Annotated in this window: 48 protein-coding genes (1 of these 48 only partly in view); 23 read left to right on the top strand and 25 right to left on the bottom strand. The window is 49.4% G+C overall.

Annotation, left to right across the window (positions count from 1 at the left end; all coding sequences use genetic code 11):
- The 7 genes from tmk to ACTS3T_RS00965 form a co-directional block, all read left to right on the top strand.
- Positions 1-399: the 3' portion of a dTMP kinase gene (tmk, locus tag ACTS3T_RS00995; RefSeq protein WP_377965318.1), read on the top strand. 315 nt of this gene lie to the left of the window's left edge; the window shows 399 of its 714 coding nt (coding positions 316-714); its start codon lies off the left edge, out of view; it ends in the stop codon at positions 397-399.
- Positions 342-1,292, top strand: a complete 951-nt coding sequence (locus ACTS3T_RS00990; RefSeq protein WP_377965320.1) for a DNA polymerase III subunit delta' — start codon at positions 342-344, stop codon at positions 1,290-1,292. The genes tmk and ACTS3T_RS00990 overlap by 58 nt, the downstream gene beginning before the upstream one ends.
- 96 nt (positions 1,293-1,388) lie before the next feature.
- Positions 1,389-2,576, top strand: coding sequence for an efflux RND transporter periplasmic adaptor subunit (locus ACTS3T_RS00985; protein WP_377965322.1), 1,188 nt, complete (start codon positions 1,389-1,391; stop codon positions 2,574-2,576).
- The gene (gene devC / locus ACTS3T_RS00980) at positions 2,573-3,721 is read left to right on the top strand and encodes an ABC transporter permease DevC (RefSeq protein ID WP_377965324.1); all 1,149 of its coding nucleotides are present in this window, start codon (positions 2,573-2,575) and stop codon (positions 3,719-3,721) included. The genes ACTS3T_RS00985 and devC (ACTS3T_RS00980) overlap by 4 nt, the downstream gene beginning before the upstream one ends.
- A gap of 13 nt (positions 3,722-3,734) precedes the next feature.
- Positions 3,735-4,907 (top strand): ABC transporter permease DevC, encoded by a 1,173-nt coding sequence (devC, locus tag ACTS3T_RS00975; RefSeq protein WP_377965326.1) that lies wholly within the window; start codon positions 3,735-3,737, stop codon positions 4,905-4,907.
- Complete coding sequence (locus ACTS3T_RS00970) at positions 4,904-5,689, top strand: ATP-binding cassette domain-containing protein (protein ID WP_377965328.1); 786 nt, start codon at positions 4,904-4,906, stop codon at positions 5,687-5,689. Before devC (ACTS3T_RS00975) ends, ACTS3T_RS00970 begins: the two co-directional genes overlap by 4 nt.
- Before the next feature lie 6 nt (positions 5,690-5,695).
- The gene (locus tag ACTS3T_RS00965) at positions 5,696-6,181 is read left to right on the top strand and encodes a T3SS (YopN, CesT) and YbjN peptide-binding chaperone 1 (RefSeq protein WP_377965330.1); all 486 of its coding nucleotides are present in this window, start codon (positions 5,696-5,698) and stop codon (positions 6,179-6,181) included.
- A 165-nt stretch (positions 6,182-6,346) separates the two neighbouring features.
- Here ACTS3T_RS00965 and ACTS3T_RS00960 read toward each other — a convergent pair whose 3' ends face one another.
- A complete protein-coding gene (locus ACTS3T_RS00960) occupies positions 6,347-6,793 on the bottom strand; it encodes an SRPBCC family protein (RefSeq protein ID WP_377965332.1) in 447 nt (148 codons plus the stop codon).
- Between the two features lie 306 nt (positions 6,794-7,099).
- Here ACTS3T_RS00960 and ACTS3T_RS00955 point away from each other — a divergent pair, with 306 nt between their 5' ends.
- Complete coding sequence (locus ACTS3T_RS00955) at positions 7,100-8,740, top strand: mechanosensitive ion channel (protein ID WP_377965334.1); 1,641 nt, start codon at positions 7,100-7,102, stop codon at positions 8,738-8,740.
- A gap of 150 nt (positions 8,741-8,890) precedes the next feature.
- Here the strand turns inward: ACTS3T_RS00955 and ACTS3T_RS00950 are convergent, their stop codons facing one another.
- The 3 genes from ACTS3T_RS00950 to sodN all read right to left on the bottom strand — a co-directional run bounded on the left by ACTS3T_RS00950 (position 8,891) and on the right by sodN (position 10,809).
- Positions 8,891-9,397 carry a GNAT family N-acetyltransferase gene (locus tag ACTS3T_RS00950; protein ID WP_377965379.1) on the bottom strand — a complete coding sequence of 169 codons (507 nt, stop codon included), beginning with the start codon at positions 9,395-9,397 and terminating at the stop codon, positions 8,891-8,893.
- Between the two features lie 177 nt (positions 9,398-9,574).
- Entirely contained in the window at positions 9,575-9,931 is a 357-nt protein-coding gene (gene sodX, locus ACTS3T_RS00945; RefSeq protein ID WP_377965336.1) for a nickel-type superoxide dismutase maturation protease, read from the bottom strand.
- Between the two features lie 404 nt (positions 9,932-10,335).
- Positions 10,336-10,809 (bottom strand): superoxide dismutase, Ni, encoded by a 474-nt coding sequence (sodN, locus tag ACTS3T_RS00940; protein ID WP_377965338.1) that lies wholly within the window; start codon positions 10,807-10,809, stop codon positions 10,336-10,338.
- Between the two features lie 262 nt (positions 10,810-11,071).
- Between sodN and ACTS3T_RS00935 the strand changes: the two genes are divergently transcribed.
- The 4 genes from ACTS3T_RS00935 to glmU all read left to right on the top strand — a co-directional run bounded on the left by ACTS3T_RS00935 (position 11,072) and on the right by glmU (position 15,639).
- Positions 11,072-12,085, top strand: coding sequence for a DNA/RNA non-specific endonuclease (locus ACTS3T_RS00935; RefSeq protein ID WP_377965340.1), 1,014 nt, complete (start codon positions 11,072-11,074; stop codon positions 12,083-12,085).
- 6 nt (positions 12,086-12,091) lie between these two features.
- Positions 12,092-12,952 carry a tRNA (5-methylaminomethyl-2-thiouridine)(34)-methyltransferase MnmD gene (locus ACTS3T_RS00930; RefSeq protein WP_377965342.1) on the top strand — a complete coding sequence of 287 codons (861 nt, stop codon included), beginning with the start codon at positions 12,092-12,094 and terminating at the stop codon, positions 12,950-12,952.
- Between the two features lie 220 nt (positions 12,953-13,172).
- Positions 13,173-14,186 carry an HD domain-containing phosphohydrolase gene (locus ACTS3T_RS00925; RefSeq protein WP_377965344.1) on the top strand — a complete coding sequence of 338 codons (1,014 nt, stop codon included), beginning with the start codon at positions 13,173-13,175 and terminating at the stop codon, positions 14,184-14,186.
- A gap of 82 nt (positions 14,187-14,268) precedes the next feature.
- On the top strand, positions 14,269-15,639 hold the full coding sequence (gene glmU / locus ACTS3T_RS00920) for a bifunctional UDP-N-acetylglucosamine diphosphorylase/glucosamine-1-phosphate N-acetyltransferase GlmU (RefSeq protein ID WP_377965346.1): 1,371 nt from the start codon (positions 14,269-14,271) through the stop codon (positions 15,637-15,639).
- 97 nt (positions 15,640-15,736) lie between these two features.
- Here the strand turns inward: glmU and ACTS3T_RS00915 are convergent, their stop codons facing one another.
- The 4 genes from ACTS3T_RS00915 to ACTS3T_RS00900 all read right to left on the bottom strand — a co-directional run bounded on the left by ACTS3T_RS00915 (position 15,737) and on the right by ACTS3T_RS00900 (position 18,932).
- The gene (locus ACTS3T_RS00915; RefSeq protein WP_377965381.1) at positions 15,737-16,384 is read right to left on the bottom strand and encodes a sugar transferase; all 648 of its coding nucleotides are present in this window, start codon (positions 16,382-16,384) and stop codon (positions 15,737-15,739) included.
- Between the two features lie 304 nt (positions 16,385-16,688).
- Positions 16,689-17,912: a bifunctional phosphopantothenoylcysteine decarboxylase/phosphopantothenate--cysteine ligase CoaBC gene (gene coaBC / locus ACTS3T_RS00910; RefSeq protein WP_462934623.1), complete on the bottom strand. Its 1,224-nt coding sequence runs from the start codon at positions 17,910-17,912 to the stop codon at positions 16,689-16,691.
- Positions 17,913-17,974: 62 nt separating this feature from the next.
- Complete coding sequence (gene isiD / locus ACTS3T_RS00905; RefSeq protein WP_346291080.1) at positions 17,975-18,187, bottom strand: protein IsiD; 213 nt, start codon at positions 18,185-18,187, stop codon at positions 17,975-17,977.
- Between the two features lie 100 nt (positions 18,188-18,287).
- The gene (locus ACTS3T_RS00900) at positions 18,288-18,932 is read right to left on the bottom strand and encodes an alpha/beta hydrolase (protein WP_377965351.1); all 645 of its coding nucleotides are present in this window, start codon (positions 18,930-18,932) and stop codon (positions 18,288-18,290) included.
- Positions 18,933-18,962: 30 nt separating this feature from the next.
- Here ACTS3T_RS00900 and ACTS3T_RS00895 point away from each other — a divergent pair, with 30 nt between their 5' ends.
- Positions 18,963-19,295, top strand: coding sequence for a BMC domain-containing protein (locus tag ACTS3T_RS00895; protein ID WP_377965353.1), 333 nt, complete (start codon positions 18,963-18,965; stop codon positions 19,293-19,295).
- A gap of 122 nt (positions 19,296-19,417) precedes the next feature.
- Positions 19,418-20,404, top strand: a complete 987-nt coding sequence (locus ACTS3T_RS00890) for a GntR family transcriptional regulator (protein ID WP_377965355.1) — start codon at positions 19,418-19,420, stop codon at positions 20,402-20,404.
- A gap of 63 nt (positions 20,405-20,467) precedes the next feature.
- Here the strand turns inward: ACTS3T_RS00890 and ACTS3T_RS00885 are convergent, their stop codons facing one another.
- The 4 genes from ACTS3T_RS00885 to tig form a co-directional block, all read right to left on the bottom strand.
- On the bottom strand, positions 20,468-21,325 hold the full coding sequence (locus ACTS3T_RS00885; protein ID WP_377965357.1) for an alpha/beta fold hydrolase: 858 nt from the start codon (positions 21,323-21,325) through the stop codon (positions 20,468-20,470).
- 5 nt (positions 21,326-21,330) lie between these two features.
- The gene (gene clpX / locus ACTS3T_RS00880) at positions 21,331-22,668 is read right to left on the bottom strand and encodes an ATP-dependent protease ATP-binding subunit ClpX (RefSeq protein ID WP_377965359.1); all 1,338 of its coding nucleotides are present in this window, start codon (positions 22,666-22,668) and stop codon (positions 21,331-21,333) included.
- 9 nt (positions 22,669-22,677) lie between these two features.
- The gene (gene clpP, locus ACTS3T_RS00875) at positions 22,678-23,367 is read right to left on the bottom strand and encodes an ATP-dependent Clp endopeptidase proteolytic subunit ClpP (protein ID WP_377965361.1); all 690 of its coding nucleotides are present in this window, start codon (positions 23,365-23,367) and stop codon (positions 22,678-22,680) included.
- A gap of 242 nt (positions 23,368-23,609) precedes the next feature.
- Entirely contained in the window at positions 23,610-25,082 is a 1,473-nt protein-coding gene (tig, locus tag ACTS3T_RS00870; protein ID WP_377965363.1) for a trigger factor, read from the bottom strand.
- Positions 25,083-25,628: 546 nt separating this feature from the next.
- Between tig and ACTS3T_RS00865 the strand changes: the two genes are divergently transcribed.
- The 5 genes from ACTS3T_RS00865 to ACTS3T_RS00845 all read left to right on the top strand — a co-directional run bounded on the left by ACTS3T_RS00865 (position 25,629) and on the right by ACTS3T_RS00845 (position 32,901).
- On the top strand, positions 25,629-26,663 hold the full coding sequence (locus ACTS3T_RS00865) for an aspartate-semialdehyde dehydrogenase (protein ID WP_377965365.1): 1,035 nt from the start codon (positions 25,629-25,631) through the stop codon (positions 26,661-26,663).
- Between the two features lie 146 nt (positions 26,664-26,809).
- The gene (gene dapA, locus ACTS3T_RS00860; protein ID WP_377965367.1) at positions 26,810-27,700 is read left to right on the top strand and encodes a 4-hydroxy-tetrahydrodipicolinate synthase; all 891 of its coding nucleotides are present in this window, start codon (positions 26,810-26,812) and stop codon (positions 27,698-27,700) included.
- A gap of 204 nt (positions 27,701-27,904) precedes the next feature.
- Positions 27,905-29,668: a ribonuclease J gene (locus ACTS3T_RS00855; protein ID WP_377965369.1), complete on the top strand. Its 1,764-nt coding sequence runs from the start codon at positions 27,905-27,907 to the stop codon at positions 29,666-29,668.
- Between the two features lie 580 nt (positions 29,669-30,248).
- On the top strand, positions 30,249-32,267 hold the full coding sequence (gene rne, locus ACTS3T_RS00850; RefSeq protein ID WP_462934622.1) for a ribonuclease E: 2,019 nt from the start codon (positions 30,249-30,251) through the stop codon (positions 32,265-32,267).
- Between the two features lie 7 nt (positions 32,268-32,274).
- Positions 32,275-32,901, top strand: coding sequence for a ribonuclease HII (locus tag ACTS3T_RS00845; RefSeq protein WP_377965385.1), 627 nt, complete (start codon positions 32,275-32,277; stop codon positions 32,899-32,901).
- Positions 32,902-32,975: 74 nt separating this feature from the next.
- Here ACTS3T_RS00845 and ACTS3T_RS00840 read toward each other — a convergent pair whose 3' ends face one another.
- A complete protein-coding gene (locus ACTS3T_RS00840) occupies positions 32,976-33,533 on the bottom strand; it encodes a DUF1997 domain-containing protein (protein ID WP_377965387.1) in 558 nt (185 codons plus the stop codon).
- Between the two features lie 167 nt (positions 33,534-33,700).
- Between ACTS3T_RS00840 and pheA the strand changes: the two genes are divergently transcribed.
- Positions 33,701-34,570, top strand: coding sequence for a prephenate dehydratase (pheA, locus tag ACTS3T_RS00835; protein WP_377965389.1), 870 nt, complete (start codon positions 33,701-33,703; stop codon positions 34,568-34,570).
- A gap of 33 nt (positions 34,571-34,603) precedes the next feature.
- On the opposite strand, the gene ACTS3T_RS00830 is transcribed toward pheA, so the two are convergent.
- From ACTS3T_RS00830 to ACTS3T_RS00790, 9 genes are all read right to left on the bottom strand, one after another.
- A complete protein-coding gene (locus tag ACTS3T_RS00830; protein ID WP_377965391.1) occupies positions 34,604-35,245 on the bottom strand; it encodes an LON peptidase substrate-binding domain-containing protein in 642 nt (213 codons plus the stop codon).
- A 486-nt stretch (positions 35,246-35,731) separates the two neighbouring features.
- Positions 35,732-36,049 (bottom strand): 30S ribosomal protein S10, encoded by a 318-nt coding sequence (gene rpsJ / locus ACTS3T_RS00825; RefSeq protein WP_346291064.1) that lies wholly within the window; start codon positions 36,047-36,049, stop codon positions 35,732-35,734.
- Between the two features lie 155 nt (positions 36,050-36,204).
- Entirely contained in the window at positions 36,205-37,434 is a 1,230-nt protein-coding gene (tuf, locus tag ACTS3T_RS00820; protein WP_377965393.1) for an elongation factor Tu, read from the bottom strand.
- 22 nt (positions 37,435-37,456) lie between these two features.
- Positions 37,457-39,532 carry an elongation factor G gene (gene fusA / locus ACTS3T_RS00815; RefSeq protein WP_377965395.1) on the bottom strand — a complete coding sequence of 692 codons (2,076 nt, stop codon included), beginning with the start codon at positions 39,530-39,532 and terminating at the stop codon, positions 37,457-37,459.
- Between the two features lie 100 nt (positions 39,533-39,632).
- Entirely contained in the window at positions 39,633-40,103 is a 471-nt protein-coding gene (rpsG, locus tag ACTS3T_RS00810) for a 30S ribosomal protein S7 (RefSeq protein WP_377965397.1), read from the bottom strand.
- Positions 40,104-40,351: 248 nt separating this feature from the next.
- Positions 40,352-40,723, bottom strand: a complete 372-nt coding sequence (rpsL, locus tag ACTS3T_RS00805; RefSeq protein ID WP_377965399.1) for a 30S ribosomal protein S12 — start codon at positions 40,721-40,723, stop codon at positions 40,352-40,354.
- A 153-nt stretch (positions 40,724-40,876) separates the two neighbouring features.
- Entirely contained in the window at positions 40,877-41,218 is a 342-nt protein-coding gene (locus tag ACTS3T_RS00800) for a HesB/IscA family protein (RefSeq protein ID WP_377965401.1), read from the bottom strand.
- 173 nt (positions 41,219-41,391) lie between these two features.
- Positions 41,392-41,817, bottom strand: coding sequence for a cupin domain-containing protein (locus tag ACTS3T_RS00795; protein ID WP_377965403.1), 426 nt, complete (start codon positions 41,815-41,817; stop codon positions 41,392-41,394).
- Positions 41,818-42,178: 361 nt separating this feature from the next.
- Positions 42,179-44,023: a phosphodiester glycosidase family protein gene (locus ACTS3T_RS00790; protein ID WP_377965405.1), complete on the bottom strand. Its 1,845-nt coding sequence runs from the start codon at positions 44,021-44,023 to the stop codon at positions 42,179-42,181.
- An 880-nt stretch (positions 44,024-44,903) separates the two neighbouring features.
- Here ACTS3T_RS00790 and gltB point away from each other — a divergent pair.
- A complete protein-coding gene (gltB, locus tag ACTS3T_RS00785; RefSeq protein ID WP_462934627.1) occupies positions 44,904-49,574 on the top strand; it encodes a glutamate synthase large subunit in 4,671 nt (1,556 codons plus the stop codon).
- 89 nt (positions 49,575-49,663) lie between these two features.
- Here the strand turns inward: gltB and ACTS3T_RS00780 are convergent, their stop codons facing one another.
- Entirely contained in the window at positions 49,664-49,924 is a 261-nt protein-coding gene (locus ACTS3T_RS00780; RefSeq protein ID WP_377963512.1) for a hypothetical protein, read from the bottom strand.
- Positions 49,906-50,964, bottom strand: coding sequence for a ParM/StbA family protein (locus ACTS3T_RS00775; RefSeq protein ID WP_377963514.1), 1,059 nt, complete (start codon positions 50,962-50,964; stop codon positions 49,906-49,908). The genes ACTS3T_RS00780 and ACTS3T_RS00775 overlap by 19 nt, the downstream gene beginning before the upstream one ends.
- Positions 50,965-51,334: 370 nt before the next feature.
- Here ACTS3T_RS00775 and ACTS3T_RS00770 point away from each other — a divergent pair, with 370 nt between their 5' ends.
- Positions 51,335-52,288: a phosphoribulokinase gene (locus ACTS3T_RS00770; protein WP_377963516.1), complete on the top strand. Its 954-nt coding sequence runs from the start codon at positions 51,335-51,337 to the stop codon at positions 52,286-52,288.
- A 74-nt stretch (positions 52,289-52,362) separates the two neighbouring features.
- Here ACTS3T_RS00770 and ACTS3T_RS00765 read toward each other — a convergent pair whose 3' ends face one another.
- Positions 52,363-56,157, bottom strand: a complete 3,795-nt coding sequence (locus tag ACTS3T_RS00765; RefSeq protein WP_377963518.1) for a PAS domain-containing sensor histidine kinase — start codon at positions 56,155-56,157, stop codon at positions 52,363-52,365.
- 120 nt (positions 56,158-56,277) lie between these two features.
- Between ACTS3T_RS00765 and ACTS3T_RS00760 the strand changes: the two genes are divergently transcribed.
- The coding region (locus tag ACTS3T_RS00760) for an NACHT domain-containing protein (RefSeq protein WP_462934621.1) at positions 56,278-57,671 on the top strand (1,394 nt) is incomplete at its 3' end.

The raw sequence follows: 57,671 nt of genomic DNA, 5'->3' as shown, positions 1-57,671 counted from the left end.
TGCGATCGCTTCACCGCTTCCACACTGGCCTATCAGGGGTATGGCCGGGGGTTAAGCCTTTCTCTCATTGAACAGCTCAATCAAATTGCTACTGGTGGCGTCAAAAGTGATTTGACGCTATGGCTTAAGCTCGATGTTGCAGTTGGCCTAGACCGCACCCGTCAGCGCGGTCTAACCGATAGAATGGAGCAGGCAGATCTGAGCTTTCATCGCCGGGTACAGCAGGGATTTGAGGACTTGGCGCAAAGCAACGCTCATACCACACAGGTTATTGAAGCTAAAGATTCTCAGACCGCGATCGCGCAACACATTCAATCTATTTTGCAGGCCAAACTGAGCCAATGGTATCCGCTGCCTTCGTCTCTCTCATCGGCCAATCCCAAGCCATCGAACTTTTAGAAAGCGCAGTTGCCCAACAGCACGTAGCGCCAGCTTATTTGTTTGTCGGGCCAGAGGGAGTGGGGCGTAGTCTGGCGGCTAGTGCCTGGGCTGAGCAGCTTTTAAGCCCAACAAAATCACCCTCATCCCTACGCCACCGTATTCAACAGCGCAACCACCCTGATCTGTTGTGGGTTGAGCCAACTTATCTGCATCAGGGTAAACGCCTCACAGCAACTGAAGCAATGGATATTGGGCTACGGCGCAAAAGTCCGCCCCAAATTCGTTTAGAGCAAGTGCGGGAAATTAGCCGCTATCTCAGCCGTCCGCCGTTAGAAGCCGAACGAGCCGTAGTGGTTATTGAACAAGCAGAAACAATGGCTGAGTCAGCCGCTAATGGTTTATTAAAGACGCTGGAAGAACCTGGACGAGCCACGTTGATTTTGCTGGCTCCCGATCGCAGTGCGCTGCTGCCGACGCTGGTATCGCGCTGTCAACAGGTTGCCTTTCGTCGCCTTAGTGCTGCCGAAATGCAGCAGGTGTTGACTCAAAGCGGGCAGGCAGAAATTTTGGCGCATCCAGAGATTTTAGCGATCGCCCAGGGTAGCCCCGGTCAGGCGATCGCTAGCTGGCAGCAACGACAGGCTATTCCGGCTGAGCTGTTGCAAGCGCTACGGCAACCACCCGCGACTTTGCGGCAAGCACTCGAACAAGCTCGACACATTGCCAAAACTTTGGAAATTGAGACGCAGCTTTGGCTGGTGGACTATCTGCAGCATCAATACTGGCAAGTTTCAACTACGGCCTCTATCCCTTATTTGCAGCAGCTAGAGCAAGCTCGACAGCATTTGTTAGGCTTTGTACAGCCGCGTTTGGTCTGGGAAGTCACCCTCATGCAGCTTGTGAGATCCTGAAGCGAGCAGGCTGATCTAAGATGAGTTGTTACAGATTGTGATCAGATTTTAGCCATACTCAACGACAAACGAAACTGACCGACACAGGCAGTATCTATGGACGCAAATCAAACTCAAGGGCCATTTAAAAGCAATCTCGTTTGGCTATTGCTAGGGGCTTTGGTTTTTGTGGGTGGAGCAACGTTTTGGACGGCGCGATCGCTGATGGTAGCGCGTCAGGTGGCCTTAGAAGAAGCGGTAGTAGCCCCGCCGCAACAGGTTAGCGTCGCCGCCTTAGGACGAATTGAACCTCAAGGGCAAGTGGTGGACATTGCGGCTTCAGAGGGGGGGCGCATCAGTCGCATTTTAGTGACTGAAGGCGATACTGTTACCGACGACCAAATACTGGCTTATCTCGATCTCTACGAAGTGCGTCTGGCAGAGCGCGATTTAGCTGCTAGTGAACTGGCTGAAGCCCAAGCCTTGCTAGCTGCCGAAACCACCGTCGGACAAACGCGCATTCAAGAAGCCCAGACCCGCTACGCTCAGTCTGATACCCCTCAAACCTACGCCATAGAAGCCCAAGCAGCCACCATCAAAAGCTTAGAAGCCGATCTGACATTGGCACGCACCGATTTGACGCGTTTTCAACAGCTTTATCAACGAGGGGCGATCGCCCGCCAGGAACTCGATCAGCAACAAACCGAGGTCAATCGCCTCCAGGAAGACCTTAATAGCGCCTTAGCCACGCGATCGCAGTTAGAAACCAATCGCCTCACTGATATGCGAAACGCTCAAGCCCAAATTAGCTCAGCCGAAGCCGGACTGCAGCTTTCTCAAGCGCAGGTCAAGGTTGAATCAGCCGCTCAAAACTTAGCGCTAGCCGAAGCTCGTCTAGCCCTCACGCTCATTCGCGCTCCCCAAGCAGGGCAAATTTTAGATGTTTTGGTACAGCCGGGTGAAGCAGTGGGGATGGGAGACGCTCTGATGGCGATGGGCAACACTCAGCAAATGTTTGTTGTGGCCGAAGTTTACGAAACCGATATTGGTTTGGTGCAAGTAGGGCAGTCTGCTCAAATTACCAGCCGTAACGGAGCTTTTGCCGAAACCCTCGTCGGTGTAGTGGATGAAGTCGGGCTGCAAATTTTCAAAAACGATATTTTAGATGATGATCCGGCGGCTAACGCCGATGCCCGCGTTGTCGAAGTCCGCATCCGCATTGATGAAGGCGATAGCCAAGCGGTCGCGAGCCTCACCAACCTCCAGGTAGATGTGGTGATTGATGTCACCGATGAGGATGGATGAACGGCATTCCCCTAGCCTGGTACAACCTGCTACACGAGCGCACCCGCTTGTTGGTTGCGATCGCAGGTGTCTCCTTTGCCGTGCTGCTAATTTTTATGAACCTGGGATTTTTGGGGGCTTTGATTACCACTGCAACCAACTTTTACACCCAGTTCAATGCCGAGATTTTTTTAATTTCACCCCAGTCTCTCGAAATCAGCTCTACTCAACCTTTTCCGATCGAGCGACTATACCAAGTCGCAGGGATTGAGGGCGTTGAAGCCGCTATGCCCCTTTATGCCGACTACATGCTATGGCGCAATCCCGAAACACGCATCAGCCGAGCCATGTTTGTCTATGGCATTAATCCTGAAGATCCGGTGTTTTTAATGCCAGAGCTGCAAACCCCCGCCGCCCAGCAAATCCTCCGGCAGCCGAATGTAGTCTTCATCGACAGCTTATCTCGACCTGAGTTTGGCCCTCAAACCACGGGGCTAGAAACTGAAGCCGACCGTCGCCAAGTCACTATTGGCGGTCAGTACACCCTCGGCGGCGGCTTTGCAGCAGATGGCACGCTGATTATGAGCGATCAAAATTTTCGACGTTTTTTTGATCCCCGACCGCTAGACTTAATTAACGTCGGCTTGATCAAGCTAGCCCCTACCGCCGACATTGACCGCACTGCGGCGGCTTTGCAAGAGCAGTTACCAGCAGATGTACTGGTATTAACTAAAACAGAAATTATTGAGCGCGATCGCAATTTTTGGATTCAAACCACCTCGATTGGTTTCATCTTTAGCTTGGGCGTGGCTGTGTCTTTCATCGTCGGCACCGTTATTGTCTACCAGATTCTTTACACCGACATTCGCGATCATTTACCTGAATACGCCACCCTCAAAGCAATGGGCTATCGCAACAGCTACCTGTTTAAGGTGGTGCTGCAAGAAGCGGTGCTGTTAGCCTTAATGGGCTATGTGCCAGGGTTGCTAGTGTCGCTGGTGCTGTATCAGCTAACGGTGAGCGCCACCGCTGGTAGCTTGCCCATCAGCATGAATCTAGGCCGGGTCATTTTTGTGCTGATCCTTACCGTGCTGATGTGTGGTCTGTCGGGGCTAGCCTCAGTGCGGCGGGCGATGCAGGCTGATCCGGCAGATGTCTTTGCTTAAAAGGGTTAAAGCCGTGTGGAAGCGAACACCATTAGCCATCCTGAATCTAATTCACGATCGCCGCAAGTTTATCACCTCTCTGGGCGGCGTCGGCTTTGCCGTCTTGCTGATGTTTTTATTTACTGGCTTTATGAACGCCCTTTACGACAGCCAGCTACAGCTTTTGAATCAGTTGAATGGTGAAATCGTCATGATTAATCGACTCAAATCTAATATGTTTGTGCCGATTGCTTTTGCTAGACGACGGCTGTACCAAGCTAGAGCCTACGAAGGGGTTGAAGATGCCTACCCGATCTACATTAGCGATGCCAACTGGAAAAATCCAGAAACACGAAAGACGCGTCCGGTCAGAGTCTTAGCTTTCAACTTGGGCGATCCGGTCTTGCTGATGCCAGAAGTCTTAGCGCATTTAGAAGCGCTAAAGCTACCCAATACCGCCATCATTGACACCAAAGCCCGACCAGAAGTGGGGCCAACACAAGTTGGCATTGAAACTGAGCTAGCTGAGCGCCAGATTCGTATTGTCGGTACCTACTCGCTGGGCACCGACTTTGCTTCTGGCAACGGCAACTTAATCATGAGCGACCTTAATTTCTTGCGCTATTTTGCCAATCGCGGCCCCGAAGAAGAAGAACGCAGCTTTGCCACCGCCGATGTGGGTTTGATCAAAGTCCGGCCTGGAACCGACATTGATCGTCTCGTTGGCGTTTTGCAGCAAAACATTCCTAACGACGTTTTAATTTTGCCCCGAGATGGCCCAAGTGGATTTGTTGCCCGCGAGCGAGCCTACTGGCAAGAAAACACCAATATTGGCTTTGTCTTTACCTTGCTGACTGCGATGGGCTTTGTAGTAGGGATTATTTTGGTTTACCAAATTCTTTACACAGACGTAGCCGATCATTGGGCTGAGTATGCCACCCTCAAAGCAATGGGCTATAAAAACAGCTTTTTGTTTGGCATTGTCATGCAAGAGGCGGCGGTGCTGTCGCTGTTGGGATTTATTCCGGGTTTTTTGGTGGCAGCTTTGTTATACACGCTAGCGGGCACCGCCACTGGACTCTTGTTTGAGATGACGCTGCAGCGTATTTTTGCCCTCTATGGTCTGACTTTTGTGATGTGTCTGATTTCGGGGGCGATCGCGGTTCGTAAAGTTCAATCTACTGACCCAGCAGAGGTGTTTGGATGAGAGAGGTCACCGATACTCCTAACCTCCCTACCGCTGCCGTACCAGAGGCGATCGCGGTGCAGATTCGCCATTTGAACTATTACTTTGGTCGGGGCGACTTGCGCAAACAAGTGTTGTTTGACATTAGCTTAGATTTGCCCGTGGGTCAGATTGTGATTATGACCGGGCCATCGGGATCAGGTAAAACGACGCTGCTGACGCTTATTGGCGCTTTGCGCTCAGCACACCAAGGTAGCTTAACCGTCTTAGGCCAAGAATTGGTCGGCTTGGGCAACCGCCAACTGGTTCAGGTGCGCCGCAATATTGGCTTTATCTTTCAAGCTCACAATTTGTTTGAATCGCTAACTGCTGCTCAAAATGTAGAAATGGCGGTAGAACTGCTGGGCAACTTTGATTCTAAACACGAGCAAGCTGTAGAGATCTTGGCTCAAATCGGCTTGAAAGATCGCGTCAATTACAAACCGCAATCGCTCTCAGGTGGGCAAAAACAACGAGTGGCGATCGCGCGGGCTTTGGTCAATCAACCGCGTTTGGTGCTAGCAGACGAACCAACAGCCGCTTTAGATAAAAAATCAGGACGTGATGTTGTCACCCTGATGCAAAAGCTAGCCAAAGAACAGCAGCGAACAATCTTGATGGTGACCCATGACAACCGCATCTTAGACGTTGCCGATCGCATTATTAATTTGGTCGATGGTCGCTTAGAGTCCGATCAAGATTTGGGCAACTTTGTTCAAACCCATGATCCCAAAAGTCTCGATCGCCGCATGTTTATTATGTAAGCCCCTATGCTGATGGAGTTTGCCAACCAGGTACAGCAGCTCACTCATAAAAAAGTCGCTGACTATCTTACCCAAACCCAGCTTTTCAAAGACTCGTTGCGAGTTCATCCCCAACGACCCAAATTTGATATTCTCTACGGCTCGACGATGGTAGAAGTCGAAGTTTTACCCTGGGAAGTGCATCCCTGGGAAACCGCCGACTTAGCGATTGTTCGGGCAACTAGCTGCGTTACCATTGGCAGCAGTCTGGCGTGTGACCTGCTCAAGTTTTTGCTGCTAGAAAATCGTCGTATGCGCTTTGGTGCTTTTCATATTGACGAAGCCGGACAGGTGCTATTTGCCGAAAGCGTACTGGGGGGCGAAAATATGGATCTAATGGAGCTGCAAACCTGCATTCTGTCAGTAGTCACGATTGCCGACACTTATGACGATATCATTGCCGCTCGCTTTGGCGGGCAGCGAGGGATCGATCGCACCTCCGTAGACATTTAGAAAATCTTGCCGCCGAAAAAACAGCGCTTCATAGTCTCTTGAGGCAACAGCAAGCAACAGCAGCTAAGCCCATCTCTTTAGTCACTTTTTGAAATTGCCCGCGCTGGCAGAAGCGTGCGGGTAAAAGCACAACGCCGCTTTTTCCACATCCGTTTAATCCGTTCTCTATTCCAAACGCTCAGCCACCTGCTTTAGCCGCTGCAGTTGAGCTTGCATATCTTGCTGCGTCCACTTGGCTGCAAACGTGTTAAAACCAAAAGCGACAATGGGGTTTGGAACTTTAAACTCAAAGCGATTGAGTAACTGTGTCCCCTGTTCGTGCGGTAAACACTCCCAGCGATCGCGTCCCTGAAAAAATCCTTCAAATTGCCAAACCACCAATCCTGGTTCTCGTTCAACCACGGTACTTATCAACGTGGGCTGAAGCAATGGAACATCGACAATAAAGCGACTTTGGCTACCTAGTGCCGAAGTCCACTCGCCAATCGGCTCGCAGCGCAATGCCGGATTTAACCAGCGATGCATCAGATCTAAATCAACAATGCAGCGCTCAACCGTGGTCGCACTGGCCCGAATAAAAATAGTCTGCTCAAAAACGCGGTTGTCTGGCATCTCTCGCAAGCAGCAGGTCTATCTAAGGCTGGATGACAGCAAGAATCTCAGAAATTACGCTTTTTTATCAGTAAAATTGCTTAATTTCTCTCAGTTCCTTGACGGCAGCCCCTAAAATTCCCACTATTAATGTGAATTCTCGATGAACCCAGGGTTATCCCTTTTTGGCCTCTCTCTTAAGCCTACTTGATTAGAGAAGTTACTTGGGGCTTGTGAAAATTTTGGTTTCACGTCAGTCTTTCACCAGAGGCTAGCCTTTAACTCGTCAGTCTCGCCTTCTTTGACTACAGAACAAAATTCATGATCATGACTCTTCAGACTGCAGCAGAGATTTATTCTGCTTTGCCCATTCCTCCGATCCTTGCCCAAGAGGGTGACACCAATGTTTTTGTCACTCAGCTAGGCAATCGGTTTGGTAGCTTTCTGCCTAATTTGGTCGCCGCTATCCTCATTTTGCTAGCTGGCTGGCTGATTGCGACGATCGCCGCGTCGCTGACCCGTGGCTTGCTCAATCGCACCAACCTGGATGATCGCATTGCCAACATGGTAATGGGACGCGATCGCGATCAAGATGTTCCAGTCGAAAACTGGATTGCAACCGTCGTCTACTGGATCATTTTGATCTTTACGCTGGTTGCTTTTCTTAAAGCCTTGAATCTGACCGAAGTGTCAGAACCGCTGAACAACTTACTACAGCAAATCTTTTTATACCTACCGAGGATTGCCGGAGCAGCGCTGCTGTTAGGGTTGGCATGGCTGATTGCGACTCTAGTTAAGCTGTTAGTGACGCGAGGACTGTCTCGCTTTAACTTAGACGATCGCCTAGCCGAGCAGACCGGGGGCAACACTGGCCCTTTTCTGGTCAATGAGACCATTGGCGATATTCTTTACTGGTTTGTTTTTCTATTATTTTTGCCGCTGATTTTGAGCGCTCTAGAGTTAGAAGGGCTGCTCGAACCCGTTCAAGATTTAATCGATCAGTTCCTCTCAGCAATTCCCCAAATTCTGACCGCACTGCTGGTTCTGGGCATTGGCTGGCTCATCGCCCGGATCGTACGCGGCATTGTCACCAACTTTTTGATCGCCACTGGCATCGATCGCTTAGGCACTCGTTTTGGCCTAGCTGAAACCACTCGCGAAGGGGTAGCGCTTTCAAACCTTATCGGCACGATTGTTTACGTACTGATTCTGATTCCTGTCGCGATTGTAGCCCTCAATGAGCTAGACCTAGAAGCCGTTTCTGCCCCCGCTATTGTTATGTTAGAGCGGGCGCTAGCTGCCGTACCGCAAATCGTGACGGCGGGTTTAATCATTATCATTGCCTACGTGGTGGGGCGCTTTGTTGCAGATTTGGTCAGCAGTATTCTCACCAGTGTAGGGTTCGATCGCATCTTTGGCGTTTTGGGCTTGCCTGAACTCTCAGTATCGGCTGCCAGAGAAGTCCGTACCATCCCTAATACAGAAGGTCAGCCAGAAACGACCGTACAAACACCAGGAAGCACTCCTTCAGAAATTGTTGGCATCATTGTCTTGGTGGGTATTGTCCTATTTGGCATTATTACAGCCACCGAAACCTTGGGCTTTGACCAGCTCACCGACATTGTGCGGGCAATTATGCGAGTATCTGCTCGCGTTCTCAGCGGTGTGGTTGTTTTTGCGATCGGCTTGTACTTCTCGAACCTGGCCTTTAGAGCCATCACCAGCATCAATAATCCTCAAGCCCGCACGTTGGCTCAAGCCGCCCGGATTATTACCATTGCTTTTGTGGGAGCTATGGCTCTACAGCAAGCAGGGGTAGCCACTGACATTGTGAACCTTGCTTTTGGCTTGCTGCTGGGGGCAGTTGCCGTTGCGATCGCGATCGCCTTTGGTCTAGGCGGACGCGATATTGCGGCAGAACAAATGCGTGAATGGCTCAATAGCTTTAAGAACAATCGGCCTTACTAAGCTTTGGCTCAGTTCGTTACTTAAACCTTGCTTGAACCTTAAAACCCCGAATTCCTAATCGCGCCTGAATGCTCGGCGACGATGAAGAGTCCGGGGTTTTATCGCTGCAGGCAAAAGCAGAGACTAGGCAAAATGAAAAACTTTCTGCCTTTAGCTATACATTGCCAAATCTGCTAATGCGGTGCCCGTCACTCGGCAAAGCTGCCATTCGGGTTTAATGTCAGCCCCCATACGTTGATAAAACTCAATTGCAGGCGTATTCCAGTCTAAAACACTCCAGTCTAGCCGCCCACAACCTCGTTCGACCGCTACCTGAGCGACGTGTCGAATCAGGGCTTTACCAATTCCTTGCCCCCGGTAAGCGGGCAGCACAAAAAGATCTTCTAGATACACACCGGGCCTCATCAAAAAAGTCGAAAAGTTATGGAAAAACAGAGCGAACCCAGCAGCCGTTCCCTGCACTCTGGCGACCAAAGCTTCAGCATAGGGGCGATCGCCAAACAAGTGCTCGTGCAAATCAGCCGCAGTGCCAGTAACCTCGTGAGCTAGTTTTTCATACTCAGCCAAAGCCCTAACCAACTCAAACAAAGCCGGGATGTCAGTGGGTGTGGCCGCCTCAATCGTAAGATTTTCTGCCAAGTCAGAAGGATTGTGCATCGTTGCCATCACAAGTTCGTGTACTACCTATCAGCAATCTAATTTTTGCGGCCAACTGCCGCCGCAAATCAACACTAGCGTTAGCATCCCAGTTGAGATAGCTATAGCCGAAACACTCCAATAGCTAAAGCCCCAAAAACTTTTTTTCTGCCCTCTACCTTGAGCTTCAGACAATCCTCAACAGAAGAATCGACAGACAACTTTGCCGAGTATTTGGTGAGCGGCCACAGCGCCAAACACACGGCTATCTTCACTAGCAGCCCTATTGTCGCCTTGAAGTAAACAAGCTCCTTCTGCCGTAACCGCCACCACTCGCTTGATGATGCGAAAGTTAGAGCGCTGGGGATGTAGCGCCACAACCAAATCTCCAACTTGTGGCTGCGCCTGACTATAAGCGGTGGGGTCTAGCAAAACTTCGTCGCCTGGTTGCAAGAGTGGCTGCATCGAGCAGTTGACCACCCGGAATCGTTGACGTTTTTTGAAACACCAAAGCAGCAGATCTAGCCACCTGCTGCTGGGTAAATCGCCTGTCATTTTTGCAACAAATCTGACGAACAAATTGATTGGAAACGATACAAAGTTCTGGGTTATTCCGCTGCCATCAAACTGGCGTCAGAGCTGGATTGCTCGTAGGCCAAAACAACGTAAATTCGTCGATTCTCCCTAGAATGAAAAAAAAGGGTTATCGCTGTAGCCACCGCGGTTAAGACCTTCAAATGGCTAAAACCCTTTATTCTGCCTTCTGCCTATAGCCTTCTATCTTTGGCTAAGCTGTGCCGATAGCCTCACAGTTCTGTGTGAGCGGTCTTTTGCCGCCAGATTAAGTCTTGGATATAAAACAACGTTTCATTCGGTTGTGCTGAGTCGGGATCGCTACGCGAACAACCCCGACTCGACATTAGCTATTGCAACGGCTGGCAAAGCAGGCGATCGCGCGACTAGCTAGCGGTATACCAGGAAACATCGCGATCTTTAGTCGCCCAAAACATATTGTGGATTTTTTGCACAGCTTCCATCAGTTCTTGAGCGTGCTGTAGGCTGACTTCTACTTTGCAAGCAGAGCAGAGTTTAGCAGCCTTCCAGAAGGTGTCATGCAGGTCGGGATACTTGTCTAGATGAACTGGCTTGAAGTAGTCAGTCCATAAAATCAGAATTTCTTCCTTGGCTTTTTGAGCCTGCTCTTCTTTAATGGCAACGTAGCGGGATAGGGTGTTCTCGTAGGTAATCCAGGCTGCCTTATCGCTAGTTGCAGGAATTTCAAGATCCATGATTTTTTTGGTCATGGAAAGCACCGCTTCGGCGTTGATTCGAGCAGCAGACGGATCGTAAACACCACAAGGCCCGTCACAGTGAGCATGAACCGCGGGGGCGGGAAACCAGGCTTTTAGTGTAGAAATTGCTTTGCTTAGCATAGTGAATTAAAATTCGCTCGCTTTAGGAAAAATTAGAAATTGACAAAATTGGGGAAATTTAGAAACACCCTGTCTCAACCGATGAAGACAGATGCTAGGTGCAGCAGATCCATATACAGAATCTTTCAGCATCCCTATCCCCCCCATCCCCATTTTTATGGCAACTGGTCGATTGCGACAAGTGTTTTGCCCGATCAAGGCCAACTTGTCTCGGGTTTTCTATCAAAAGTAGTAGAGTCGTCAGAGGCCATTACTGAACAAAATGCCGAGAATTTCATTATTTCATGGGGTCAGTACCCTGCTGCTAGCCAGTTTGCTCACCGGCTGTAGTCCGCTAACAGCTTTTTTAGGCTTTTTCAATGCCGCACCTCCAGAGTCAACGGTTTTGCCGCCCTGCGTTCAGGATGAATGCAACTGCAATGATTTTATCGGTCAGGCGTTGGCTCAGCGGGTGCTAGATGCCTTTGTAGGCGATCCGTATGGGCTTGACCAAGACAACAATGGCCAAGCGTGTGAAAGTTTGCCAACTATCACCTGGGAGCGAGATGATTCAGCGCCTGAAAGCCGTAGCCCTCACTTAGCTTTGGGCAATCCGAGCAATGCCAATTTGAATAATCTCAGCAATTTTCTAATTGAGCGATCGCAGTATGCTCTGGCTTACAACCGCGATCGCGGTACAGCTAACTGGGCTAGCTGGCAGCTTTCAGCCGACTGGTTAGGCGGTGTCGATCGCCAAAATGATTTTCGCCAAGATGGGGGGCTACCCGGTGGCGTTTATCAAGTCACCCCCGATGACTATCGCGGTAGTGGGTTCGATCGGGGGCATTTGGTTCCTTCTGGCGATCGCACCGCTAGCCAGACAGATAACTCAGCAACCTTTTTGATGACCAACATTGTACCCCAAGCCCCCAACAACAACCGCGGCCCCTGGCGAGAGCTAGAAGAATATTCTCGCGATTTAGTCTATCAGCAAGATCGCGTTCTTTACATTATCGCCGGAGCCTATGGCGTCCAAGACAGTCTGGCAGAAAGAGCCATTACAATTCCCAGTCGGCTTTGGAAAGTCATCGTCGTTTTAGACGCCTCCGCAGCCGCAACGCTGGCCATTGAACCAGACACCCCAGTCATTGCAGTAGACATGCCTAACCGCAACGAGATAACCGCTAACTGGCGCGCTTATCAAACTTCTATTGATAGTATTGAAGCAGCCACTGGCTACGATCTGCTGGCTAACTTGCCCGACGATGTCGAAGCCGTCCTTGAAGCGCAGGAGTAAATCGTAGTGGAGTTTGTCCCCGAACTCACTGCCGATGGTTCTTACACTTTTTATTCCAACGCCTTTGGCGAACATTTTCACAATCGCGAAGGCGCTTACCGAGAGGCGCAACAAACCTATGTAGAAGCGACTCAGCTAGCCCAAAAAGCTTGCCAGGGTCGGCTTTGCCTTTTAGATATCTGCTACGGCTTAGGTTACAACACAGCCGCTGCTCTCGAAACCATTTGGCAAGCGAATCCTCACTGCCAGGTTGTTTGGGTTGGCCTAGAGTTAGATGCTGCCATACCGCAAGCGGCGATCGCTCAAGGTTTAATTAACCGCTGGAGTCAACCTGTCCAAGCCAGCTTAAAAGCATTGGCTCAGCAACAGCAAATCAACAGCGATCGCCTGCAAGCCCAACTCCTATTAGGAGATGCCCGTCAACAAATCTATCTGCTAACTCAGAAACCGTTTCAAGCCGATGCTATTTTTCTAGATCCCTTTTCGCCGCCAAGCTGCCCCCAGCTTTGGAGCCTCGAATTTCTGCAGCAGGTGGCCTATTGTCTCAAGCCAGACGGACGCTTAGCCACCTATTCTGCCGCTGCCGCCGTCAGAATAGCGCTGTTGGCTGCGGGCTTAAAACTAGGTGAAAATCCGGTCGCTGGTCGGCGCTGGCCAGGGACATTGGCTAGCTTTCATGCCATTGACTTAGTACCGCTCTGCCAGCAAGCTCAAGAACATTTACAAACACGAGCCGCCGTTCCTTACCGCGATCCGCATTTGACCGATACAGCCACCGTCATTCAGCAACGCCGCCGCCATGAGCAGGCCCAGTCACCGCTGGAGCCAACCACCCGCTGGCGAAAACGCTGGCGTTCTTTACTATGATTTCACAGTAAATTCATCCGCAATTTAGCTTATTTTTTACGCTATTTACAGTAATCTCCGTAGAAAGCCTATTTTCGTTTTTCACTGAGCTTGACACTATAGAAATTGAGAATGGGGGTGCATCAAACTACAAACATTTATCCCTGCCCAGCTTTTGTCCTGACTTCTGGGCTAGGGAACTGTTAGTAGTAACTATGCAGACCTATTCTGTGATCTTTTCGTGAACTACTCTGACTCCCAACCCGCAAAAGTTTTAGTCGTTGACGATCACGCCGCTAGTCGGATGACCGCGGTGGCGCTGCTCTCTGTTGAGGGCTATGAAGTGATCGAGGCTTACAGTGGCCCTAGTGCCTTACGGGCTGTGGCAAACAGCAAACCCGACTTGATTCTCTTGGATGTGATGATGCCAGGGATGGATGGGTTTGAGGTCTGCCGCAACCTTAAACAAGACGATCAAACCCGTCTGATTCCAGTGGTGTTTGTCACAGCTTTGTACGATCGCCAAGCGCGACTGCGCGGCATTGAGGCAGGCGGTGACGACTTTTTGACCAAGCCCTTCGACCAACTAGAACTCTCAGCCAGGGTCAAATCTTTAGTTCATCAAAAACGCCTGAACGAAGATTTAGATCATGCCGAACAGGTCTTGTTTTCACTCGCTCGCACCATTGAAAGTCGCGATCCCAATACAGGCGATCATTGTGAGCGTTTAATTCAGCTAGGGCAAGCCTTTGGTGAATTTTTACAGCTCTCGCGATCGCAAATTCGAGATCTAATTTGGGGCAGCTATTTGCACGATATCGGGAAGGTGGGTATTCCCGATGCGGTACTGCTGAAAACCAGCGGCTTTACCGAAGCTGAACGAGCCATTATGCGAGAGCATGTGATCATTGGCGAACGCATTTGCCAGCCCCTACGTACCATGCGCGGGGTATTACCCATCATTCGCCATCATCACGAACGTTGGGATGGCTCTGGCTACCCGGATGGCTTAGTAGGCAACAATATTCCGCTCTTAGCTCAAGTGTTTCAACTAATTGACATTTATGACGCACTAACCAGCGAACGGCCTTACAAACCCGCCTATTCCCCGGAGAAAGCTTTGCAAACGCTGTGGCGAGAAGTAGGACGCGGCTGGCGCAGCCCTGAGTTAATGTCCCAATTTGACACCTTTGTATGCCAGCATACGCATCCATTAGAATCCAAACCTGAGACTCCCCTGGTCAAAATTTATTAGCAGACAACCTGCTGCCCTGGTTTTTGCTCTGGACAGAAGCGCGGTATACTCCGTGAGGCTAGCTCTGAGGGAAATAAGAACGATGTTAGCGGTAGCAATCCTAGCCGCTGGGCGCGGCACTCGCATGAAATCCACCTTGCCGAAAGTGCTGCACTCAGTAGGCGGCAAATCTATGGTTGAAAGAGTTCTGCAAAGTTTGACAACGGTTGATCCGTCTCGTTGCTTTGTCATCGTTGGTTACGGTAGCGATCAAGTTAAACAAACGCTAAAACATTTATCTTCCATAGAATTTGTCGAGCAAGCACAACAGCTAGGTACAGGTCACGCTGTGCAGCAGGTGATTCCCTACCTGCAAGATTTTCAAGGAGATCTGCTAGTTCTCAACGGTGATGTGCCTTTACTGCGGCCTGAAACGCTTCAAAATTTGGTTCAACAGCATCAGACCCATCAAAATGCCGCCACGCTCTTAACAGCTCAGATGGCTAATCCCAGTGGCTATGGTCGCGTATTTTGTGACGATCAAAATAGGGTCACCGCCATCGTAGAAGACCGCGACTGCAGCATCACTCAAAAACAAAATTGTCGGATTAACGCAGGGGTTTATTGCTTCAACTGGCCTCAGTTGGCAACCGCTTTGCCTCAGCTCCAAACCAACAACGATCAGCAAGAATATTACTTGACGGATGTGGTTAAACTGCTTTCGCCAGTTATGGCCGTGGATGTAGCAGATAGTCAAGAAATTCAGGGAATTAATAATCGCAAACAGCTAGCGGCAGCCGCCATGATGTTGCAAAACCGGATTAAAGATCACTGGATGGCGGCTGGGGTAACGCTCATTGAACCGAACAGCATCACAATTGATGAAACGGTTGAACTGGCTCCAGACGTGATTGTTGAACCTCAAACCCATCTGCGCGGACAGACCCAGGTTGGCTCAGGCAGTCGGCTTGGCCCTGGTAGCTTGATTGAAAACAGTCAGCTAGCTGAAAATGTGACGGTGCTTTATTCGGTTGTCAGCGATAGTACGGTAGCAGCCCAGACTCGCATTGGCCCTTATGCGCACCTGCGGGGGCAAGCTGTAGTGGGGGCAGGCTGCCGTGTGGGCAACTTTGTTGAGCTAAAAAAGGCTGAGGTAGGCGATCGCACCAACATTGCCCATCTTTCCTACATTGGAGACGCCACCCTGGGCAACCAGGTAAACGTAGGGGCAGGCACCATTACCGCCAACTACGATGGTTATCAAAAACATCGGACAACTATTGGCGATCGCACCAAGACTGGTTCCAATAGCGTTTTTGTTGCGCCTATCAATATTGGAGAAGCCGTTACCGTTGGGGCTGGTTCAGTAGTCACAAAAGACGTACCGGATGACTGCCTAGTAGTAGCTCGAGCCAAGCAGACTGTTATTCCTGGCTGGAAGCCTAAACCAATGCGTCCCGATCAAGAGGCTTAGCGCCTTTAGCTTAAAAAAAAGAAAAAAAAGAGGGTCAAACAAGACCCTCACACTGCGTTGTTGTCACGGATACGAAACTTTTTAGCGGTGACGGTAGCTAGCAGGCTCCCCTGCGCAAGGCTACAACCCCCACGGTTTGCAAAATCAGCTTTAGGTCGTACACCACCGACCAGCGCTCTTGATAGCGCAAGTCTAGCTTTACGATATCTTCAAAGTCTTTGACGCTGGAGCGACCGTAAACTTGCCACTCACCCGTAATTCCTGGCTTCACCTTGAGCCGTTGCCAATGATGGGACTCATACTGCATCACCTCATTGACAGTCGGCGGACGAGTGCCGACTAGACTCATATCTCCCCAAAGCACGTTCCAAAATTGGGGAAACTCATCAATACTGGTTTTACGCAAAAAGCGGCCTACACGAGTAATGCGAGGATCTTGAGCGTTTTTGAAAATTAAGCCTTTGGCTTCGTTGTTGACCAGATGCATGAGTTTATCAGCATCTTTAACCATCGAACGAAATTTCCAAATGCGAAAAGTCTTGCCTCGATGGCCACAGCGAACTTGGCTGTAAAAAATGGGGCCGGGATTGTCCAGTTGAATGGCCAAAACAACAGGTATGGCTAAAATTGCCGTGAGGATTAGCCCTACCAAAGCACCCAAAACGTCAATCAGTCGTTTGCAGCCGCTCTTTACAGAGGCATGCAGCTCCTCTAATTCGGACGAGACAGCGTGTGAGACTCGGATCTCTTGAGAACAAACTGTTTCCAAAGCGGCTGATAGAGAGATTTGGTTAGAAGACGGTGCTTCGCAAGCAGAGAGCTGAGAAGTGCTGACCACGGCTGGCTAAAGTCTCCTTCGGACGTTTACCTGTCACTGCCATAGTAAAAATGGGACGTGGGGATCGGTAGGTAAACTTAGCAGGTTTGCCTAAACTTTGAAAAACAGGGCAGTAATATAAAGTTCATGCGGTGGTTGGGGCGAAGCGGGAACTTTATTTAGAATTGAGCTGTCCAATTAAAACAATTTGGCTGCAAATTACGTAGATTTGCTAATGAGGCAACTGTTGAATCAAGCTCAAAACTTGATGAGCCATTGCCAGCTTGCTACAAGGTAATATGGCCTGCTGCTTGCCTGTGCTATCGATGAAGATAGCTTGGTTGCGATCGCTACCGAATCCGCTATCTGGCTGATCGATAGGATTGGCAACAATCGCATCTAACCGCTTTTGCGCCAGCTTGTGCAAAGCTGGGGAGACAATATCCCCCGTCTGAGCCGCAAAGCCAATCAGCTTTTGGTGCGCTGGTTTGACGTTTCCCAGTTCAGCCAAAATATCCGGCACCGTCTCTAAAGACAACTGAGGTGGCAGCAATTGCTTAGGAAGCTTTTCAGGAGCCGTTTCGGTGGGTCGCACATCAGCAACAGCCGCCGCCATAATCACCCAATCCGCTTGAGGGGCTTCTGCCAGCAACACCTGATGCATCTCAGCCGCACTCAGTGTTAAATGGGTGCGCAAGGGTGGCAAAGTTTGCAGTAGATTCTCAGCGACAAGGCCGTGTACAAGCGAAACGGTAGCGCCCCGATGGTAAGCAGCTTGGGCTAAGGCAATACCCATCTTACCCGTTGAGGGATTGCCGATAAAACGCACCGGATCTAAATACTCACGCGTGCCACCAGTGCTGATTAAAATATGCTTACCGCTTAGATCGCACCGCCCCTGGCTATAAAGCAAAGATTGCAAATAGGCTAATATCTCAGACGGTTCAGCCATACGGCCTTGTCCCACGCGATCGCAAGCCAATCTCCCGGCTCCTGGCCCCACCCGATGAAAGCGCTGATCTTGGCATAACTGAGTCCAATTGCGTTGAACAGCTATCTGCTGCCACATATCGGTATTCATGGCCGGAGCCAAAAGAACAGGACTCGTCGAAGCCAACAGGATGTTAGTTAATAGGTTATCTGCTAGGCCATAAGTGAGTTTAGCCAGGGTATTAGCCGTCAAAGGCGCAATCAAAATGACGTCAGCCCACTCGCCTAGCTCAATATGCAAAGGACGTCTATGGTCGGCTTGCCAAAAATCTTTGTCGGTATAAGCGGGTTGACGGCAAAGTGTGGCCAATGTCAAAGGCGCAACAAAACGCTGGGCCGCCTCAGTTAAGACGGCCCGTACAGCAATCCCTTGCTGGGCTAGGGCTGAGGCAACCTCGCATACCTTATATGCAGCAATACCACCGCCTACGCCCAACAAAACTCGTTTAGGCGCTTCACCACTCACAGATGCGCTTGAACCTCTTATTAATAAAGCTATATAGAGCTTTGTTGATGAGCGGGTGAAGGCTAAGCCTCGTCAAAAGACTCCATATCCAGCAAATGTACGTAGGACTCAACTAACTCAGGCCGCTGAAAAGCAACTGCCCTCAACAAATGCCAGTCTTTTAGTCCTTCAAACGCATTTTCGTAAGCATCTTGCTCTAAACGCTTAGCCAGTTCTGCGACTGAATCTTTTGTCATCGCAGAAACCTCTTTCTGAGAAAGATGGAGCGTCGTCATAACTTTCCCCCCCTTGGGATTTACCAGTCTCGAAATAGCTTCAACACCACAAATCCACTTGATTTAATCCCATCCTAGGATGATCAGGGGCTAAAATGGCTCAGTTTGTCCACAAAATTTCGCAAAACTGTTGCATTTGTACCAGCATTTCTGGCTGAATTTCGTGTCCCATGTGGCGCTCATGGTAGTCAACCTTCATATTATTCGCTACCAGAGCAGCTTTTGCCTGCTGGGCTAGCACCAGGGGCACAACGGCATCCTGACGACCGTGTATCATTAAAACTGGACAATGAGGGTACCGGGGCTTGATGGGAGCGTGCAGATAGCCACTCAATACCATTAGTCCGGCTAGCGGTAGTTGCGTCCCTACATCTAGGGTCATAGCGCCTCCCTGAGAAAAACCCGCTAAAACAGTGTTGGCAAGGGGTACACCCGTTGAGTTTTCTAGTGATAAGAGCCATTGGGTGAGTTGCTGCCGACTTTGATTAAGATCGGCTTGGGTATTAAAGTTGGGCGGGCTACGAAAGTCATAACCCATTGGAAAGCCATACCACATGCGGCCATTAGGCACTTGCGGGTGGGCAAAGGGCGCATTGGGAAACAGCATTTGGCAATTTGATAGCTTGAGGTAAGGAGCCAAGGCTGCTAAATCGTCAGCATTGGCTCCCCAACCGTGAAGCGCTACCAGCAAATGTCGAGGCTGGGGGTTAGCCGGGGGTGGGAAAGCGATCGCCGTCAGAGTCAAGAGTCTATTTCCAGTCTTTATCAATATCCTATGCTGATTACTCTTGGGATGATTGAAGTTTTTGGTCTGTCTACTGCCATCAAAGTGGCTGACAGCATGTGTAAAAGCGGACAGGTACAACTGGTTCAGTTTGCCAATGCCGAAGCGGGGCTGATTTCGGTCGTGGTGCAGGGAAGAATCGCTGATGTTCAAGCGGCAGTGGCAGCAGGCTTGGCAACAGCCCAGCAGGCTAACGCGATCGCCTCTCACCGGGTCATCACCAGCACTCAACCAAACCACTTGCCGCGATCGCCTGAGACGATGCCGCTTTACCCAAATTCGCCTAATCCGCCTGCAGACGCACCAGAAACCTATCTAGATTAGGCGGCTACCGTCAATAAGTCATAAAATTGACTAAGGCATTTCAATCGGCCCGATTAGCATTGCCGCAACCGTCGATTGCAACCCTCGTAGTTAGTTTGCGTTCCGCGCGAGGTTTTTTACCTGTGGTTCAGTTCCATATTCAGCCTGAAAGCGATATTCCTGCCTCTACCCAGCTATACGATCAAATTTGGTTTGCGATCGCTTCTCGCCAGTTTCCCCCCGGCCATCGCCTGCCTAGCACCCGACAGCTAGCGATGCAGACTGGCTTACACCGCAATACCATTAGCAAAGTTTATCGCCAGCTAGAAGATGCGGGTATCGTTGAAGCCCAACCCGGCTCAGGAATTTATGTTCGCGCTCAGGGTGGGGCTGATGGCGCCAAGCCGCAGTCGCCGTTGTGGGATCAGTTTCCGAAAGCGCGTGAAGTTGTCGAAAATAGCTTAGACGAACTGCTGCGACAGGGTTGTTCGCTACATCAGGCTCGGGAACTGTTTTTGGCCGAAATTGATTGGCGGCTACGCTGCAGTGCCAGAGTGCTGGTGACGACGCCCCGACAAGACATTGGTGCTGGCGAAATGATGGTGCGCGAGTTAGAACAAGCGCTGCAAATTCCAGTACAGTTGGTGCCGCTCGAAGAGCTTGAGGGTGTATTAGCCCAGGCGAGATCTGGCACTGTCGTCACCAGCAATTACTTTTTGAATGAAGCTGAAGCGATCGCTGGGCCAAAATCAGTGCGCGTAATTCCCATTGATATTTATGACTACGCCGCCGAACTTGACCGCCTCAAGCAGCTACCTAAAGACACGTCGCTGGGCATGGTTAGCATTAGTTCGGGTATTTTGCGAGCAGCAGAAGTCATTGCCTATAGCCTACGAGGCGACGACATCCTAGTGACGACTGCCCAAGCAGACGATGCCTACAAGCTTAAAGCCCTTATCCGTAGTGCCAACACGATTTTTGTCTTCGATCAAACCAGTTTGCCGCTGGTCAAAGAAGCGATCGCGGAAGCTCGAGAAGACCTAATTCGCCCCCCTCAAATTATTTGCAGCGACAACTATGTAGGCGAAAAGTCAATTTCTCTGCTTAAACGCGAACTGGGATTAGATTGAAGTGTAGCTAAAAGCAAAGCCGCTGCCGTTTGGGCTGAGGCTGACAAGCCTTGCTGTTGAGCCTTAGCCTATGCCCGTCAAAAATGTGTTGACAACTTGAAAATATTGCTCAGGGGCTTCCAGCATGGGGAAGTGCCCCGTTTGGGGAATGAGCGCATATTCGATGTGATTGTTTAGAGCCGCAGCGGCTTTGCCTAGCTTGGCTGGGGTAATTTTGTCGTATTCTCCAGATACCAGTAGCGTCGGTACTGAAATTTTGCGAAATTCTTCAGGCATCACTTCTGTAGCTTTTTTGCTAACCGAAGTAAAAATTGTGCCTAAAGCAGTGTCATAGTCTGCCATGAGAAAATCTGCCAAAAAAGCCTGCTTCTCAAGGGCTGGAATAGGACGGCTCAAGAAGCGGCTCATAAAAAAGGTGGGCATGAGCGGAATTTTGCTCAGCCACCGTGGCCGAAAAGCCACGACATAGCCGCCAAACTTATAGAAAGCTTCAAAGGCGGCTTTGTCATACTCAAAGACACCGTTGCAGGTTAGAATTGCCTGCTCGACCCGCTCGCCGTACTGATTTAAGAAATAAATCGCAACGGTAGCTCCCATAGAATGCGCATTTAGATAAACCCGTTCTAACCCCAAACTGTCTAGTAAGGCAGCCAGATCATCGGCGAAAGTTTCGAGTTCGTAGCCTCTCGCTAAGGTCGCCGCTCGTGCTTCAGATGGAATAAGCGAACGACCAAACCCTCGCAAATCGTACAGTAGACAATTGAACTGCTTAGCGAAAACCTTGGCAGGTCTGTACCAATAGCGGGCTGAGCCAGCCCAGCCGTGAACAAAAACCAAAGTGGGCTTGTCTGCCCCAACCGTATCTGACTCGGTTACCCACTCGTAATAATGGGGAACGCCGTTAACCTCCGCATAGGGCATAATCGTTAGGCCGATTCAGGTTTGGGCAAAGAAGAGGGATGAACTAACAACTCAGCTGTCGATCGCTTCTCTACCATTTCTCGCGTCACCATACAGCGCTTGACATCCTTACGAGAAGGTAGCTCGTACATGACGTCCAGCATCAGTTCTTCAACAATACCGCGTAACGCCCTAGCACCTGTTTTACGACGATAAGCCTCACGCGCGATCGCCCGAATCGCATCCGGCTTAAATTCTAGATTGACATTATCCATCCGCAACAGCTTCTGGAATTGCTTAACCAACGCATTCTTTGGCTCGGTCAGGATTTCAACTAGCGCATCTTCATCGAGAGGATCGACGACGGAAATAGCTGGAATACGACCGATAAACTCTGGGATTAAGCCAAACTTCACCAGGTCTTCTGGCTCTAAATGCTTCAGCACATCCGAAGTCCGCTTTTCGCGGGTCTGCTGCGCTTCACCTGGCTGAATAAAGCCCATCGTTTTTTTGCCGATGCGCTGCTCCACAATTTTCTCTAACCCAACAAAAGCACCGCCGCAAATAAAGAGAATGTTGCTGGTATCAATTTGAATACAGTCTTGATAAGGGTGCTTGCGCCCTCCCTGAGGAGGCACATTCGCAACCGTACCCTCAAGCATTTTCAACAACGCTTGCTGTACCCCTTCACCCGAAACATCTCGCGTGATGGAAGGATTTTCGCTTTTACGAGCAATCTTATCGATTTCGTCGATGTAAATAATGCCGCGCTGCGCTTCTTCTACATCTAAATCGGCAACCTGCAACAGCCTCAGCAAAATATTCTCGACGTCTTCGCCCACATAGCCTGCTTCAGTTAGCGTTGTGGCATCAGCAACAGCAAACGGCACTTCCAAAATATGAGCGAGCGTTTGGGCAAGCAACGTCTTACCACAGCCAGTCGGCCCAATCAGCAAAATGTTTGACTTTTGCAGTTCTACGCTTTCCTCGGCGTCTGTACCTCGATTTTGGCTATAGCTGAGCCGCTTGTAATGGTTGTAGACGGCAACTGATAGTACCTTTTTAGCCTCGTCCTGACCAATGACATGTTCGTCAAGGTACTTCTTGATTTCACGAGGTTTGGGAATTTGATTGAGGGAGATGGGGCTAGTCGTACTGCGCCGTCTCTCTGGTGGTGTTTCTCGACGTTGAACAGGTTGCGAAACCGCTGCGCTAGAGTCAAACAGCTCTTCATCCAGGATTTCGTTACACAGATCAACGCACTCATCACAGATATAGACTCCCGGACCTGCAATTAGCTTCCGGACTTGTTCTTGAGACTTACCGCAAAAAGAACACTTCAGATGGGAGTCGTACTTAGACATAGTTGCCCCTTATTTCAGCGCTGCTACGTTTGAACTAGATGCCAGTTCCTTTTGCTCAATAACTTGGTCGATTAAACCATAAGCTTGAGCGTCATGAGCTGACATAAAAAAGTCACGCTCCGTATCTTCTTGAATGCGGTCTAATGGCTGTCCTGTATGTTCAGCCATTAGCTCATTGAGCCGCTGCTTATGATACAGAATTTCTCTGGCCTGAATTTCGATATCAACCGCTTGTCCTTGGGCACCCCCTAGAGGCTGGTGAATCATAATTCGAGAGCTAGGTAAAGACATCCGCTTGCCTTTGGTCCCACCACTGAGAAGAAAAGCGCCCATACTGGCTGCTAAACCATAGCAAATAGTTACCACGTCCGGGCGAATCTGCTGCATTGTATCGTAAATCGCCATGCCCGCTGTCACAGAACCACCGGGCGAATTAATATAAAGCTGAATATCTTTCTCAGGTTCCTCGGCATCCAAAAACAAAAGCTGAGCCACAATTGAGTCGGCAACCGTGTCGTTCACAGGGGTTCCTAAGAAAACAATGCGCTCTCTCAGCAGCCGAGAATAAATATCAAAAGCTCGCTCACCACGGCCAGACTGCTCAACCACCATTGGCACAACGCTTTCAATATGCAGAGCAGTGATAGCCGCTGAGCTAATGTTAGTTAAAGAAAAATTGGGTGTTTTTGAAAAAGCCATACAGGGCTATCTTGCTTCAGAAGTACGTTTTTGGGTCAGATGGGCGATCGCAGCTTGCCAGCCCAAATCTCTCACACCTCACCTCTCCCAACATTATGCCTTAAGTCCTCGGAAGGATTGGCATGGGAATCACCGAATCCTTCTGAGAAAATATCATTCGTTAACATTCGTCACAAACTTGGGGCAACCCTTGGAGATTAAGTTTAGACCAAGGCAGCCTCGAGCCGTAAACCAGTTTGTAACTATTGTTTAGATTCTGTCGTCTCCTCGGTTGCTACTGCTTCAGTTTCACCATCTTTAATGTCAGCCGCAGTCGCTTCAACATCAATTGTTGCAGGCGTTTCTGCTACCAATTCAGGCGCTTCTGCTGCGGCCTCATCCGCCTGGGCAGCGGTCAAAGTTCCCTCTGGCACTAGCTCAACCGTGCTGTGTTCCTCCAGCCACGCCAGAATTTTTTCCTTCAGCAAGTCTTCACGGACAATTTCTTGCAGCCGATCCATATCGACGTTTTGAGGATCGTCAATGTCTGCCAGCATTTCGTCAGCCCGAGCCTTAATTTCAGACTCTTCAACCGCGATCGCTTCTTGCTTAGCCACTTCTCCTAACGCAAGGGTGCGCTTGAGACGGGCGATCGCTTCTGGCTGAGCGCGCTCTCGCATATTCGCCACAATGTCTTTGGTTAAGAGCTTTTTAATGTCGATACCCTGATTACCCAACTGCATAGCCGTCTGGGTAACTAAGTAATCAACTTCACGCTGCACCAACGTGTGCGGAATCTCTGCCTCTAAGTGAGTGACTAGAGCTTCTAGCAAAGCACCTTCCTTATTCGACTTGATTTGCCTTTCCGCATCTTGGCTATAGCGCTCCTCCAGAGAAGCCCTAAGTTCTACCAACGTTTCAAACTCACTGACTTCTTGAGCAAACTCATCATCTAGCTCAGGCAGTTCTTTTTCTTTCAGTTCTTTGAGCGTAATTGTAAAAACAGTCGGTTTACCCGCAATCTTTTCTTGGGGATAGTCTTCGGGGAAGGTTACCTCAATTTCTTTGGTTTCATCAGGCTGCATACCGACGATGCCGTCTACAAACCCTTCAATAAAGCGCCCCTCAGTTAGCTCTAGCTGAAAATCTTCAGCACTGCCGCCTTCAAATTCTTCAGGCTCTTCACCTTCAACCAGCAACTTACCGACAAAATCGATCACTACCACATCACCCGCTTGAGCGGCTCGATCTTCCACCGGAACCAGCGTTGCTAAGTTCTCGCGGTATTCCGCCAAAACTGAATCCACCTTCTCAGGATCGTACTTGGCTTCTTCTGCCTGAACTGATAGGTCTTTGTAGTTAGCCAGAGAAACCCTTGGCGGTACATCAACCGCAGCTGAAAACGTTAGCGGTTGACCCGGCTCATATTGATTGATTAAATCTTCAAAAGAGGTCTTGAGCTGGTAATTACCAATCGCTTCAACCTCTTCCTGAGCGATCGCCTTCTCTACCGCTTCTTGAACCAATTCTTCAATAGCAGCGGCTTTGACCTGTGCAGCACCAAATCGCTGCAGTAAGACTTGACGAGGAACTTTACCTTTGCGAAACCCAGGAATATTCGCAGAGCGCATGAACTTACGCAGCACCTGATCATAGGCCTGCTTAGACATCTCTGCGGTAATTTCAATTTCTAGGCCAACTTGGCTATCGGGTAATTTTTCCTGAGTAACTTTCATCGAATTCCTTAGAGTTTTAGCAACGGATCCAGCCCCGTTAGTATCCGTGAGCGAGGCCCTTTCTTCAATTAATCGCAGTTAGCTATCATAGCGGATTCTTTTAGGCAACGAACATCCACTGCAAGGAATCTTGCCGGAAAGCTTGACATTGAGGCAGTTGAATCGGTAACTGGGCTAAGTCTTAGGGGGAACTGAAGAGCGCCTAAAAATAAATAGCCAGTTGCTCACCAAAGCGATGAAAGTTAATAATGCTAGCTTAATTCTACCAACTACAGTAGTCTGGAGTGAGCTTTACCATTTAAGACAGACAGCGCATCTTTCGTAGCGATCTATCTAAGTCCTTGGCGCTTCCCCTCCAAAATATAGGCACTGAGTGTCTTAGCAATCAAACTTTAAATTAATCCATCTCATCCCTGGTCAAACCTTCAGCTACTTCAGTTCAGAAACTCAGACTCATACCCTGCTTTAACTAAAACCGCCATTTTCAATTAACCCGCTACCCGAATCCACATAACCTACCACTCAATTCACAGGAGGAAATTACGGTTGTCTCAGTCCTACAGAGTTGCCATCCTAGGGGCCACAGGTGCAGTTGGAACCGAACTACTCTCTTTACTGGAAAGCCGCAACTTTCCAGTAGCTAGCCTCAAACTTTTAGCCTCTCCCCGCTCAGTGGGTAAAACACTTACCTTCAAAGGCGAGGCTCTAACTGTTGAACCGCTTAGTGAGCAAGCCTTTGCCAACGTTGATTTAGTGCTTGCTTCGGCGGGAGGCAGCCTTTCGCGGCAGTGGGCTCCAAAAGCTGTCGAAGCAGGAGCCGTGGTTATTGACAATTCCAGTGCCTTCCGCATGGATTCACAGGTGCCTCTAGTTGTGCCTGAAGTCAACGCTCAGGCAGCCGCTCACCACGCAGGTATTATTGCTAACCCCAACTGCACCACCATTTTGATGAGTCTGGTGACTTGGCCGCTCCATCAGGTTCAGCCTATTCAACGTCTGGTTGTTTCTACTTATCAGTCTGCTAGCGGTGCCGGTGCTCGGGCGATGGAAGAGGTTAAGCAGCAAGCCCAGGCCATTTTGAATGGGGAAGAGGCGATCGCAGAAGTTTTGCCCTATCCTTTAGCCTTCAATCTTTTTCCGCATAACTCTCGCCTCACAGAAGCAGGGTACTGCGAGGAAGAAATGAAGATGCTCAACGAAACTCGTAAGATTTTTGGAGTCGAAAACCTCAGGATTACGGCAACGTGTGTTCGGGTTCCCGTCTTACGAGCGCACTCAGAAGCCATTAACCTAGAATTTGAGCGTCCTTTTGACGTCGCCCAAGCACGGGCTATCTTATCTCAATCGCCCGGTGTGCGCTTGGTTGAAGATTGGCAAGCCAACTATTTCCCGATGCCCATCGAAGCCAGTGGTCAAGATGACGTGTTAGTCGGTCGTATTCGGCAAGATTTGTCTCACCCGTGTGGCTTAGAACTTTGGCTCAGCGGTGACCAAATTCGTAAAGGTGCCGCGCTCAATGCTATCCAAATTGCTGAACTACTGGTGGCGAAGCGTTGGCTTGCTGTTCCCACGCTGGCCTAAGCTCCGAGTTTAGAAGGCTTTTGCCGTAGCAGGTCAGCAATCTGTTTTTACCTGTCTTCAGTCAGAGGCTGAGAAAGCTCTGTTTAGCCGCCTTTGTGATTAGAATGCAAAAATAAGGCTGAGTTTCATGAATACAAGGAGCTTAAATGGGCACAACTGATTTTGGACAGGTTCTCACTGCCATGATCACCCCCTTCACTAGCGAAGGTGGAGTCAATTATGCACTAGCGGAGAAACTGGCTGCCCACTTAGCTGACAATGGAACAGATACTTTAGTCATCTGCGGTACAACCGGAGAATCGCCAACCTTAAGTTGGGATGAAGAATATAACTTATTTCAAGTAGTCCAGCAGGCCGTATCTGGCAAAGCTAAAATTATTGCCGGAACCGGATCTAACTCAACTCAAGAAGCCATTTCCGCAACCCAAAAAGCGAATAAGCTTGGCCTAGACGGTTCTCTTCAGGTTGTTCCTTATTACAACAAACCGCCTCAAGAGGGTTTGTATCAACACTTTAAGGAGGTAGCTCAAGCGGTTCCAGATCTTCCCCTCATGCTTTACAACATTCCGGGTCGAACTGGACAAACGCTGTTGCCGGAAACCGTTGCTCGCTTGGCAGACGTGCCTAATATTAATGCTATTAAGGAAGCTAGCGGCAGTTTAGAGCAAGTCAGTCAGATTAGACGGCTCACCCCTCCTGACTTTGCCATTTACTCAGGAGATGATGCACTAACCTTACCGATGCTATCGGTGGGTGGTACTGGCGTGGTCAGCGTTGCCAGTCATCTAGTGGGAAAACAAATGCAGCAGATGATTGCAGCCTTTAAACAAGGGCAAGTCGAGCAAGCCACCAAGATTCATCTCCAGCTTTTACCTTTGTTCAAAGGACTTTTTTTAACAACAAATCCAATTCCTGTAAAAGCCGCTTTGGCTTTACAAGGCTGGGATGTCGATTATCTTCGCTTACCCCTATGTTCAGCCTCAGCGGCTATCAAACAAGAATTACAAGCCATTCTGGAATCAATTGACTCTCAGTAAAAACTAATACAGCAAAGACTATTCTGCAAAAGCTAGCTGTGTGCCGAACTGTCCAGTCTTTTTCAGACAATTGAATAAATTTAATTCTGTTAGTAGCTATCAAGTTAGTCAGTTTGTTTAGCTAAAAGCGCTTTTGAAAGTATTAGCAGAAATACTTTCTGTTTACAGTCCGTATATTTTATCCGTTAGGAGTTTTATCCCTGAATGTTTACAGAGCAAACCAATTCCAATCAAGCGTTGAAGGTCATTCCGTTAGGAGGACTACACGAGATTGGTAAAAATACATGCGTCTTTGAAATCAATGACGAAATCATGTTGTTGGATGCGGGGCTAGCTTTCCCGACTGATGGTATGCACGGGGTCAACATTGTGCTGCCAGACGTCACTTATCTGCGTGAAAACAGCCACAAAATCAAGGGCATGATTGTAACGCATGGTCACGAAGACCATATTGGGGGGATTGCTTTTCATCTCAAGCAATTTGATATTCCCGTTATCTATGGCCCACGTCTAGCAATGGCATTGCTAGAGGGTAAGTTGGAAGAAGCAGGTGTTAGCGATCGCACAGAATTGCGTACCGTGCGTCCCCGTGAAATGGTTCGCATTGGCAAATCATTCATTGTTGAGTACATTCGCAATACTCACTCCATTGCCGATAGCTTTACAGTTGCTATTCATACTTCTGTAGGCGTTGTAATTCACAGTGGTGATTTTAAGGTTGACCACACGCCGATCGATGGAGAATTTTTTGACTTTCAAAAATTAGCAGAGCATGGTGAACGAGGCGTGCTTTGCCTGATTAGCGATTCTACCAATGCCGAAGTACCCGGCCATACGCCTTCAGAACGATCAGTTTATCCCAACCTAGATCGCACCTTTGCCCAAGCGGATGGTCGCCTCTTAGTGACCACTTTTGCCTCCTCGGTGCACCGGGTCAACATGATCTTGGATCTGGCTAAGAAGCACGACAGGGCAGTTTTTGTGGTGGGTCGCTCAATGCTCAATGTGATTGCCCATGCCCGCGCTTTAGGCTATATCAAGTGTGAAGATGATTTGTTCCAACCGCTCAAATCGCTTAGCCAATGGCCTGATCATAAAGTGCTGATTCTGACAACAGGTTCTCAAGGAGAACCCATGGCAGCCTTAACTCGGATTGCCAACGGTTCTCACCGTCAGATTAAAGTCAAACAAGGGGATACGGTCGTCTTTTCGGCTAACCCCATTCCTGGCAATACCATTGCCGTTGTCAGTACCATTGACAAACTGATGATGCAAGGCGCAAAAGTCGTCTACGGCAAAGACAAGGGTATTCATGTATCCGGCCATGGTGCTCAAGAAGATCAAAAGCTGATGTTGGCGCTAACGCGGCCTAAGTTTTTTCTTCCGGTACATGGTGAACACCGGATGCTAGTCAAGCATGCTGAAACTGCTCAGAGTATGGGCATTCCGGCAGAGAATATGGTGATTATCAACAACGGTGATATTGTTGAGATTGCGCAAGACCATATTCAAATTGTTGGTCAGGTACCTTCAGGCATTGAGCTAGTTGACTCGTCCCGTAATGGCTTAGTTGATCGAGACGTGCTCAAAGAGCGGCAACAACTGGCTGCTGATGGCATGGTGAGCGTGGCGGCGGCAGTCAATTGGAACGGGGAGCTAATTGCTAAACCAGCGGTGCATCTACGGGGTGTAGCCAACTCCACCGATCCAGAACGGCTTGGGCAGTCTATCCATCGTTTGATTGAAACGGCTTTAAGAGAGAGTTGGGCAGCAGTTTCAAGTCCTTCGCAAAACGGCCTGCCTCATGTAGATTGGCAGGAGCTACAGTATAGGCTGGAAGGAGAACTGCGGCGCTTCCTCAAGCGAGAGTTGCCCAAACGCTATCCGCTGGTAGTTTTTCTTTTACAGCAACCTGCTGACAGCATCAACAAGTTAGACCAGCCACAGCCAACCGTTGCTGTTTCATAGCTAACGTCTTGAACCTGTTGGGATAGGGGTCTTGCAGGCTGCGGTACCCCCCTAAAGACTCACTATCCCGATCGCGGTTCGACTGTTGTTTCAAATCTTAAAGATTGCCCCTCGCCGTTCGCTTCTAAAATTAGGCGTGCATTTTCAGGCAAATTATGCTAGAAAAAAGCCAGTCCTATGACTTTAGGGCTGCTCTAGCGTTATAATTCATTTCAACAGAAGCTAACGCTTAGATATAGCTTTGATACCCTGCGACTAGTGACTGGGAAGTGAAGAGCACTCGTATCTGAGGTCTTCTGTCAGAGTTTTGTTAAATTTTGGCATTAGTTTAACCTTTTTGGATTTTGCATGTAGCAATCGTGCCTTCTCTTTGCGGACTGGATGTCCTTCTGGCTGAGTTTACTAGTGCAGACCTGATTCTTCGTAGATCTCTTTCTGCGATCGCTTCAGGCCATTTTGTAGGAGCTGCTTTAAAGTCCTCCTACCCTCGATCAACCCGTATTTTTAGTCATACACCAGTCAATCCGTTGCAAGGAACTTTACTAATGCCGTAGCTGGTGACAGTATTTGAGGAAATTGAATGCCAAAGCAAATTATTATTGCTGAGCAGCATCGAATTGCTGCTGTATTTTCAGAAGATCAGATTCAAGAACTGATTGTTGCAACTGGTAGCCATCAAGTCAGCGATATCTATTTAGGTACTGTTGAGAATGTTTTGCCAGGAATTGACGCTGCTTTTGTCAATATCGGCGACAGTGAGCGTAACGGCTTTATGCATGTCACCGATTTAGGCCCTTTGCGACTAAAACGCTCAGCAGGCTCTATTACTGAGCTGGTTGCCCCCCAGCAAAAGGTACTGGTTCAAGTAATGAAAGAGCCGACAGGCAACAAAGGGCCTCGGCTGACGGGCAACATTACCTTACCAGGTCGCTATTTGGTTCTTATGCCTTTTGGTCGGGGTGTTAACTTATCCCGTCGCATCCGTAACGAAAATGAGCGGCATCGGCTCAGGGCACTCGCTATTTTGATCAAGCCCGCTGGCATGGGTTTATTGGTCAGAACCGAGGCTGAAGGTGTGGCTGAAGAAGCCATTATTGAAGATTTAGAATTTCTGCAGCGGCAATGGGAGAGTATCCAGCAAGAAGCCCTCTCTAGCCGTCCGCCCGCCTTACTCAACCGTGACGATGACTTTATTCAGCGAGTGCTCCGGGATGTGTTTAGCACAGATGTTAACCGGATTGTCACTGACTCCCATACAGGACTGAAGCGAGTTAAGCAGCACCTCGCCAACTGGAATGCCGGCAAATCACCGCAGGGGGTCTTGATTGACCACCACCGCGATCGCATCCCAATTTTAGAGTATTTTCGAGTTAACGCCGCTATTCGAGAAGCCTTAAAACCCAGAGTTGATCTGCCCTCAGGTGGTTACATTATCATTGAGCCGACTGAAGCTTTAACCGTTGTTGATGTCAACTCCGGCTCCTTTACCCGCTCAGCCACCGCTCGCGAAACCGTTTTGTGGACTAACTGTGAAGCTGCCGCCGAAATTGCTCGTCAGCTACGCCTTAGAAACGTGGCAGGCGTCATCATTGTAGATTTCATTGACATGGATTCTCGGCGCGATCAGCTACAGGTGCTAGAACACTTTAGCAAAGCGCTGCGAGCTGATAAGGCCAGACCTCAGATTTCGCAACTCTCTGAACTAGGCTTAGTAGAACTGACCCGTAAACGCCAGGGTCAAAACATTTACGAGCTTTTTAGCAGACCTTGCCCCACCTGTGATGGACTCGGCCACTTAGTTCATTTGCCAGGTGAAAAAGAAAAACACAGCGCTAATCCAGAAGTCGCAGAAACTTCTAGAGAGTACAAAAGCGTACCTTCGGTGCAAAGCAGTACCGCTACCTTACCAGCTCCCAAGCTAGATAGTAGGGCTGATGATTTGGAGCCTCACGCAGACCTGCAAGAGCTAGAGCTGATGAATCATCCTAGCTATCAAGAAAAGGGGGGAACAAAAGGCAACAATCGTCATCGGCGGCGGCGGCGGCCTGCGGACAGCCTGCCTAATCGCAACGCCCGCGAGTCGGAGCGCGAGGTTGAGCCAGTTGAAAACAAAAATATCGATGAGCAGCCAGAACTCGCAGAATCGAGCAAGCCTAGCAAAACCAAAAGTAACGGTCGCCACGAGCGTAAACAACCTGCCGAGGTCATTTCGGTTGAAATGACGCCAGAGGAGCAAAAAGTTTACGCAATGATGGGCATCTCGCCTTTGGTTTTAGCTAACCAAGACATTAAAGATCCTCGCTCTGCTATTATTTCGGTTGTCTTACCCGGTGAAAGAGCAACCACTTCAGAACCTAAACTCAAAGAACCGATAGACATGCCCAAAAGCGTAGCGGCTCCTAAAAAGAGTGTCGTTGCTAGCGCTGAGTCTGAGCCTATCCTCGCCACACAAGTTGCTGACGAGGAAGAGGCAGAAGCAGAAATGCCTGTCAGCGCAACAGGGACTGAAGATAATGACAGTGAAAACGAAAACGGGATTGTACGACGGCGACGGCGGCGACGCTCTTCAGCCGAAACAGCTACCGCTGAAGCTAACTAAGCCAATAATGGCTCCGTTTGAGGCTCCAAACGACCTATCGACTTCTCAAATTGCAGGCGTTGATGAAGTCGGTCGGGGTGCCTTATTTGGGCCTGTAGTAGCAGCGGCAGTGATTTTACCTAAAGACAGTTTGCAAGCTCTCAGTGAGGCAGGTGTTCAAGATAGCAAGCGTCTCTCACCGCAGCGGCGATCGCAGTTAGCTCAATTAATTTTGGCAACTGCGACTGATTGCAAAATTGGTTTTAGCACCGTTTACGAAATTGATCGGTTGAATATATTGCAGGCTACGCTGCTGGCGATGAAACGAGCTATTTTGAAGCTAACGCCATCGCCACAGCTTTGTCTCATTGATGGCAATCAGGCTATCCCCAACCTACCTTTTGCCCAAGAAACTTGGATCAAAGGCGATCAGCGATCAGTGGCGATCGCTGCAGCCAGTATTGTTGCCAAGGTTTGGCGAGATCAGCTAATCATACGCCTTGATCAGCGCTATCCCGGCTATGAGCTAAAATCTAACAAAGGTTACGGCAGTCATCAACACCGAGCCGCCTTACTCAAAATTGGCCCCAGCCGTCAACACCGCCAATCGTTTCGCCTTGGCCTGCAAAGCAACAACAGCATCTCTCAACCCTAATAAAGCCTTGCAGCAGAGGAGGTACGCGGCGCGCCTAGTATTCACCCATCAACCTAGCGGCTACAAACAGGGCTTTAGCTAGCTTCGGAATAAGCCTCAGCCGCAAGCTTTGAATCTACCCACTTTTCATAGTCTACTAATAACTGTTGAATCAAGCGCTGTTTGATAGTTGCTAAAATGCCGCGCAATAAGCGACTACCAGCAGACTCAACGAGGGGTTTGGGCGTCAGGCGTAGCGCTGGCGGTAGCTCAACTGCAACTGTTAGGTTAGCTTGACCGACTAAATAGGTTGCGGCATCGGTAGAGCGAGGTTCTAGCCATCCTTGAAGATTGAGATCAAATCTCTGGCTAATATATTGGCTGCCTTGAATTTCACAGCCTACAGAACGCAATCTCACGTTGCCTGTATCGCTGACGAGAACTTCCAAATCAACCACAGGCTGAATCCTCAGCACAAAAAACTTAAACGGCTGCAGGCTTAAGCGAAATCGATCAAAAGCCAAGCTTTCAACCTGGTCAGGGTTCATCAGAGCGTATACAAGCCGCTGAGGCTTTTGCAAATAGCGCTCAATCGCGATCGTCTTTTGAGGAACCGTAATGTTAACCGACTGCGCAGCCGAGAACTGGAGCATTTTCAACCAGGGGATAAGTCAGCGTCAGGTTAAGCTAATAAAAAGTTTTAATTTAACTTTGCTCAAACCTTTTGAAAGCTATCTTGCTTATTTTTTAAATTATCGCATTATGCTTGCTTAAGTAGCTAAGCACTTCTTACAGCAGTTATTAATATATGTCTCTTGATATGCCTCTTGTTATTGCCCACTTAGGCCCTCAAGGCACCTATTCAGAAGCAGCCGCTCTAGCTTATGCTAACTGGCTCAAGCAAACTCAAAATCTATCTGCTAGCTTGCGATCTTACCCCAGCATTACGCAAGCAATTAAAGCTACAGCGATGGCAGAGACTCATTTGGCAGTTGTACCGGTCGAAAATTCGATTGAAGGTGGGGTGACAGCTACCCTAGACAGCCTTTGGCAACTCGATGGCTTAAATATTCAAAAGGCGCTCGTCTTGCCTATCCTCAATGCTTGTCTTTCTAAAACTTCAGACTTTTCTCTCATTCAAAAAGTCTATTCACATCCTCAGGCTTTAGGACAGTGTCAGGGCTGGCTCGATCAATATTTACCCCAGGCGCAGCTCATACCCACGCGTTCAACTGTAGATGCGTTGCAGCATATTTCATCAGATTTACAGGCAGCAGCGATCGCGTCTCGCTGGGCAGCCCAGCTCTATAATTTGCCAGTTTTAGCCTGTCCCATTAACGATCATGCTGATAACTGTACTAAGTTTTGGGTCGTAGGGTTAGCTAGCTCACAACAAGGCACCCATACCTCAATCGCTTTCAGCTTACCCGTTAATGCCCCTGGTGCCTTGCTTAAAGCCTTGCAAATTTTTGCCAGTCAAAATATCAACCTAAGTCGAATTGAGTCTCGTCCAAGTAAGCGATCGCTAGGAGACTATGTCTTCTTTGCGGACTTAGAAGTAGACGCCAGCCCATCAAAAGTTCAGCAAGCTTTAGAAGATTTGAAAGGATGTACTGAAACGCTTAAAATTTTTGGCAGCTACGCCACCTTGCAAATCAGTGAGTCCGAAATTACGCCAAAATTGGAATAAGCAGCTTTAAGGTTAAGCAAACTATTTGCTGCCTCATTCCAGCACATCCTTTAGCGCTGTTCGAGCCGCTAAATGATTGCGAGTTGAAGTCAAAATTTCAACTTCTCGCTCCAAACGTCCGGCTGTATCTTGCATTTCTAAGAGAGACTGTTGCTCACTAGCAACACCGTAAAGATTGCCTGCGACCCAGTAAGATAGCTCTAAAGGCAGTTCTGGAATACTATCGGGTAACTCAATTTCCTGGCTAGTTAGTTTGGCAGACAGATGAACGACATCTCTCAGCAGCTGATCAACTTCAGAAGCCAGCGGGTAAAGATCTTTTTGAGACGGCTGATCTTCTATCCACTCAACTAAACCAACCCGATAAGGCTTCTCGCGAACATAGTCTAAAACTCGAAATCGCTGCTGGCCAATGGTTAAAATTTTCATCCGGTCATCTGGCAATCGCTGATAGTGAACGATTTCCGCACAGCAACCCACTTTAGCAGGTTGCCCGGTGGCCGGATCAATCATCAAAACTCCGAAGCGGCGATCTCCCTGTAAAATCGTATTCATCATGATACGATACCGAAATTCAAAGACGTGAAGAGGAAGGCGGCGACCCGGAAAAAGAACTAAGTCAGGAAGCGGGAAGAGAGGAAGTTCTCGAACAGCGATCGAGGATGAAGATGTCATTATTGGCTTTAAAGGCTAAAAAGCAGTGCTCTAAACGATGTCAAAAAAGTCTGGGTAAGCCAGTTTCTCTGCAGGTCTGGGTGGGTTGTACCCTATATATTTTATCGTATCTATTTCAGAGACTCGGAATCAGGCAAACGGGTAGATGAACCACTGCCTGTAAAGAGTACGCCGCTTTTATCTAAACCTGTAGGCTTATAAATACACCTTGGGCGATCTAAAGAGCTTTCTAAAGCAAATATAGCTATTGTCACTAGGTTGAGACGGTTATAGCTGCTGAAAGCTACCAACAGAAAACCTTTCATTCTGTCTTTTGCTTTTTGCCACAGCTAGATCCAACTTTTTAAAATCTATTGAGTAGCCGCTTAAATCCAGCTTCTCGCTACTTTTCTACGGTCTTCTGCTTGTACTTGAGCTAGTGTTCTATCCGCCATGGGTAGACAGAACGCTAGCCCTTTCTATGCTGTTGAGATGTGGCCGATAACCTTAAAGCTTCACCTCAATATCGACACCAGCAGGTAAGTCAAGCTTCATCAACGCGTCAATGGTTTTAGAAGAGGGCTGGTAAATGTCAATAATTCGACGATGAGTGCGAGTCTCAAAGTGTTCACGAGAATCTTTGTCTACGTGGGGCGATCGCAACACACAATAGATTCGTCGCTTAGTGGGTAATGGGATGGGGCCAATTGCAGTTGCATTGGTTCGATTGGCCGTATCGACAATTTTTTCGCAAGAAGTGTCCAGCAAACGCTGATCAAAAGCTTTGAGCCGAATACGAATTTTTTGCTGTTGAATCGTTGCCATTGCGCTACCGTTTTTCAGTTATCAAGGTTCAGAGGAAGAGCAGAGGTGGCTCAAGCCTGCTTGAGGGGTCTCAAGTAAAAAAGCCTCTACCCACAGAAAGAAAGGAAGTAACGCGCTCAAGCACGCTACTTCCTCAAAGAGAATCTCAAACGAGATTACTCAACGATTTTAGAAACAACACCAGCCCCTACCGTACGGCCACCTTCGCGGATAGCAAAGCGCATGCCCTGCTCAATGGCAACTGGGTTGATCAGCTCTACATTCATTTTGATGCGATCGCCGGGCATAACCATCTCAGCCGTACTGCCATCATCAGCAGTAAAGCTTTCAATTTTGCCCGTTACATCAGTCGTTCGCACATAAAACTGAGGCTTATAGCCAGGGAAGAAAGGCGTATGACGACCCCCTTCCTCTTTTTTGAGAATGTAAACTTCAGATTCAAACTTAGTGTGAGGCGTAATGCTACCAGGCTTGGCTAACACCATACCGCGCTCGATATCAGCTTTTTGAATCCCTCGCAAAAGCACGCCTACGTTGTCACCCGCCTGACCTTCATCCAGAACTTTCTGGAACATCTCAACACCCGTTACCGTCGTGCTGCGAGTATCACGAATGCCGACTAGCTCAACCGTTTCGCCTACTTTGACCTTACCGCGCTCAATCCGGCCTGTGGCAACCGTACCCCGACCTGTGATGGAAAAGACATCCTCAACCGCCATCAAGAAAGGCTTGTCGATATCGCGCTCAGGCGTGGGAATGTAATCATCTACTTGATCCATTAAAGACAAAACCTTGTCTACCCACTCGTTGTCGCCTCGGCTAATCTTGGGATCGCTGGTGAGCGCTTCGACAGCCATTAAAGCTGAACCTGCCGTAATCGGGATGTCGTCTCCGGGAAAGTCATAAGAGCTTAGCAACTCGCGAACCTCAAGTTCAACGAGTTCTAGCAATTCTTCGTCATCTACCTGATCTTGCTTATTCAGGAAAACGACGATGCTAGGTACACCTACCTGCTTGGCTAAAAGAATGTGTTCCCGCGTTTGGGGCATTGGGCCATCGGCTGCAGAAACGACCAGAATGGCACCGTCCATCTGGGCCGCACCCGTGATCATGTTTTTAACGTAATCTGCGTGACCCGGACAGTCTACGTGAGCGTAGTGACGACTTTCAGTCTCATACTCAACGTGAGCGGTATTGATCGTAATACCCCGAGCCTTTTCTTCAGGTGCAGCATCAATCTCGTCATACTTACGAGCTTTTGCACCCCCAGCAGCCGCTAAAGCCATTGTAATAGCAGCTGTTAGCGTTGTCTTACCGTGGTCAACGTGACCAATGGTGCCGATGTTGACATGAGGTTTGGTTCTTTCAAACTTTGCGCGTGCCATGAGTGTACGTATCCCTACCTATCTATGCGTTCCCTTTACTTTTAGCGATAATTACTTCAGCGACGTTACGCGGTACTTCGTCGTAACTACTGAACTCCATTGAAAATATGCCGCGACCCTGCGTCTTAGAGCGGATGTCGGTAGCATAACCAAACATCTCAGCCAGAGGAACCTTGGCGGTGACCTTGGCGAGACCTTCTTCAGAGCCCATGCCCTCGATTTGGCCTCGACGAGAGTTAAGGTCGCCCATAACGTCTCCCAAAAATTCTTCAGGAACTTCAACCTCAACCTTCATCTTAGGCTCAAGGAGAACAGGATTGGCCTTGATGACGGCATCCTTAATAGCCATAGAGCCAGCTATCTTAAAAGCCATCTCGGAAGAATCTACTTCGTGGTATGACCCATCCACAAGAGTGGCCTTTAAATCGATCACTGGATACCCAGCTAGGATACCAGATTCACAAGCCTCTTTCATGCCCTGCTCAACAGGAGCAATGTACTCTTTGGGAATGACACCACCCACAATTTTAGAGACAAACTCGAAACCACTGCCAGGATCACTTGGCTCTAGCTCGATCACGACATGACCATACTGCCCTTTACCTCCGCTTTGCCGAACAAACTTACCTTCCGTTTTCACTGACTTGCGAATAGTTTCTCGATAGGCAACTTGAGGAGCCCCAATGTTAGCCTCGACCTTAAACTCCCGCAACATCCGATCCACCAAAATTTCCAGATGCAACTCACCCATTCCGGCAATAACCGTTTGGTTGGTTTCTGGATCAATACTGACGCGGAAGGTAGGATCTTCGTCGGATAAAGCTTGTAGAGCCTTAGACAGCTTTTCCATATCCTGCTTGGTTTTTGGCTCAATCGCCACAGAAATTACAGGCTCAGGAATATATAGCGACTCTAAAACAACAGGATTACTTTCACTGGAAATGGTGTCCCCTGTGGTTGTGACTTTTAAGCCTAAAGCAGCTCCTAAATCACCAGAACGTAATTCGTCTACTTCAATACGTTCATCTGCTTTGAGGACAATTAGGCGAGAAATTCGCTCTTTCTGCCCTTTGGTAGCGTTGTAGACGTAGCTCCCTTTGGTCAAGATCCCTGAGTAAACCCTAACAAAAGTTAGCCGACCATAGGGGTCAGACATAACTTTAAAGGCGAGTGCAGCTAACGGTTCATCATCGTCGGCATGCCGCACAGCTGTTTCTCCATTAGGCAAAATGCCCTGAATGGGAGGAACTTCTGTAGGAGCAGGCAGATAGTCAACCACAGCGTCTAGCAGCAACTGCACGCCTTTGTTCTTAAAGGCAGAGCCACACAACATGGGGACGATAGTCCCCTTGAGGGTTCCTTGCCGCAGTGCAGAAACAATCTCTGTTTCGGTTAGGGCTTCTTCCTCAAGGTACTTCATCATCAAGTCGTCGTTTGTCTCAGAAACTGCCTCTACCAGCAGCTTGCGAAACTCTTCAGCTTGCGCTTTAACTTCACTTGGAATCTCAGTTTCTTCCATATCAACCCCCAAATCGTCGTTGTAGATTCGAGCTCGCATCCGAACCAAATCAACGACTCCTCGGAAGTTATCTTCACTGCCAATGGGGAGCTGAATCGGCACCGCATTGGCCCGTAGACGATCGCGTACCTGATCGTAAACTTTGAGAAAGTTCGCACCAGTCCGATCCATCTTGTTGACAAAGATGATCCGAGGAACTTTGTAACGATCTGCCTGACGCCAAACCGTTTCTGTTTGTGGCTGGACACCACCCACTGAGCAAAGCACCGTGATCACACCATCTAATACCCGCATAGAACGCTCCACCTCTATGGTGAAATCTACGTGCCCAGGTGTGTCGATGATGTTGATCTGATGATCTTTCCAGCTCGTGCTAATCGCAGCAGCCGTAATCGTAATTCCCCGTTCGCGTTCCTGCTCCATCCAATCGGTGACCGCACTGCCTTCATGCACTTCACCGATTTTATGAATGATGCCGGAGTAAAACAGAATTCGCTCTGTTGTGGTGGTCTTGCCAGCGTCAATATGCGCGGCAATGCCAATATTTCTGACTCGCTCAAGTGGGGTCTTACGTGCCACAGCTACCTCCTTGATACCTCGTCGCAGAACAAGCATTCATGATCTGCGACCTTTGTTTAAGATTCTATACGCTGGAATCTAGTTGCAACAACGTTCTGGCTTAGTAGCGATAGTGTGCAAATGCTTTGTTGGCTTCAGCCATACGGTGCGTTTCTTCCCGTTTGCGAACAGCACTTCCGGTTTCGTTAGCCGCATCCATCAGTTCGTTGGCCAGCTTGGTAGCCATACTACGACCAGAGCGCTGACGAGAAAACTGGGTCAGCCATCTCAGCGCCAAGGCTGTGCCTCTTTCGGGGCGAACTTCCATCGGTACCTGATACGTGGCTCCGCCGACTCGACGGGCTTTAACCTCTACTAGAGGCGTAGTATTTCTGACAGCCGTTTCGAACACTTCTAGGGGGTCGCCGTTTGTTCTGTCTTCAATGACTTTAAAGGCATTGTAAATCAGACGATTAGCAAGCGACTTTTTACCACTACGCATGACTCGGCGCGCCATCATACTAACTAAGCGGCTGTTATAAACCGGATCGGGGGGAACGGGACGTTTCTGGGCCGTGGAACGACGAGACATAAAACAACCTTAAAAGCAACAAATTCTTCTCAGACAATAAGAAAGGCTGAAGCAAAAGTGCTAAAACCTGGAAAGTAAACCCTTAATCGACCCAAAACCGAAAGAACTCTTCATCCATCTGCGGTCGTGCCGATTTTGGCATCGACTTCAACCCTTCTCAACGTTTTGGACTGGTCTAGTCAGCTATTTTTGGCAAACTCCAGCGTTTGAGAAATCACGCATCAGCGATCGCTTTCACTCTTTTCACTCTATTTAGGCTTCTTAGCCCCGTATTTCGAGCGTCCTTGCTTTCTATCTTTCACACCCGCTGTGTCGAGCGTACCGCGAATGATGTGATAGCGAACCCCAGGAAGGTCTTTAACTCGACCCCCTCGAATCATAACGACAGAGTGTTCCTGCAAGTTGTGCCCAATTCCTGGAATGTAAGCAGTGACCTCAAATCCAGAAGTCAGACGCACCCTGGCAACTTTGCGAAGGGCTGAATTAGGTTTCTTCGGTGTAGTGGTATAAACTCGGGTACAAACCCCCCGACGTTGCGGACAGCTTTTGAGAGCTGGGGATTTAGTCTTTTTCTTAGCTTTTTGACGTTCGCTGCGAATCAGCTGTTGAATCGTGGGCATAAATCGCGAGAATGAAGTACTCTTTCGGCTTAAGTTTTCACAAGCTCTAATAGTACCTTTTTGGAAATCAAATTGTCAATATTGATTTGCAGCAGCCGTCTTCAATTGGGAAAGCAGTTTTTGCGAATAAAGTCGCTTTTCCGTGGCACAGCTTTAGCCAACCACGCCCATTGAGAAAGAATGGCCGCAACCACAATGTTCAGCCGCATTGGGATTGTGGAATCGAAAGCCACCACCCATCAAGTCTTCTGAGTAGTCAATTACCAAACCTTCTAAATAACCCAGGTGCTGAGTATTGACAACGAGTTTGATGTTGTGGACGACATAGACAACGTCTTCCTCAGCGATCGCGGCAGCTTGACTAAAATCCAGCGTGTAGTACCACTGAGAACATCCGCCTGGTTCGAACCCAACTCGGCAACTAGCATCTAGAAGATGAGATTGAGAGCGCAAGCGGCTGATTTCTTTGGCAGCGGCAGGACTTAGATGAATCATGGAATGAGAGGTCTACTTTTTTGTATTCTCAAAACAACGTTAACATCAGCCTGGAATAACCAAAATAACAAAAGGCGAAGAGATAACCCTCTTCGCCAAACTGGCCGTCTCTAAAACTTCTTGAAACAGAACTCTCTTACTTAAGATTCACCAGATTCACCGAAAGCGAAGTGTTATTTGGTCGATTCTGCCCGGGCGTAGTCGTCTTGGAAGCGAACAATATCGTCTTCCCCTAAGTACTCGCCGTTCTGCACTTCAATCAAAATGAGGGGAATGACACCGGAATTTTCCAAGCGGTGCAGCGTACACGGGGGAACATAAGTCGATTGATTGCTGCACAATAGAATTTCTTCGCTACCGCAGGTGACTTTTGCAGTGCCAGAGACCACAATCCAGTGTTCACTGCGATGATGATGCATTTGCAAGCTAAGGCGATGCCCAGGCTTAACTTCAATGCGCTTAATTTTATAGCCCCGCGCTTCCTCTAAGACAGTAAAAGAACCCCAAGGTCTTAGTTCTGTCGCTGCGACCCCTTTGCCTGTGTTAGACGCAGGTGACGGTAATGTGCTGGGTTGTGCAAGCTCTTTAGTCTGAACCACTGAACCTCTCCTTGAACCAATACTCTTTAAAGATGAACCTGAAACCGTACAACCGATCGTCTTAACCGTTACCGATATCCTTAACCGTTAGTATTCCCCAACCGTTATTGTTTTCTGCTTGCTTCAGTTTGCTTTGGCTACTTTAAAATCTTCAAGCGAGCAGTAGGTGCGCTGACTCGAAAAGACGCCCACTGGAGGCAACTATAACAACCCTAATTGCCGAGCGCAGGTAATTGACTGTAAAAAGCAGCCATCTACACTAATTCTTTATCCAGTTGCTTTGGTGTGAACCGAAATTTTATGAAGTTGCGATCGCCGACAAATTTGCAACCGCACCCCAGCTAGCTTTGAACCCTGACGTCTAAGGCTGTAAAAAGATTCCGATGGCATTATTAATGCGAGCGGCGCTTTGGGGAGGGCGATTGATTAACGTTCCACCCAGATAGAGGCTAGCTGAACTTCCCCCGTCTAAGTTCAGCGCATCTACACACCCTAATTGCTCCATAATCACACTCAGTTCTGCTAGCGTTGGCCCTCGCCCCTGCGCCCCTACATGAACGGCAGCCAATAGAACTTGCCCGGTCGCAGTTCGGCCAATAGCACTGCGGGGAGCGGCTTGCCCACCAAAGGCAGCGCTAAAGCTTTCAGCCTGGGGGTTTAGCACATTGGTTCCTCGACTGAGTAGCAACGGCCCACCGCTAGCTACATAAGGTGTATCGCTAAAGGCAGCAGGAATCACTTCAGTTTCGAGGGTAAGCTGCGTACCGGGGGTTAACTGACTGGCGATCGCTAAGTGGGTGCGCACGGCTAACAAAAAACCAGATAGCGGAATCATTGTGGTGGAATCTGGGCTAGCTGCAACCTGGCCTACAACTGCACCTGATTCTACGCGTGCCAGGGTTTCGCTACCTGTAATGGGCGTATAAGCGGCTCCCCAATCGGCGCTATACAAGCCAACCCCGGCCTGCACATAGCCTGTGTTAATCCCCTGTACGGCAATAGACTCGCCAGCCGCAGTCACCAGGGTTTGGCGCAGAGCCAGCCGATCGATTAAAACTTCGCCTGCATCCGTCCAACCCACTGCACCGCGCCCCAAAATTGGCCCCGATATCCAGCGGCCATCGCTACGAATCGCCCCCAGCGGTAGGCGATTGTTGCGGTTAAAAAAGCCAGCGTTAATAGCGGCGGCGGCTTGCCAACGACGCGCCATCGTTGTTAAAGGTGTGGTGCCAACAACAGTAACTGAATCGCTCCAGATAGGCCGTAACTTGAGCTGAGGGTCTGTGGGGTCAACCGCAAGCCAGTAAACCGGAAAGGTTTGGCCGGAAACTGAAATGTATTGCTGATGCCAGCCTAGCCCAGCCGCCCATTGAATGTTTTGAGGCACCAAAGAGTCGGCACGAATATCGATGACCAAACGGTCAGGGTTTGAAAGTGACCAAACTCTGACTTGGCGATCGCTATTGATTGAGCCTTGCAAAACAGTTTGCTGGGTAGTAGAAGTGATCTGAATTTGGCTAGACGACGAACGACGATTGAACTCAGCCAGGGTTACCGCCGGGGTTGTGGCATCCACGGTGAGGTTAAATGTGCCTGGGCTTTGAGTTAGCTGAGTTGTGACAGGTTGTGACAGGTCTAAAACAATGCGATCGCTTCGTGGCTGCTGACCGCTGCGAATGCCCGAAACCGATCCAATAGGCGTTTTGATTTGTAAGATATTGCCCGACGGTTGTAGTTGCCAGCCATAAGTAGCCGCTAAGGAGGCAATATCCAGATAGCGAAACTGGCGATCGCCCCATGCCCCCAGCACAACGGGGGCAGACTCGGTAGAGAACCAATGGACAGGTTGCTGGCTGGGGTTTGGCGTATCTAGTAAATGAAAGCCCATCTGTTGCAACAGGCTAATATCGGATAGCCCAATTTGCTGATTGCGCATTTGCCAGGGCAGAGCCAGCAATCGGCCATTGAGCGAAACTTGTTCACCCGTAGCGCTAACTTCCCAGGTTGCCGTTTCCGGCTCCGCTGCGATCGCTTGAAAAAATGTCGTCATTGCGGTGGTTGGCCGACTGACTTGAGACGACATGGAATAAAAGCCTTCACCGCCCCCGGCTGATCGAGCGGGTGACGGTATCGCTACCAAAGTCAAAGCGATCAGCGGTGCGATCGCAGCCATACCAGTGGCAACAAACCCTTTCTGATTTAGCAATTCAACTCCTGGGCTGGGATCTCAAAAGATTCATAGGGCGGCTTGAGAAACGCTATACTCAGTTTACAGACCGACCGTTCTGATAAGTACAGAGACAACTGGGCGCTGGCAGGATCAGTTACCGTTTCTTCAAGTTTTATGAACGGTGAAAGGGGGCAAGTTCCTCAGCGACCTGGCGAGTTGCTTGAATAACGGGTCAAATTGCTCAGGTAAGCCCAGTCCTTCTGTAAAAGACTTGCTAGATTTGTTTGCTAAAAACAATACAAAAATTAGCAAATTTAGCTGTTAAAATTAGCAACTCTGGCTGATAGCGACTTTGCTTTCAAAACAATGAAATTTTCTAAGGAAGAACTGATTGCAGACGGGGAGAAAACGCAGAGCAGTTAAGTGATAAAACGAGCCTTCTTGCCTAAAAGCGGTTTGAATTTGTCAAAGCTAGGGAGCCGTCGCCAGAACTCTTTTGCGCTCAAAGATGATGGCTTTTGCCGCTTTTGAGCGATCAGGCGGCTGAGTCTTTGGTAGGTTTTGGTGCCGACAGATGACTTGACAAGCTCTAGCTTTTGATTACTTGTCATTAGCAAAACTGGTCGCAAGCCAGCTATCTCTGTGGCCTACAAATAGAGCTGGCTCACCGTAAAACCGAACATTTGAAGGGCGAAAAGCGTAACCGCAAACAGTTGTTTGCTAAGCTTGACAATCTTAAAATGTTAAACATTTATTATGATTACAGAGCCAACGCAAATTAGGTTGGCTCACCCCAACCCAAGTCTTAGAGCTGAGTGACTCACCAAAGTTTCTCAAGCCGATTTTCCGTCACTGATGGAATGCCCAACAGCCGTTCACTTGTAGACCATTCGAGATGTATCGCCTCATGGATAACATGCATGCAAACGACAATCAATTAGCCGATCAAAGAGCGCTGGTAAGGTCTTGGGGGCCTCGGTGGCTAGTTGAAGAGCGAGACGCCTGCGGGGTTGGCTTTGTCGCTGATCAATATGGTCGAGCGAGTCATGGCTTGATCAAGCAAGCGCTCACGGCTTTAGACTGCATGGAGCATCGGGGCGGCTGTTGTGCAGATCAAGACTCTGGAGACGGAGCCGGGGTGATGACAGCGATTCCCTGGCAGTTGCTGCAAACCTGGGCTGAATCTCAGGGTTGTTCTGAGCAGTTTCAGCCTGAGCAGATTGGCGTAGGCATGGTATTTTTGCCCCAAAGCGATGAGGCGGTGAGCCTAGTTCACGACACTTTTGCCCAGGTGGCAGATGAGTTAAAAATGCGGGTACTGGGATGGCGAACCGTTCCCGTACAGCCTGAGGTCTTGGGTCTTGAAGCCCGTAAGCATCAACCCCATATAGAGCAAGTTTTACTTTTTGCTGAGCAAGTAACGGGGGCCGAGTTAGAGCGTCAGCTTTACCTACTGCGGCGGCGGGTAAGCAAGCGGCTCACGCAAGAATCTACAGCGCGATCGCCAGAAGTAGCGCAAGCCCTGCAAGACGTTTACGTTTGTTCTCTATCAAACCGCACCATTGTTTATAAAGGCATGGTTCGCTCTGCAGTTTTGGGTTTGTTTTACCAAGATTTGCAGAACGATGATTACATCAGTCCGTTTGCGGTCTATCACCGTCGCTTTAGCACCAACACCATGCCGAAGTGGCCGTTAGCCCACCCCATGCGCCTGATTGGCCACAACGGCGAGATCAACACGCTCATCGGCAACCTCAACTGGATGAAAGCGCGGGAGGCAGACTTGTCGCACCCAGTTTGGGGCGATCGCTTACAAGACCTGAAACCCACGGTCAATGCTGATAACAGCGACTCAGCCAATTTAGACAACGTGATGGAGTTGCTGGTGCATTCAGGCCGTAGCCCGCTGCAAGCGCTGATGATGATGGTGCCAGAGGCTTACATGAATCAGCCAGACCTGGTTAACCATCCTGAGATTGTTGATTTTTACGAATATTACAGCGGCATTCAAGAACCCTGGGATGGCCCTGCTTTGGTTGTCTTTAGTGACGGCAAACAAATTGGAGCCGCCCTCGATCGCAATGGTTTACGCCCAGCCCGCTACCTAGTGACCAAGAGCGGCTACATTATTGTTTCTTCGGAAGCGGGTGTCGTCGATATTCCTACCGAGGAAATTTTAGAGAAGGGGCGGTTAGGCCCAGGGCAAATGATTGCCGTTGACCTGGAAAGTCATGAAATTCTGCACAACTGGGCTATTAAGCAACGGGTCGCTCAGCAGCAACCCTACGGTGAATGGATTAAAAAACATCGCCAAGACATTCAACCCCAGCTTTTTAGCGAGCAGAATCTGCTAGACGACTCGCAAATCTTAGCCCAGCAAACTGCTTTTGGCTACACTGCCGAAGACCTGGAAATGATCATTCAGGACATGGCCGCTCAGGGCAAAGAGCCGACCTTTTGTATGGGGGATGACATTCCGCTTTCAGTTCTCTCTGAGCGACCTCATTTACTCTACGACTACTTCAAGCAACGCTTCGCCCAGGTTACCAATCCTCCGATTGACCCACTGCGAGAACGCTTAGTGATGTCTTTGGTAACGCAGCTAGGAGAGCGCCGTAACCTGCTAGAAGCAACCCCTGAACATACACGGCTACTCAAGCTGGAGTCGCCCGTCATCAATGAAAATGAGTTGGAGCAAATTCGGCACGCTGGCTTTGACAACGCTACGCTTTCAACTATTTACAATTTGGCAAAAGGGCCAGACGGTTTAACCGAGGCGATCGCTGCCCTCTGTCAACAGGCAGAAGCAGCCGTCACCGCAGGCAAAGAAATTTTAGTTCTGAGCGATCGCGTTGGCGCTACCGGGGAAGCGGTTCAGATCACGGCTGAGCAAACGTATATGCCGCCACTGCTAGCGGTCGGTGCGGTACATCATCACCTGATCCGTCAAGGATTGCGGATGAAAACCTCCCTCGTGGTCGATACGGCTCAGTGTTGGAGTACGCATCACTTTGCGTGTCTTCTGGGTTATGGTGCCAGTGCAGTTTGTCCTTACCTGGCGCTAGAAAGCGTACGGCACTGGTGGGCCGATAGCCGCACGCAAAAGCTGATGGAAACGGAGAAATTGCCAGTCACCACCCTCAACGGCGCACAAGCTAACTACCGTAAGTCGGTGGAAGCGGGATTGCTCAAAATTCTTTCTAAAATGGGCATTTCGCTGCTGGCCAGCTACCAAGGGGCACAGATTTTTGAAGCCATTGGTCTGGGCGCTGACTTGATTGAGCTGGCCTTTCGCGGTACCACTTCTCGCTTAGGTGGCTTGAGCGTGGCTGATTTGGCTCAAGAAACCATTGCTTTCCACCAGCGCGCCTTCCCGGAACTAACCAGCAAGCGGCTGGAAAACATGGGCTTTATTCAAGCTCGACCCAAGGGCGAGTACCACATGAATAACCCAGCAATGACCAAGCTGTTGCACAAAGCGCTCGAAACCCAGCAGCCAGATCACTACGCCATTTATAAAGCGCAACTGGCTAATCGTCCTCCGACAGCCCTGCGCGATTTGCTTGATTTTCAAAGCGATCGCGAGTCGATTCCGCTGGCAGAAGTTGAAAGTGCCGAGCGAATTATGGAGCGCTTCTGTACCGGGGGGATGTCGTTAGGTGCCTTGTCGCGAGAAGCCCATGAGGTTTTGGCGATCGCCATGAACCGGATCAACGGCAAATCCAACTCTGGCGAAGGCGGAGAAGATCCGGTGCGATTCAAGGTTTTAGCAGACGTAGATGCTAGCGGCAACTCGTCAACTTTTCCTCACCTCAAAGGGCTACGCAACGGCGATACGGCTAGCTCAGCTATTAAGCAAGTCGCCTCTGGTCGCTTTGGCGTCACCCCTGAGTACCTGATGCATGCTCAGCAAATTGAGATCAAAATGGCACAGGGGGCAAAGCCAGGAGAGGGAGGGCAGCTACCGGGTAAAAAGGTCAGCGCCTATATTGCTATGCTGCGCCGTTCTAAGGCAGGGGTGCCGCTGATTTCGCCGCCGCCTCACCACGACATCTATTCAATTGAAGATTTGGCACAGCTCATTTTCGATCTGCACCAGATCAATCCGAAAGCCGGGGTTTCAGTCAAACTGGTGGCCGAGATTGGCATTGGTACCGTTGCGGCTGGCGTGGCTAAAGCCAATGCGGACGTGATTCAAATTTCGGGTCACGATGGCGGCACAGGAGCCTCACCCCTTAGTTCTATTAAGCACGCAGGTGCCCCTTGGGAGCTAGGACTTACAGAAGTTCATCGGGTGCTGCTGCTGAATCAGCTCCGCGATCGCGTTACTTTGCGCGTAGACGGTGGGCTGAAGACGGGTTGGGATGTGGTGATGGGGGCGTTGATGGGAGCCGAAGAATTTGGCTTTGGTTCAATTGCCATGATTGCAGAAGGCTGCATTATGGCGCGCGTTTGCCACACCAACAACTGCCCGGTAGGTGTCGCTTCTCAAAAAGAAGAATTGCGCAAGCGTTTTACCGGAATTCCAGAGCATGTGGTCAACTTCTTCTACTTTGTGGCTCAAGAAGTGCGATCGCTGCTAGCTAAACTTGGCTACCGTCAGCTTGAAGACATTGTCGGTCGTGCTGATTTACTGCTACCCCGCCAAGATGTCAAACTCACCAAGACCAAGGCGCTAGATCTCACCTGTTTAACTAGCCTGCCCGATACGCGCAGCGATCGCAGTTGGCTACAGCATGGCGACATTCACGGTAACGGTTCTGTTCTAGATGATGAGCTTTTGGCCGATGAAGCTATTCAGCAGGCGATTCAAAGTCAGGGTAGCGCCAGCAAAACCGTCGCCGTAATTAACACCGATCGCACCATAGGCGCTCGAATCGCCGGCGTTATTGCCGAAAAGTACGGCAACTCTGGCTTTGAAGGTCAGCTCAATCTGAACTTTGAAGGCAGTGCAGGGCAAAGCTTTGGAGCCTTCAACCTACCAGGGATGATTTTAACCCTGCAAGGCGAAGCCAACGACTATGTGGGCAAAGGCATGCACGGGGGAGAAATTATCATCAAACCGATGCCTGACATCGCCTACGATCCCTCGCAAAATGTCATTGTTGGCAATACGTGTTTGTATGGTTCAACCGGGGGCACGCTGTTTGCGCTTGGGCAAGCAGGCGAACGCTTTGCAGTGCGCAACTCCAAAGGTCAAGCCGTCATTGAAGGGGCAGGCGATCACTGCTGTGAGTATATGACCGGGGGAACCGTTGTGGTGCTAGGCCGAGTTGGTCGCAACGTTGGGGCGGGTATGACAGGTGGACTAGCCTATTTTCTAGACGAAGAAGGCGGCTTCCCCACTAAGGTAAACCCGGAAATTGTCAAAGTGCAGCGAGTTCTGACGGCTGCGGGTGAACAACAGCTCAAGTCTTTGATTCAAGCCCATGCTGAGCGTACAGGTAGCCCCAAAGCATCGCAGATTCTAGCCCATTGGTCAGACTATCTGCCCCAGTTCTGGCAAATTGTGCCCCCTTCGGAAGCCGACACGCCAGAAGCTAATCCTGAACTTTCTGAAGAAGATAAAGTTCTCAGTTCGGTTTAGCAATCCTGCTCAATAGCTGAATAAACCAAACGGCGCAGCGAGTAGACTGCGCCGTTTGATTAAGAGTAGTTACGATTAACCAGTCAGCTTTAAAGGGCTAGCAAATCATCTAAAGCATCTAGAGCTTCACAATTGGCTTCTGCATTGGCCGACGATAAAGAAGGCATAGAGGTCGGCGCTAAGGGTGAAAACCCTTCAGGCGATCGCAGCCTGCCGTGCAAATATTCATCTGAATATTTACGAAAGACGGCTTCAACCGCAGCCCTGGCATTTTTTAAGCCCCAGGCATCGGCAATTTGCTGAGCCTTATCGAGTACATCTGGACTAAGTCTTACTTTGTTGTCATGCATAGCTGCGTATCCGTCGAAAGTGAAAACAAGCCGCGAACATTGGCAAACTGGGGTTCTGCCATCACCGCAAAAAGCTTACGGCCTTCCAATCGATGAGCAATCAAGTGAGAACCACCACCTGTCACCAAAAACCGTGTCACCCGAGGCATGTAGGGGGTGTACTGCGCTTTGACCGTTTGAAAAATACCCTTAAACCAGGGATCTAGATATTCGTCTAGCCATTCCGCCCACGTTAGCCCCGTGTCGGCATAAACGTGATGACCCCGAAAGCCGTCCATTACCACGCTCGGATCTGCCGTGGTGCCCAGGTCATTAGTCAAGCGGCGATCGAAACTAATCGCTGTAGCCAGCTCGTAGGTTCCTCCCCGGTTCATTACGTTCTCGTCGATGACTTCCCCTTCGGCATCCACCAGACGGGTTAGCCAGGTGCCACCACCAATATCGATCACGATGGTATAACCACTATCAGGAATCAACCCCTGATGTTTGGCGGCGTAATAAGCCCCCATCCCTTCTCTTTCAACCACAACGGACTCAACCTCGATACGAAAATCGAGTCCATTGCGATTAAACTCGTGCCGACCTAGAAGTTGCTCTGTTAGAGCCGTAGCATGCTTAGCAGGTTCAGGGGTAGAAAGATAGAGCGTTAGCGGAAACTCTGACAACGAACCGTTAATCGGCTCAAGACAGGCATAGAGGTGCAGCCGAGCCAACTCAACTTTGTTTTCAATGACCGTTTGTTGCTGCCGCCGATATTTGTAAGCTTGGGCACCAAAATGATGGCGAGTACCGTCGGCTAGCTCAATTAAGGGTGAAGCTTCTGAGTAGCGAACAGCATCCCGACCCTGAGGTAACTGATAGCGTACCGAACGAATCGCTTTAGGATGGCTGACACCATCAAAAAATTTGAGGTCATAGTTACCAGCGTCTAGCGCGAGTGTACGCATGACAGTTAAGTTGGTTGGTTGAGCCGGGACTTCCGGCGTTTTGGCCGCTGTCCGACGTTTAGCTGTCACTTTAGACTGAGTAGCTGTGGTCATGGGTCTCCCCCTTGGGTGGTTTGGGTAAGTTTGTCCCCAGTAATACTTTTGTACTATATCACTTCTTTTGCCAATGCCAAGGCGAAAACAGAGGCGATTGCATAACTTTCTTAAACCGATGAGCCAATGGCGGATAAGCCGTTGCCCTTGCAATAACCATTTCATGTCCATACCTCGTTAAAAGTCAGGAGATTCAGACTCAACCTGTTCAAAGTAGGGCGGAATTTATGCGCCAAAGCAAGCAGAGCGAGGTGGATATTGCTCCCAGTCGCAGCGGCAGAGATTAAGAAAATCTTGAGACTCGTCCCGTTCATCTCTACAATTAGACCAGTTTGTTTGCTTGCTCTTATTCACTTGCCTCGGAGGAACTATGAGTCGTCCCATTATTCTGGGTATCGTAGGAGATAGTGCTGCCGGTAAAACTACGCTAACGCGAGGCATTGCCCAGATTTTGGGAGAAGATCAGGTAACCGCTATTTGCACAGATGATTATCATCGCTACGATCGCCAGCAGCGGAAGGAAATGGGGATTTCAGCGCTTCATCCCGACTGCAACTACATTGATATCATTCAGCAACATTTGAAGCTGCTGCGAGAAGGTGAATCTATTCTCAAGCCTATTTATAATCACAGCACGGGTAAGTTTGATCCGCCAGAATATATCAAGCCTAAAAAATTTGTGATTGTAGAAGGGCTTTTGGGCTACTCTACAGCGATCGCCCGTGAATACTATGACGTTAAGGTCTATCTGGCTCCCCCCGAAACGTTACGCTACAACTGGAAAATCAAGCGCGATACGCGCAAGCGCGGCTACACCGAAGACCAAGTCAGAGTTCAGCTAGAGCAGCGAGAACCAGACTCAGAAGCGTTTATTCGTCCCCAGCGCAAATGGTCAGATGTGATTGTGAGCTTTTATCCCCCTGATGACGATCAAGGTCAAGACGATTTGCTCTTAAATGTGCGGCTGGTTTTACGGCCAACCATTCCCCATCCTGACTTTACCCATATCCTCAACGACCAGGGAAACCACCTGGGAGATGCTGTGCGACTAGGCTTAGATCGCGACATGGGCAAACCCGTTGATGTTTTAGAAATTGACGGTCATGCTACAGCCGAACAAGTTCAAGAATTAGAGCGGGTTTTGTGCAACGAAATTCCTTATCTAGGGCAGTTTTGTAGCTTAGAGGGCAACCAAAATATTGGCAAAGTTGTGGGTACCACAGGCGAAACGTTGCAAAGCTACCCCTTAGCCCTGACTCAGCTTATGATCACTTATCACATGCTCAAAGCTGACAAAGTTCAGCGACAGCTAGCCAGTCCTTAACTTGTTGTTTTGGCAGGCTGACGGCAGCAGAGCGAATTTTCGCTGCAGCTAAAGACGGCAAAGTCCACAAAGTCTTAGCTACTTTTTAGTGGGTAAGAAACGGTCTGCGAAAGGGGAATTTGAATCGAAAAGCGGGTTCCCTTGCCCAGGGTAGAGGCACAGGTTAGGCTGCCACCATGTTTTTCGGTAATAATTTGGTAGCTAATAGATAAGCCCATCCCCGTTCCTTTGCCTACTGATTTGGTTGTAAAAAAGGGATTAAAAATGCGCTGCTGTACGGTTTCCGAAATGCCAGCGCCATTGTCAATCACATCAATTACGACGTATTGATCGCGGGTTAGCTCAGTGCAAATTTCTATCGTAGGGCGATAGGAAACGGCTTGAGCAGCAGCAGATTGGCTCTGCTGCCAAGCCTCTTCTAAAGCATCGATCGCATTGCTGAGTAAATTCATAAAGACTTGGTTGAGCTGCCCTGGATAGCATTCAACCGTCGGCAGCGCATCGTAGCGTTTAATCACCTCAATAGCGCAGCGATGAGCCTGTTCTCGCAGGCGATTTTGCAAAATCATCAAGGTGCTGTCAATACCTTCGTGAATATCCACGGTTTTGACTTCAGCTTCGTCCATGCGGGAAAAAATTCGCAAAGACTGAACAATTTGCTGAATCCGCTTAGCCCCTATTTCCATGGAACTGAGCAGCTTGGGGAGATCCTGCACTAAAAAGTCAAGCTCAATGGTTGCGATTTCTTGCTGAATAGCCGCTGCTGGGTTGGGGTAGTGAGTTTGATAAAGCTGAACCAATCGCAGCAAATCGTGAGCATACCCTTTGGCATGAACCAAATTACCAAAGATAAAGCTCACCGGGTTGTTGATTTCGTGGGCTAGCCCAGCCACCAGTTCTCCTAAGCTAGACATCTTCTCGCTTTGAATGAGCTGCATTTGTGTGCGCTGCAATTCTAAAACTGTCTGCTCTAACTCTTGAGTTTGCTGTCTAAATCGCGCTTCCGACTGCACTAAAGAACGCTCGGCTTGCTTTCGCTTAATGCCTAGCGCCAGTTCAGTGACGATGAAAGAGAGAATTTCTAAGACTGAGTTGCTTAGCGGATGCTGAGCAAAAACGGCGACAACACCTAACAGCTCATCTTCTACAATCAGCGGGTAGCCTGCAAAGGCAACCATCCCGGTGCGTTTAGCCCAGGCTTTATCACTTACATGCGGATCGCTTAAAACATCGTTGGTTAGGTGCGGTCGGCGTTCAGCCGCAATCAAACCAATTTTGAATTGCCCCACGGGAATGCGACTGTGACCGCCATCGAGGTGGGTATACCAGCCAGCACTGGCTTGCAGTTCCAAAACGTTATCTTCAGGATTGAGCGTCCACAGGCGGGCAAAGGCAGCCGCCAAGCGCTGAACGATCACTTCACAACAGCGCTGCAACATGGTTTTGAGCTGTTCTTCCCGAGCCAGAATTGAGTCAATTTCGGCTCTGAATTCGGATAATTGAGCCTGCTCTTGCAAGGCTTGTTCTGTGCGCTTACGCTCTGTGATGCTGAGTCCGGCTCCGCGAAAACCAATAAACTGACCCGATTGATTGAGCAGAGGTAAGCCGCTAACGCGCTCCCAGACAATTTCGCCGTTAGGGGCTAGGTTGCGATGTTCTAGGGTAAAGCTGCTTTTTTGCTCAGAGGCTTGGGCTAACAGGGTTTTGACGGTTGCCACATCTTCTAGCGGCATAAAATCAAACAGAGAATGACCCAGAAGTTCGCTGGCAGCATAGCCTTTCACGGCTTTGGCTTTGTCGGTTACAAAGGTGTAGATGCCGTCAGCGCTGATCTCCCACAGGTACTCACCTGCGGCTTCGCTAACGTCGCGAAAGCGCTGTTCGCTTTGGCGTAGGGCTTCTTCAATTTTTTGTCGATCGGTAATGTTGAGGGTGGTGCCGACGATGCGGTATACCTGGTTGGCTTCGTCTTTGAGCGGGTTGAGGGTGGTGAACCACCAGGTTTTTTCGCCGTGGAGGGTGAGGCACTCTTCGTAGCTGACGGCTTGTCCTAGCACCAGACAGCGTTGATAGTGCGGTTGTATTTGAGGGCGCGGCGATCGCTGTTTGAGCTGATCACGGCTGATTTGCAGCGCTCGTTCAGCGGCTGGGTTGATGTCAACAAATCGCAGCTTACCGTTTTCGAGCACATCGACGACGAAAATTGGGTTTTCGGAACCTTCGTAGACGCTACGCAAAAACTGTTCGCGATCGCGCAGGGCAGTTTCTATTGCTTTGCGGGCAGTAATGTCTTCGTAGGTGCCTAAAATGCCAATTGTGTTGCCGTTGGCGTCGTGGAGCGGCACTTTGTTGGTAATGAGCCAGGCTTGTTTGCCATCGGCTTGCCTTTGCGGCTCAATAATTTGTAGTTCGGGTTGGTTGGTCTTAATTACCCGGCGATCGCAGATGCGAAAGGCGTCTGCTTCTTCCTGAGTCCAGGGTAGGTCGTAGTCAGTTTTGCCCACCACCGAGTTCGGATCCATCAATCCGGCATCTTGAGCAAAGCTGCGGTTACACCCCAAGTACACAGAATCGCAGTCTTTCCAAAAGATCGACTGCGGTAAGGTATTCATCACCGTTCGTAGCAGTTGCTCAGAATTTTGGAGTTTAATTTCGGCCTGCTTGCGATCGCTGATGTTGTTCATCGTCCCCAACATGCGATGAACTTCATTGGCCTCATCGGTGAGAAAAATGCCGCTGTCTTCGATGTAGATGTAGGTGCCGTCTTTTTGGCAAAAGCGATACTCTACCTGGTATTTGGCTTTATTTTGCATTGCCTGATCGAGCAAAGCCAAAGCCTGCTGGCGATCGTCGGGGTGAATTCGGGCTTCCCAAGTGGCAATATCTACCGCCTGAAATTCTTGCGGGGGGCAACCTGTAATTTTTTGAATTGCCCCAGCCCAGGTAATGCCGCCCGTTGTCAGGTCGTAGTCGTAAATGAGCTGCCCGGTGCGCTCGGCTAAAAGCTGAAAGCAGTCTTCGTTTTGCTTGCGCTGGCGAACTTCGCAAAGCAGCATTTCGTTGGCGGCGGTTAGTTCTGCCGTGCGCTGAGAAACTTTGTTTTCTAGCTGTAGGTTGAACTGGAGCAAACCCATTTCGGCTTGCTTGCGCCCTGTAATGATTTCCGTCAGCATCACCACGCCGCCAATCTGCCCAGCCGCGTTGTACCAGGGGCGAACTTCCCACTTTATCCAGTCGGTTTTGCCATTTTCACGGAAAAAAGGGTCTTCTTCGCAAGACTCTACGGCTCCGGCAAGACAGCGTTGGTGAACTGCTTTCCAGCGATCGGGGATGGTAGGAAAAACGTCGTAATGAGACTGGCCTGTCAGGTCGCGATCGCTTAAACCATAGTCTTCTAACCAGCGCTGACTGGTGATGAGATAGCGCATGTCGGTGTCTAACATGGCGATCGCTACAGGGGCTTGTTTCACCAACAGTTGCAACTGCTCTAGCGATGGCTGCCCCTGGTTTAGCGTTGGCAAAGCGGGCGGCTCGATTGGTTTGATCAGCCCCAAAATCAGCGGGGTAGATGCTTGAGGCAACAATGACAGTTGCACCGTCACGGGTTGCTGCCCCTGAGCCAGTTGCATGGGCAAAGAAACGACTGAAGCCGTCTGCGTTGCTTGCAGGTGCGAAATAGCCGTTTGCAACGTGTGGCTAGCGTCATCTGGCCAGATAGACTGAGGCTGTTTGAGCAAATCGGCGGCGGCATAACCCGCTAGCTTGCAGAAGGCATCGTTGACGAAAAGCCATTGGTGCTGAGTCGTTTGCACAAACGCAGGGTCTGAAATCTGGCTAACGACACTGGTAACCAGGGCTAAGCAGTCCATAGCAACAAAATAGGGAACAAAAACAAAACTGGGCGCTACCTTGTTTCTAAGGTGCCCAAAAAAAAGGCGGCGGCACTGGCAGCGCTATACTGTGGGCAATCTGTCTTAATCTCACCCCTTATGACTGGATTTGAGCCGCTGATTGGTGCTGCTACGGCTGGGCTAACTGGCTTGATTGGCCAGGTGATGAGAGAGAAAGGCGGCGAATTACTTGAGAAAGCCGATTTTGATCTACTGAAAAAGCACAACTTTAACCGGGCGGTGCAAAAGTATGTGCAGCGCTACGCTGATCGCCACGGCATTTTGAAGGTGGCCTGTGTGGGCATGGATAAGCCGGTAAAGCTGGATGAGATTTATACGGCTGTACAACTGCTACCGCGATCGGCACTGCGCTATTACGAATCTACGGCGTCGTTACAAGACTTGTTTCGCGAGAGCGGCAGGCGCGGTTTTGACTTCCACAAAGCGAAGAAAAAGCAGGGGATTGAAGTTGCTAACGAGCAGCCCTATTTGATGGTGCTGGGTGGGCCGGGGGTGGGCAAGTCAACTTTTTTGAGGAAGATGGGGCTAGAAGCGCTGCGACGCCATGCCATTGTGAACTTTGCGTCGCAAGCGCCGGATAGCTTACTGGAACCTCAAGAACGCTATTACGGGCATGAATGCATTCCAGTCATGCTAGAGCTGCGGCAGTTCGACTCTAAAGCACTAAAGATTAAAGACTTTATTGCAAATGAGTTTGAGCTGTGCGGCTTCCCGCAGGCACAGGAATTTACGAAGCTGTTTTTGAAAAGCGGCAAGCTGCTGGTTTTGTTAGATGGCTTAGACGAAATGCCAACGGAGGCTTTTAATCAGGCCATTACCGAAATTGAAAATCTTGTAGATTGCTACAGTAAAAACCGCTTTATCGCTTCGTGCCGGGTGGCGGCGTATACCTTTGGTGGCTTTAGGCGGTTTAACGATGTGGCCATGGCGGCGTTTGAAGATGCCCAGATTGAACGGTTTATTTACAACTGGTTTCAAAAACTGCGTGACCTAGAAACACACACAGCAGAGCGCTGCTGGCAGTTGCTTAGCAGCGCCGATTACAAAGCAGCCAAGGAACTTGCCCAAACGCCGCTGCTGCTGACTTTGCTGTGTGTAATTTACGATGAGCTTCAGGATTTACCTAAAAAGCGACATCAAGTTTATGGCGGAGCCTTAGACGTGCTGTTGCGGAAATGGGCAGCAGAAAAGCGATTACACAATGAACCGATTTATCAACAGTTTGGGGCTGACTTAGAACTAGAGCTGTTAGCAGAAATTGCCTACACCAGCTTTGTGGACGATCAGCTTTTCTTCCCTAAGCAAGATATTTTAGATCAAATCCGAAATTTTCAAGCCGATAATGCCAATGCGCCTAATTTAGAGACGGGAAAAATTCTGCGAGAAATTGAAGTACAGCAAGGAATTTTAGTCGAGCGGGCGAGAGAGGTTTATTCGTTTTCGCATTTGACGTTTCAAGAATATCTGACGGC

The sequence above is a fragment of the Almyronema sp. genome (assembly GCF_052168255.1).
GTDB classification, from domain to species: domain Bacteria; phylum Cyanobacteriota; class Cyanobacteriia; order Phormidesmidales; family Phormidesmidaceae; genus Sphaerothrix; species Sphaerothrix epifaneia.
Note: the sequence above shows the minus strand (reverse complement) of the source record. Positions and strands in the feature narration are given on the sequence as shown.

Bases quoted from the DNA above. Each gene is read 5' to 3' on its own strand.
- isiD (WP_346291080.1), bottom strand. From the start codon at position 18,187: ATGACGACGCTCCATCTTTCTCAGAAAGAGGTTTCTGCGATGACAAAA.
- sodN (WP_377965338.1), bottom strand. From the start codon at position 10,809: ATGCTAAGCAAAGCAATTTCTACACTAAAAGCCTGGTTTCCCGCCCCC.
- ACTS3T_RS00885 (WP_377965357.1), bottom strand. From the start codon at position 21,325: ATGCCCTATGCGGAGGTTAACGGCGTTCCCCATTATTACGAGTGGGTA.
- ACTS3T_RS00935 (WP_377965340.1), top strand. From the start codon at position 11,072: ATGCCGAGAATTTCATTATTTCATGGGGTCAGTACCCTGCTGCTAGCC.
- rne (WP_462934622.1), top strand. From the start codon at position 30,249: ATGCCAAAGCAAATTATTATTGCTGAGCAGCATCGAATTGCTGCTGTA.
- rpsJ (WP_346291064.1), bottom strand. From the start codon at position 36,049: ATGGCAACGATTCAACAGCAAAAAATTCGTATTCGGCTCAAAGCTTTT.
- ACTS3T_RS00830 (WP_377965391.1), bottom strand. From the start codon at position 35,245: ATGACATCTTCATCCTCGATCGCTGTTCGAGAACTTCCTCTCTTCCCG.
- ACTS3T_RS00970 (WP_377965328.1), top strand. From the start codon at position 4,904: ATGAGAGAGGTCACCGATACTCCTAACCTCCCTACCGCTGCCGTACCA.
- ACTS3T_RS00800 (WP_377965401.1), bottom strand. From the start codon at position 41,218: ATGATTCATCTAAGTCCTGCCGCTGCCAAAGAAATCAGCCGCTTGCGC.
- pheA (WP_377965389.1), top strand. From the start codon at position 33,701: ATGCCTCTTGTTATTGCCCACTTAGGCCCTCAAGGCACCTATTCAGAA.
- ACTS3T_RS00845 (WP_377965385.1), top strand. From the start codon at position 32,275: ATGGCTCCGTTTGAGGCTCCAAACGACCTATCGACTTCTCAAATTGCA.
- glmU (WP_377965346.1), top strand. From the start codon at position 14,269: ATGTTAGCGGTAGCAATCCTAGCCGCTGGGCGCGGCACTCGCATGAAA.
- clpX (WP_377965359.1), bottom strand. From the start codon at position 22,668: ATGTCTAAGTACGACTCCCATCTGAAGTGTTCTTTTTGCGGTAAGTCT.
- rpsL (WP_377965399.1), bottom strand. From the start codon at position 40,723: ATGCCCACGATTCAACAGCTGATTCGCAGCGAACGTCAAAAAGCTAAG.
- clpP (WP_377965361.1), bottom strand. From the start codon at position 23,367: ATGGCTTTTTCAAAAACACCCAATTTTTCTTTAACTAACATTAGCTCA.
- ACTS3T_RS00895 (WP_377965353.1), top strand. From the start codon at position 18,963: ATGCTGATTACTCTTGGGATGATTGAAGTTTTTGGTCTGTCTACTGCC.
- ACTS3T_RS00955 (WP_377965334.1), top strand. From the start codon at position 7,100: ATGACTCTTCAGACTGCAGCAGAGATTTATTCTGCTTTGCCCATTCCT.
- ACTS3T_RS00965 (WP_377965330.1), top strand. From the start codon at position 5,696: ATGCTGATGGAGTTTGCCAACCAGGTACAGCAGCTCACTCATAAAAAA.
- rpsG (WP_377965397.1), bottom strand. From the start codon at position 40,103: ATGTCTCGTCGTTCCACGGCCCAGAAACGTCCCGTTCCCCCCGATCCG.
- ACTS3T_RS00765 (WP_377963518.1), bottom strand. From the start codon at position 56,157: ATGGACTGCTTAGCCCTGGTTACCAGTGTCGTTAGCCAGATTTCAGAC.
- sodX (WP_377965336.1), bottom strand. From the start codon at position 9,931: ATGACAGGCGATTTACCCAGCAGCAGGTGGCTAGATCTGCTGCTTTGG.
- devC (WP_377965324.1), top strand. From the start codon at position 2,573: ATGAACGGCATTCCCCTAGCCTGGTACAACCTGCTACACGAGCGCACC.
- ACTS3T_RS00960 (WP_377965332.1), bottom strand. From the start codon at position 6,793: ATGCCAGACAACCGCGTTTTTGAGCAGACTATTTTTATTCGGGCCAGT.
- ACTS3T_RS00855 (WP_377965369.1), top strand. From the start codon at position 27,905: ATGTTTACAGAGCAAACCAATTCCAATCAAGCGTTGAAGGTCATTCCG.
- gltB (WP_462934627.1), top strand. From the start codon at position 44,904: ATGCATGCAAACGACAATCAATTAGCCGATCAAAGAGCGCTGGTAAGG.
- dapA (WP_377965367.1), top strand. From the start codon at position 26,810: ATGGGCACAACTGATTTTGGACAGGTTCTCACTGCCATGATCACCCCC.
- ACTS3T_RS00950 (WP_377965379.1), bottom strand. From the start codon at position 9,397: ATGCACAATCCTTCTGACTTGGCAGAAAATCTTACGATTGAGGCGGCC.
- ACTS3T_RS00770 (WP_377963516.1), top strand. From the start codon at position 51,335: ATGAGTCGTCCCATTATTCTGGGTATCGTAGGAGATAGTGCTGCCGGT.
- ACTS3T_RS00780 (WP_377963512.1), bottom strand. From the start codon at position 49,924: ATGCATGACAACAAAGTAAGACTTAGTCCAGATGTACTCGATAAGGCT.
- tig (WP_377965363.1), bottom strand. From the start codon at position 25,082: ATGAAAGTTACTCAGGAAAAATTACCCGATAGCCAAGTTGGCCTAGAA.
- ACTS3T_RS00840 (WP_377965387.1), bottom strand. From the start codon at position 33,533: ATGCTCCAGTTCTCGGCTGCGCAGTCGGTTAACATTACGGTTCCTCAA.
- ACTS3T_RS00985 (WP_377965322.1), top strand. From the start codon at position 1,389: ATGGACGCAAATCAAACTCAAGGGCCATTTAAAAGCAATCTCGTTTGG.
- ACTS3T_RS00775 (WP_377963514.1), bottom strand. From the start codon at position 50,964: ATGACCACAGCTACTCAGTCTAAAGTGACAGCTAAACGTCGGACAGCG.
- tuf (WP_377965393.1), bottom strand. From the start codon at position 37,434: ATGGCACGCGCAAAGTTTGAAAGAACCAAACCTCATGTCAACATCGGC.
- ACTS3T_RS00990 (WP_377965320.1), top strand. From the start codon at position 342: ATGGTATCCGCTGCCTTCGTCTCTCTCATCGGCCAATCCCAAGCCATC.